The sequence below is a fragment of the Tolypothrix sp. FACHB-123 genome (assembly GCF_014697075.1).
Taxonomy (GTDB): Bacteria; Cyanobacteriota; Cyanobacteriia; order Cyanobacteriales; family Nostocaceae; genus Aulosira.
The window spans coordinates 1-57,671 of sequence record NZ_JACJRE010000044.1 but is presented as its reverse complement, the minus strand read 5'-3'; the positions used below and the strand labels follow the sequence as shown (position 1 = coordinate 57,671).

The window sequence follows — 57,671 nt, the reverse complement described above, 5'->3', positions numbered from 1 at the left end:
AACATCTGGACGAATCCTGGCGAAATACCTAATGATGGGATTGATAATGATGGTAACGGCTATATTGATGATATTCATGGTTGGGACTTTGGTGATGAAGATAGTAATCCCCTGGATAACCACCCAAAAGGCGGTCACGGAACTCACGTTGCTGGTATCATCGGTGCTGTAGGCAACAATGGCCTAGGAATAATCGGGGTCAGTCCGAATGTCTCAATCATGGCTATCAAGCATACCCGTGTCAGCGATGGAGGCGGGTTGTTATGGAATTTAGCTTATGGTATGTATTATGCAATCGAGAACGGAGCTAAAATCCTCAACCTCAGTTTTAGTTCCCCATTCTGGAATCAAGATGAATATGATGTCTTACAGTATGCATACAAGCGTGGCGTTTTAGTTATAGCCTCGGCAGGTAATTCTGGTAAAGATAATGACATTACACCGCGTTATCCTGCTAGCTACGACTTACCTAATATAATTACTGTTGCTGCTACGGATGAAAACGATCAACTAGCCATTTTCAGTCAAGGAGCTTCTAACTATGGTGCAAATTCTGTAGACTTAGCAGCACCTGGGAAAAATATTGACAGTACCCTACCAAATAATCAATATGCTACATGGGAAGGGACATCAATGGCTGTTCCCCATGTAGTTGGTACTGCGGCTTTACTTTTAGCTGCTAACCCCAATCTCACAGTTTTAGAACTGAGATACGCCTTGCTTTCAACAGTTGATAAGCTCGATTCTTTGCAAGATAAAGTCAACACTGGCGGTCGTTTGAATGCGCTGGCAGCTTATCAACAGGTTGTAGGAAATACTCAAACCCAAACTGATAGTACAACTAACAATAATACTGTCTCTACTACCTCAGAAATTGTTATTCAAGCAGAGAACTATAATAACGCTAAAGATACCACACCCACTAATGAAGGTGGAAAATATCGTCGAGATTTGGGAGTAGATATCAAAGATAGCAGTGATGATAGCGGCTTTGATGTCACTGCAATCCAAGCCGGAGAATGGCTAGATTATCCTGTTAACACAACTGAGAATAAATTCTATGACATTGTAGTACGAGTTGCCTCTGTTAGTAACGGTCAACAAATCAAAGCAACTTTTAATAGCAATCAAGAACGCATCATCAGCTTTGATTCTACAGGCGGCGATAATGTTTGGATAGATGCGATCGCCAAAGGAGTGAGTTTAACCGCAGGTAGTAATGAACTGCGGCTAGATATGCTCACCGGTGGTTTCAATCTTAACTATATTAAGCTGGTGCCGACAAACACGGCTTATGGTGATAGTAATACTGACAATATTTCTGGCGATGGTAGTCATAATTCCATTCATGGCGGCGCAGGAGATGATATCCTCGCAGGTGGGCTTGGTAATGACACGATTTTTGGCAATGAAGGTAATGACAATATTAATGGCGGAGATGGTAACGATCGCCTATTTGGTGACTCAGCCAGTCCTGTAATCGGTTCTGCGCAAGACACCATTTATGGCGGACAAGGTAATGATGTCATATTTGGGGGTGAAGATAATGACTACCTCTATGGTGAAACTGGCAATGACACCCTCAATGGTGGTTCCGGTAATGATAGCCTCAATGGTAGTGCAGGTAATGATAGCCTCAATGGTGGTTCTGGTAATGATACCCTTAATGGTGATGCCGGCAGTGATACGGCTTCTTATAGATTTGCTTCCAGTGGTGTCAACGTTAATCTAACTACAGGTATAGCTAGTGATGGACAAGGTGGCACTGATACATTAATTAGCATAGAGACTATTGTCGGTTCCGATTATGCTGATGTCCTCATAGGTAGTTCAGGAAATAATAACCTCACTGGTGGTGCTGGCAATGATAGCCTCAATGGTGGTGATGGTAACGATCGCCTTAATGGTGGTGCTGGCAATGATAACCTCAATGGTGGTGATGGTACTGATACTGTCAGTTATCAAGGTGCTACTGTTGGTGTCAATGTTAACCTGGAGACGGGCACAGCTAGTGATGGGCTAGGTGGCACTGATACATTAATTAGCATAGAGGCGATCGTCGGTTCTGATCATGCTGATGTCCTCATAGGTAATTCAGGGAATAATATTCTTGATGGTGGTGCTGGTAATGATAACCTGAATGCAGGTTTAGGTAATGACACCCTCAAAGGCAGTAATGGCAATGATACACTTAATGGTGGCGTAGGTAATGATTACTTAGATGGTGGTAAAGGTTACGATACTGTCAGTTATACAAGTGCTACCACTGGCTTGAACGTTAATCTAACAACGGGCATAGCTAGCGATAGACTAGGTGGCAGTGATAGGTTAGTTGACATAGAAGCGATCGCAGGTTCTAATTACGCCGATATTCTTACAGGTAATGATGGTAACAACGTCCTTACAGGTAATAATGGTAACGATACCCTAACAGGTGGTCTTGGTCAGGATACCTTGAGAGGTGGTTCTGGTGCTGATATCTTTGTCTTTGATCTTTTAAGAGAAGGAATTGATTCAATTACAGACTTCTCTAGAACAGATGGAGATAAGATTTTGATCAAAAGTTCTACCTTTGGCGCAACTAATCTAAACCAATTCGGTTATAACGCCACTACAGGTGCTTTAAGCTTTAGTAATGATGGAATTACCAGCACTCAATTTGCTACTCTCAATCTTAATTCCGGCTTCATTGTTAACTCAGATATTATGATTGAGTTTCCAATTATCTAACAATTCCTAAAAATGAGGTTGTCAAGAGTCCAAGGTCAATAGTCTAAACTTAAAAAACTAAGAACTAATGACCATTGACCATTTCACTCTCATTCCTAAAATGTACGAACTTTACCCCGCGATCGCACCTTATAACGAAGGTTATTTACAGGTATCAGAGTTACATAAAATTCATTTTGAAGAGTCAGGTAATCCCCAAGGAAAGCCAATAGTCTTACTACATGGCGGGCCTGGTGGTGGTTGTCCGCCTTTTTATCGCCAATATTTTCATCCGCAAAAGTGGCGCTTGGTAATGTTCGATCAACGCGGTTGTGGTCAAAGTAAACCCCATGCAGAATTGCGAGAAAATACTACTTGGGATTTAGTCAGCGATATTGAAAAACTCCGCGAACATTTAGGAATCCAAAAATGGGCTGTATTTGGTGGTAGTTGGGGTAGTACTTTATCTTTAGCATATAGTCAAACCCATCCCGAAAGATGTACAGAATTAATTTTACGCGGCATATTTATGCTACGTAAAAAAGAATTACACTGGTTTTATCAAGAAGGGGCTAGCTATATTTTTCCTGATGCTTGGGAAGAATATCTCAAACCAATTCCCCCCGAAGAACGGGATGATTTACTCACAGCTTATTATCAACGTTTAACCAGCCCAGATTTAAAAATTAGATTAGAAGCCGCCCGTGCTTGGTCAATTTGGGAAGCTAGTACTAGTAGATTATTTCCCGATACTAACTTGATGAAAAACTTCGGTCAGAATGATTTTGCAGAAGCATTTGCTCGGATTGAATGTCATTATTTTATTAATCATGGGTTTTTAGAAACAGAGAACCAACTACTATTAAATGTTGATAAAATCCGCCATATTCCGGCTGTAATGGTGCAAGGGCGTTATGATGTCGTTTGTCCGATGGTATCAGCTTGGGAATTACATCGTGCTTGGCCTGAAGCGGAATTTATTGTAGTTCCTGATGCGGGACATTCGATGAGTGAACCGGGAATACGCAGCGCGTTAATTGCGGCGACGAATAAGTTTGCATTTAATTCGTAATTCGTAATTGTTGTCAAGGGTGGGGAAACTCCGCCCCTACAAATCAATCTTGGTTCAAATGGGTATGTAAAAATGAAATTTTTGGGTATTGATTTAGGTTGGAAATCTCAACCAAGCGGACTATGTTATTTAGAATTAATTGATAATGAATTAGAGATTGCGGATTTAGATCGCAAAGAAGCGATCGCAGATATTCTCACCTGGATTGATAGTTGCGTACAACCGGAAGAACCCGCCTTAATTGCTGTAGACGCACCTACCCTCATTCCTAACGCTACGGGGAGTCGTCTACCAGATAAACTCAGTCACAAATACTTTGGTAAATATCACGCTGGCTGCTACCCGGCTAATTTGGGTTTAGCTTTTGCCGAGCGGACTGTCAACTTTGGTTTAGAATTAGAATCTCGTGGCTTTATCCACGCACCCACCATTGAACCGCAAACACCCGGTAGATATCAAATCGAAGTCTTTCCCCATCCCGCAATCGTCAACTTATTCAATTTAGAACGCATTCTCAAATATAAAAAAGGACGCTTGAGCGATCGCCGTTTAGAACTAGTAAAACTCTACAATTATATTCTCAACATTTTACCCACTCTCCAACCACCTCTGCGCTCTCTGCGCCTCTGCGGTTCATTTATTTCCGAAATCCCCCACACAGGCGCAGCACTTAAAGCCGTTGAAGACCAATTAGATAGCCTAATTTGCGCTTATGTTGCTGCATACTGGTGGTATTGGGGCGAACAACGTAACTTAGTATTAGGCGATCGCACTACTGGTTACATTGTTACACCCAAACAATTTTAGATTTTAGATTTTAGATTTTGGATTTTAGATTAATAATCCAAAATCTAAAATAGATTTACTCCGCCCAAGCAATTAACCTTGGTTCATAAGCATTCGACAAGTATGGATGTTTTGGTAATACCCGCAAAGACAAGCCTTGCAAACCAGAGGTTGTGTAAATAATATTAGCCGTGTAAACACTTAAACCATCTGTATCGTCGCCTTGGTAGTCCATGACTACAGGAATGGCGTTGACTATATCACCATTGGCATCAATTGTGCCTTGGTATAATTCCACCTGTACATCTTTGTTTGTCAAAGTTGCTAAATCTACCTTGGCTTTTACCGCCACAGTTTGGTTAACTTCAATATCTGCTGCTGCGGATACATCCACATCTTTGATTTTGATATTAAACCAATGGTCAGCGAGTTTAGCTTTCCATTCAGCTAATTCTTTCGCTGGGGCGTAGTTATTAGCAGTTAAGGTATGATAGCGATCGCTTGCAGGGAAATAAGCCCGTTGTGCATATTCTCGCACCATCCGCGCTGTATTAAAGAACGGACAATTCAAGCGAATTGCGTCTTTCATTTTTGCTACCCAAGGACGGGGTAAACCATCAGCATCGCGATGATCGTAAAATAGCGGCACAACTTCCTTCTCTAATAAATCGTAGAGTGCGTTGGCTTCTACTTCATCTTGATAATTAGGATCTTCGTAATTTTCGCCATGTCCAATCGCCCAACCAGTGCGGACATAATCAGCTTCATCCCACCAACCATCAAGGACGCTTAAATTTGGTAGTCCATTCATAGCGGCTTTCATTCCGCTTGTACCAGACGCTTCTCTAGGACGACGGGGTGTATTTAACCAGATATCGCAACCAGCGACCATCAACCGCGATATATGAATATCGTAGTTGGGGACAAACACGACTTGTTTTTCTAAATGTTGTTCGCGGATAAAGTGATTAATGTCCCGGATTAATTCTTTACCGGGGATATCTTTCGGGTGTGCTTTACCCGCAATCACAAATTGCACCTTGCGGTTTTTATTCCCCAGTAAAATCCGTCTAATGCGTTCTAAATCACGCATCCACAGAGTAGCGCGTTTGTAGGTAGCAAAACGCCTTGCAAAACCCACAGTTAAAACATTGGGATCTAAAACTTCCTGCGCTTGAGCAATTTCCGAAGCCGAAGCACCGCGATCGCGTAAATGCTTAACTAAATGCTCCCGCACGTACAATATCATATCCAAGCGACAGCGCTCGTGATTGCGCCACAATTCCTCATCGGGGATGGCGTCCATTCTTTCCCATAGCTGGCTATCTGGAGGTGCTGATGACCAATTGGGGCCGAGATAGCGATCGTACAACTCTTGAGTGGATTTTGCCACACAACTGCGGGCATGAACGCCATTAGTAATAGCAGCGATAGGTACTTCTTCTACAGGTACTTTCTGCCATAAACCTTGAAACATCTGGCGGGATACCACACCATGTAATTGCGCTACCCCATTAGAAAATGTTGCCATTTTCAGCGCCAACACTGCCATACTAAAAGGCCCAGATAAATCGCCTGTATTTTCTCGCCCCAGTCCTAAAAATTGTTCTTCAGGTAAGTCAAAGATGCCTGCATAATATCTCAGGTAGTCCAAAATTTTCTGAGGTGGGAACAAGTCAATCCCGGCTGGTACTGGTGTGTGTGTCGTGAAAATATTACTCGAAGCTACAACTTGTCTAGCATCAGCGTAACTCAAACCTTCTTCTTGAATCAACATACGGATGCGCTCTAGGGCAGAAAAGGCGGCGTGGCCTTCATTCATGTGGTAAGCAGTAACTTTATACCCCAAAGCTTTTAACATCTGTACGCCACCAATCCCCAGCATAATTTCTTGGTGGATACGCATATCGATGTCACCACCATACAGCTGATCGGTGATGTCATGATCGTAGGGATTATTCGGTTCTATATTGGTATCTAGTAAATACAGGGGAACTGTACCCACTTGTACCCGCCATACCCTAGCGTAAACCTTGCGTCCTGGGTAATCTACCGCAATCCGCAATTCTGAACCGTCAGCATTGCGTTCCAGGTGCAACGGCATATTGTAGAAATCATTGATTGGATAGCGTTCCTGCTGCCAACCATCGGCATTAAGATACTGAGCAAAGTATCCTTGTTGGTAGAGTAAGCCGACACCAACCAATGGTAAGCCTAAATCGCTGGCAGATTTGAGGTGATCGCCAGCCAGAACGCCTAAACCGCCAGAATAAACAGGTAGACAATCTACCAAGCCAAATTCAGCCGAGAAATAAGCGTAACATTCCTTCGGTGACTGGCTGCGTTGCTTTTGATACCAAGAACGCTCTTGTAAATAATCTTCCAGCTGACGCGCAGCGCGATCCATTTGTGCCAAGAAGCCTTCATCCTCAACAACTTCTGAGAGTCGCCCTTGGCTAATTGTTCCCAGCATTAACACTGGGTTATGGTGGCTAGATTCCCACAAGTCAGGATCTAGGCGGCGGAATAAATCTTTGCTCTCAACGTTCCAATCCCAGTGCAAGTTATATGCCAGCCGCCGCAGCGGTTCGAGTCGCGGCGGAAGAGAAGGAGAGACGTTGAATGTACGAATTGGCTGCATAGGTTGGCAAAACTCCAAGTGTAGCTAAAGTTATTTTTTACTGTCTTTACCCAATGTTGCCAATTCTTTATACTATGTTTGTAAAAATGCCGTGACTTTGTTAAGCATTGAGAATTATTCTTGTCAGGGTTGCTAGAGTTTACACCAAGACCATTTCTTATCTTAATCTGTCTTCCAAAAGCTACCGCTGCTATTGTAAAACTTAACTATTGACTGCGATTGATACTCAAGGATTAAGATATAAGTATGTATTAAATTTCTTCAGTATTTATATTTTTTTTAGATTTGCTTAGTAGCTAGGTAATAACTGGCAAAATGCTTACCAATAGACCAATCCAAGAGTTTTAGCTGTCCAAAAAATCATCTCCTCTCAATTACAAGTAGATGAAAATTTTTAATTATTTCTTAATAATTCTGTTGCGGAATTTCTAGTAACGAACTATCGCCAGCCAATTCAGCGAGTAAAACATTTTTACCCAAAAATAAAGAAAATTAACTAAATTACTGACTTATGCACCCAAATAAGAAGAATCATGGGGATTTTTGGGCATACTTAAAGCCATAGCAGCCACACAAGCAATCTCAGCCGCAACTTGATAAGCATGTTTGATATTTAATCCAGCATCTTTAGCTGTATTAGCGCTAGGGGGTTTCTGCGTGCGTGATTCTCGCTTGACTTCACCCGCTAAAACAGCTCGTTGCAACATGATATAAGCATCGAGATCTTCTGAATCATAATCGCTTTGTAGCAGTAATCGGATCTGATGTTGAGCTGCAAGGCTCAAATAGCCAGAGGTTAAAGCTTGTTTAACAATTTCTTTCATTAAAAACCTACTTATTAAACTCAGTGTGTAGTTGAAAGTGATACCCAAAATTGAGCAGTCGCTTTTTTAAAGTTGAGTAAATTTGTCTGCCAAGAATATCTAAGTTTTCTTCAAAATTTATAATGAACTCAACTCAGCACGCATCACCCGAATGGGTTATCCTGAGGAAAAATTTACAAAATGTTAGATATGCCAATTCGGAAAGTTATTAAATATGACTTAATACAGAAAATAATTATTTAAGGTAAAACTCTACACCTTAAAAATTTTTATCTCTTGGTATAAAATATTCATTTTTTCCTGAATCGAAATCAGAATAATAGCTTATTATCTATATTTATTGCTTGAAACTTTAGAAAAAAATTATTTTTTAAAGACAGCCATTAAAAATAAAATATGTTATATTCAAAAGCAACAATTGTTAAAAGCCACTCATGTAATTGCAAGAGTGTTTTGTTTAATTTGTAAATCATCTGTGTGCAACATGATTAGAGAAACATACTCTAGAAAATCGTTGCAAGAAAGCCGTCACAGCAGTCGAGGAAGTGCTTACTTGTTTGCACCGATGGTGAACTTCAATGTGATGGCTGAAGTTGGCGATACTCCACCCTAGTTTAATTTTTTATAGTTATAAATACTTAAAATAATACAACAATAACTACATGGGAAATAAAGGTAAATTATTTGACCTTTGTTCTTTTATTCTAAAAATGTATTATTGTTAACCAAACGTTTATTAGCTAGAGCAGTTAACAAATATTTTAACTGCTGCAATGGCAATTTGATGATTGATTTTTGGTTGATAAATTGAGGATATTTAGGATTTAATTAACTGTTGCCAACAACAGCAACTGTTAATTAAATTAGGTATTTTGGTTAGACAAGCCAGAATAGGAAACCAATTAGCTGTAAAAAATTCTCAGAGAATCAAATCCCAAATTTATTACCATAAATCAGTAACATCAATTCAATCCTATAGATTCATATAGGATAGTTTGCTCATCAGCTAATAAACGAAACATTGCGGTCTTCACATCTTTTGCAAATCTAAAAACTAAATAAGGTTTGCCATCAATTGGCACTAATAATTGCGACATCTCAGATCCCGGATTTATTTAAAAGCCGGTGACTCATTTCGTCATCATTAATTTGCTTGACAATAGCCAACAACTAAATATAGTCATAGCTCCGATTTATTTGCAGGAAAATAATCATGAATCGTCAAAATTACTTAGCAAAAATTCAACGAACTCAAGAAGTTTTATGGACTACATTATTAGGTGATATTCCGGCGATCGCGCTTGGCCCTCAGTTACGTAATTTGGTATATCGTAGTATTTTTGCTCGCTTAGATAGTCAAGTCTATATTCAAAATGGTGTTGAATTTCTCGGCAGCAATCAAATAGAAATTAGCAAGAATGTATTTATATTTAAGGGTGTGAGACTAGATGGCAGAGGAGAAAATAATAGAATTTATCTAGGCAATAAAGTAGCAATAGAGCGTAACGTTGATATAGGTTGTTTAGATCGTACTTCTATATATATTGATGATGAGACATTCATTGGACCTAACGTGTGTATTGCTGGGCCTGGGGATATAAAAATTGGTAAATACTGTATGATTGCCTCTCACTCTGGCATATATGCCAATAATCATACTTTTACCAATCCCCTAGAGCCAATTCGATACCAAGGCATTACACGCAAAGGAATTGTGATTGAAGATGACTGTTGGCTAGGACATGGAGTTAGCGTATTAGATGGCGTGACTATTGGTCAAGGAAGTGTCATTGGTGCAGGTGCAGTGGTGACAAAAGATATTCCTCCCTTCTCTGTTGCTGTAGGCGTACCAGCCAAAGTTATCAAAAGTCGCATAAGTCAGGAAATAGGCGCGAGGGGATAAGGGAAGGAGGACAAGGAAGTAAATAACCAACCATTGATTATTGACTTTTGACCAATACCCTAATTGAGCCAATTTTTGGATTATGGACGGAAACCTATGCAGCGAATAAACGTCACAAGAGTAGCAAGGTCACAACTTTTTTAATTAGGGACATCTCCAAAAATATAGGGCTTACCCAACTGGCATAGTTAATAAACGTGAGGATGATCAACAGTCAACAGTCATCTGTTTTCACTGTGGACTATAAAAATCACGAAAAACATTGACCAGTATCAATAGAGTCTGCCAAAAAAGGGGCGAGATTTGGGTAATATAAAGGAGCTATCATTTCTGCTTAGCAGATACCGAGAGAGAAATTTTCTGTTTCTCATACTTTTTGGAGATATCTCTGATGCTTACTTTAAAAATCACAGTTTATATTGTTGTTGCCTTCTTTGTGACTATCTTCGTCTTTGGTTTCTTGTCCAACGATCCAGCTCGTAACCCCGGTCGTCGGGATTTCGAGTAAAAGCGCGACTGATAATCCGCTCTTAAAAGCCGGAAGGCAGAAAACACCAGAAGCGATGGACACTAAGTTGCTTGAATGGGGATAATTACCCCAGCCAGTTGCAAACCTTGAAGAATTCGCCTTACAAGCATTTGCAAATGGCAAAGCTGGCGGGATTTGCTATAACGGAGAGAATGCCCAAACATTCACCGAAAAGCAATTCCTCCGGGCAATTCTCGCGATCAATTTAGTGTCCTTCTTGAGCCAGCTTGCTGCAAATAGGCGGCAAAGTGGGAAGGCACAGGTGTTGTTCATCCTTCCGGCTACTTATTGGCTATTTGTTAGCTTGATTGTGCTGAAATATGCTTCATCCAGTTTTGCCGCCTACACCGCCTCCAATTACGGAAGCAAGACAACCTGTAAATTTGACTTCATCCGCTAATGAAACCAAGTTTAATTCATTAATTGCCACAGATACTGGGACGCAGGAAAATCAACAAACATCCCAGCCGCAACAAGCAACACCCCAGCCTGCGGTTGGAGAGAAACAATCTCAACTTCAGCCAAATCCCCATAAATTGACAAGGGATAGATTTGTAGTTTCTCCCAATCTCAATCAACCCCATCCACCAAAAACTTTTCCTCCGGAATTCACTCCTGTGAATACGCCGACGAGTGCAGCATTATTGGGGGAGCCTATGGGCATTGCTTATCCGCTGCAAAATGATAGCGATCGCCTAGATGTTAAAGTTTTATCCACCCCAACCGCTACAAGCAATCAAAATTTATTCGTTTCTAGTCCTAGTCAAGTTTCTCCAGTAGAAAAGTCTAATAATATTCCTGTAAAACAATCTACGGTTGCCCAAAATCCACAGCAGCCGCAACTAGTACAAAATATTATTGAATTTAAGTCTCGCAATCCTACAACCGATTCGCCTGCACCTTCATCGATAGAATTTCAAACGCCACAACCTCAGACTCCAAACAACACAAATCAGCCAGCAAGTCAACCATCCGAGATAACTCCCCCTGCCAGCACATCGCCAGCTAGACCAAGAACAGTAGAAGTAATTTCCGATCGCCAAGTATATGATGACCAACGGCGGATAGTGACGGCGGAAGGAAATGTGGTGGTGCGATTTGATGGGGCGGTAGTAGATGCCGATCGCTTGCAAATCAATTTAGATAACTTGATTGCAGTAGGAGAAGGTAACGTCGCCTTAACTAGGGGCGATCAGGTATTGCGAGGACAACGCTTTACTTATAACTTTATTCAAGATAGCGGGGAACTGGAAAAGGGCAGAGGGGAAATTTACTTACCCACAGCAGAAAGAGATGTAGCTTTTTTACCTACAGATGTGACCGCTGGAGGAGTATCACAGCGCCCAATCAGCGATCGCATTCGTGCTAATCAGCCCCTTTCTGGTATCAGCAGTCCCGGCGGAATTAATGTCATAGTAGGTGGAAGAAGCGACGCCAGCAACCTTCCTCAACCAAAATCCGGGGGTATAGTCAATCGCCTCCGCTTTGAAGCTGAACAAATTCAATTTTATCCCCGTGGTTGGCAAGCCAAAGATGTCAGCATTACCAACGATCCGTTTTCACCGCCAGAATTAGTATTACGGGCGGCTAATGTTACGTTAACCAGAGAAGCACCTTTAGTAGACCGAGTTAGAAGTCAAGGATCGCGGATAGTTTTTGACCAAAATTTTGCGATTGGTATTCCGCGAGAACAGCAGGAAATTGACAGGCGAGAACGAGACGTAACTCCAGCGCTGGTTTCTCCTGGTTTTGATGGCGATCAACGAGGTGGATTATATCTAGAACGCGGCTTTCCAGCAATCTCTACAGACAAAACAAACTGGACAATTACGCCCCAGTTTTTTGTGCAAAAAGCCGTAGAACAAGGTACTGATGACTTCGCTGGGCTATTTGGCATCAGAAGTAGGCTGAATGTGACGTTGAATCCTAAGTCTGTAATTGAGGGTAATGGTGAGTTAACCAGCCTCAATTTAAGTAAAGTTGAAGATAACTTGCGGGCTAGCTTGCGCCTACGGCAGACATTAGGCGATCGCAATCCCCATTTATTAAATTTAGAATACAGCTACCGCGATCGCCTTTACAACGGTACTCTCGGTTATCAAACCGTCCAAAGTAGCCTTGGGGGTGTAGTCATTTCGCCCATCGTTCCCCTCGGTAACAGCGGCATTAATTTGAGCTATCAGGCAGGTGCCCAATATATTAATGCTAATACCGATCGCCCTGACCTCCTAGAACCAAATAGAGATAACGATCGCATTTCCCTAGGTCGTCTCCAAGGTAGTGCAGCGCTGAGTGGTGGTTTATTGCTATGGCAAGGACAACCTTTACCACCTACTGCTACTGAGGGATTGCGATACACAGCTAACCCAGTTATTCCTTACTTGCGAGCGATCGCTGGTGTCACTGGGACTACTAGTTATTACACCAACGGCGATAACCAAAGCACCTTAATTGGTACCATTGGCTTAGAAGGGCAAATTGGTCACTTTTCCCGACCATATTTAGACTATACTGCCTTTAACGTTAGCTATTCCCAAGGTTTTAACAGCGGACTATCACCCTTCTTATTCGATCGGGCTGTTGATACTAAAGTATTAACCGCTGGAATTACACAGCAAATCTATGGCCCGTTTCGCATAGGCTTTCAGACCTCGGTTAACTTAGATACTGGTAGAGAAAGTAGCACCGACTATATTTTGGAATATAGCCGCCGCACCTACGGGCTAATGTTACGTTACAATCCCGTACTGCAACTAGGCGGTATTAGCTTCCGCATCAGCGATTTTAACTGGAGTGGCGGTACAGATCCCTTTTCCGGTCAGCAAGTTAAGCCAGTTGTTGGCGGCGTAACACAGCAGGAGCCTTGAAGAGGCAGGGGGCAAATAATTCAAAATTCAAAATTAAGAATTATATTTGCCCAATGCCCAATGCCCAATGCCCCATACCCAATGCCTCATACCAATTACCTTGGTCTTCCCAAGGTAGTGATATAAAGTGCTGCTTCATCTGCGGGAATACCGAGGACTTCATTGACTTTGTCGTCAAAAAAGCCGCCAATACCGCTCACACCTATATGTAGTTGAGTAGCAGCTAAATTTAGCCTTTGTCCTAGATGTCCGGCATCCATGTGTAAATAACGGTAAACGCGATCGCCATATTGCGCGATCGCAGATTTTAAATCGGCAGTATGAAAGACTACAGCAGCAGCATCCCTTCCTAAATCTTGACCTAAACAGAGAAAATGTAATTCTCGGCGGAAGTTTTTAAAGCGAATTTGTCGCAATTCTTGGGCTTTTGGTGCGTAATAGTAACAGCCTGCTTCTAATCCTTTGATGCCACAAACGGCAATAAATGTTTCGATTAAATTCAGGTCAAAGTAGTCTGGAGAACGATCTAAATTTTGGTAAATGTAATTTTGCGGTTGATAGGTAAAATCAAGTAAAGCTTTGAGTTCTTCAAAACTCAAATCTTCACCACTGTAAGCACGGGTAGAACGCCGCCTGTGCATAGTATTTTCCAGTCCTGAGAGATTTTCACCCCAGTTAATGGACATGGTAGCTGTGGGAATTTTCAGACAGAAAGGAAAGTTATATTTATCTTCTAGCGATTTTTCTTGTTGAACTTCAGGTAAATTGAGTTTGCCTGTTGTTCCAGGTTCGATTTGGGTATGGCGATGGAAGTATTTTAGCAGTTCGCCATCAGGAATAATTGGGTAATTGGTTTCGGTGGCTGAAGGTAAAGCGGTGCGTCCAATTGGTAAATTTTGTTTAATATCTAACAAGTCTGCCAGAGATAAAACTGCGATCGCACCTTCTTGTTGCGGATCGATATAAAGTAGATCGTTAACAGCTTCATCAATAAATCCACCAATCAAGTGCGGGCGATAATCATTAACCGCCCCAGCTAACTCAATATTTCCTAACAGATGTCCTGTATCCAAGAAAATGCGGCGGTAAGCCCTGTCTTCATACCGCCAAGCGGAACGATAGAACACAGCGGTGATGACAATCGCAAGCTGAGTATTTTCTAGAGACGGATGCCAAAAACAGGCGGCTTGTAAAGTCTGCCAAACATCGCTTTCCCAATACTGCATTAAGGAATGAGTGCGACTTTGGTAATTATATAAACCAGCTGGTAGTAACTCCGTACCGCGCGAAACTACATACACCTCCGCCGGGTACAATCCACCTGCACTAGGGGCAGATCGTAAATATACCCCACCCATTGAAGGCATTCTCGCCGTTAGCCCATAGCTACAAAACAATAGCCGTGAAAGTCTTTGCCACCATTTAGCATCTTCATCGTTAGTAGACGCCTCAGAATTGGCTTGCAAGTAGGGTTTAAGATCGAAAGATGAGCCAATCCTGTACTCTTTGAATGGTACTGGTTGCTTCGCCCAATCTAAGCTCTGACTTTTTGCAGCCAGTGTCTGAGGGTCGTATTTAGTGCGTTCGTGGTAGTGCTGCGCAATTGATTGGTGTAGTTCTGGCATAGTAGTTTCAATAGCATTGGGCGTCCTTTTTTGATCTTGGCATTCCTGTGTCTGATTATTTCGTGTTAATTGGTACAATCTTCTCGACACTTGCCATCCCTCAATGATGGGGAGATTGCCTTCAGCTAACTTAATTTACTCCCCTCAGCGCTAAAATTTTCCAATTCTACAACCTTTTATATAAAACCATAATTTTTTTTAATTGGAAGTCCCTTAATTATTTTCTGCTGGTGGTGTTGGTCTAACAGCCACAGAATTACGTCGCCACCGCTTCACTCCATAGATAGCAGCAACTAAAACTAAGAAATAAGGACTGTAAGCAATTAGCCAAATAGCTAACTTCATTAAACCAACAGTTAACTCGCCAACAGAATGACTAGAATTGTTCCAGGTTTCTTGAATTTGTGCACCTAAACCCCGTTGCGGGCTGCTGCCGGAAACTGCTGCTTCTAGGTTTAAGGTAATAGTAGAATAGGCAACTTGATTTTGTAAATTTTTCAGTTGGGCATCGATTTGTTCAATTGATTGACGGACATTACTTAGTTCTTGGGCAACACTTAAGACATCGCGCACAGAACCAGAACGATCCATGATTTTTTGTAAATTAGCTTCTGTTTTCCGCAGATTTGTTAATCTAGCTTGAATATCTACTAACTGATTGCTAACATCTGCGGCTGTAATATTGCGATTTTCTACTGTGCCTAATTTAGCTAGTTCATTGAGAGTTGATTCTAGCTGGTTTTGCGGTACGCGCAGGGTGATGGATGCAGTATGACGGGCGTTATCTTTTGTCGGTTGACGTTCGTTTAAACCAATTAAATCGCCTTGTTTGTTATTAATAATTTTCGAGACTGTATCAATACTTTGACTGACGGAATTAACAATTACAGTTATTGCTGCTTTTTTAATTAGTTGGGGACGAGATTGGGGTACTGGTGCTGCTTGAGATTGTTGTGTTACTCCCGCACCTCCACCTTCAACAGGTGATCGCGCTGCGCCTGCTATTTCCTGGGTTGCTTGATTTGATGTTTTCAATGCTGGCGGAACAGCAGCACAACTAGTAAAAATTAAACCTCCTAGCAGTGCAGTCATAGCTAAACCAGATTTGTGCGGTAATGTCATCGAGGCTGGCATAACTTAAACCATAGGATAGATGAATTTAATCCCAGTATGGCTGAGAGCAAAACTGAAAGTTGCTATTGTTGCTATTTTTGTAACAGAAGCGATCGCTCATCCTAATTTTGGATTTTGGATTTTAGATTGACAACCTTGAACAGATTCTAAGCTGATGCGCCTCTAAATTGCGTGATTTCTCTCATTATCTAACTATAAATACTGATTTAAACTTATGGATAAGCGTTAAATAATACTTAAATTTCCATGAGTCTAATCGAGTTAATGTTAATACTGGCTACTATCATCGGCGTAGCAGATAGCAATACAATCCAGATTAAAGATGATACAGGTAAAACAGCCACAGTCAAGCTAATGTGTATTAATACACCAAAAGAAACTAAACAACAGCATATTACCTCGGCTACTAACAAACTCAAACGACTATTACCATCAGGTAGCCCAGTAGTAATTAAAAGCCTCAACCGCGAAGAAAATGGGCGGATACTGGGCGAAGTATTTGTTGATAATCGTTCAGTCAATCTCCGATTGGTAGAAGAAGGTAATGCTGTTGTCGATCGAGAAACTTTACCTGATTGCGAAGAAAGCAGAATGCAATATTTAGTTGCCGAAGCTAACGCCAAAAATAAGCGTTTAGGATTATGGCAGCAGTTTAATCCTATCAGCAATAGGAATCGAGCAAGGTAATGATTTGAGAAATTTTTAGGGCTAAAATCCTGATTCAAAACCTTATTCACCCAGAGTAAAGAGAAAAATCTTGTTTGTACCCCTGAGGACTTACTCAACTAGTATATTCTTTGAAGTTCGTAGTCAAGACTTTATTCCTCAGAATAAGGGATAGAGCCGCTGACTACCAAAAAAATTAAATTTTTTGTCACACTTGTGTAAGTCCTACCCCTATCTAGAGATGAATTGTCAAAATAGTTGAAAACAGCTTATACATTAATGGGACTGCAAACAAGAGCTATAAGCATGGAAACCAAACAATTAGGAAAAACGGGTGTATCTGTAAGCGCCATTGGTTTGGGTGGAATGCCAATGTCAATATCAAATCGTCCTGCGGAAGCAGAATCTATTCAAGTTATTCATCGTGCTTTAGACTTGGGTATCACCTTCATTGACACCGCTGACTCTTACTGCTTGGATGAATCAGATAAACACCACAACGAACGACTAATTAATCAAGCACTTAGCAGTTACAAAGGCGATGTTAGCCATGTAGTTGTCGCTACCAAAGGCGGTTTGATGCGTCCTCATGGAAATTGGACGCGCAACGGTAACCCCAAACATTTACGTCAAACGATTCGGGAAAGTTTTCAAGCTTTGGGCGGTAGTAAACCGATAGATATTTGGCAATATCACGCCCCCGATCCTAAATATACGATCGCAGAATCCCTCGCACCTGTGAAAGAAGCGGTAGAAAACGGTTTAATTCGCTATGTGGGAGTTTCTAACTTTTCCGTAGAACAAATTAAACAAGCACGGGATGTAGTTGAGATTGTTTCGGTGCAAAATCAATATAGTCCTTGGGAAAAACAACCAGAAATTGACGGCGTATTAAAGTATTGCGAACAAGAAGGATTAACCTTTTTACCTTGGAGTCCCTTTGGTGGTAGCCGTCGTCATCAAAACTTGCAAGATATTCACGCGATCGCAAATTTAGCTCAAGAAAAAGGCGTATCAGTATATTGTATCGTCCTCGCTTGGTTGCGTTCCAAATCGCCCGCTATCTTACCCATCCCCGGTGCTAGCAAAATCTCTAGTATTGAAGACTCAGTCAATGCTATTAACGTCCAACTCTCAGAAGCAGAAATCCAAAAAATTGATCGGCAAACCTAGTCAATAGTCAGTTGTCAGTTGTCAGTTGTCAGTTGTCAGAGACACGATAACCCTTGTCTGTACTGTTGTCTAAGTATCCCATGCCCAATGCCCAATGCCCCATGCCCCATACCCCATTTTTAATTCTTATCCGTAGTTACTCAATTTGGGGTAAAATCAAAAGCCTGCCAATAAATGATGCTTGCTGACAGGAGATGCTCTATGGCCCGGATGTATTATGATGAAGATGCCAATTTAGACCTTTTGGCTGGAAAAACAATTGCTATCATCGGCTATGGTTCGCAAGGTCATGCTCACGCCCTGAATCTTAAGGATAGTGGTTTAGATGTGATTGTAGGGCTATATCCGGGCAGTAAGTCAGCTGCCAAAGCCCAAGAAGCTGGATTAACCGTCAAGAGTGTTGCGGATGCGGCTAGTGCTGCTGACTTCATCATGATTTTGTTGCCTGATGAAGTGCAAAAAACAGTTTATAAAAACGAAATTGAACCGAATTTAGCAGAAGGCAATGTATTAGCTTTCGCTCACGGCTTTAATATTCACTTTGGACAAGTTGTACCACCTGCGAATGTAGATGTAGTCATGGTAGCGCCTAAAGGCCCCGGTCATTTAGTGCGTCGGACTTACGAACAAGGACAAGGCGTACCCGCATTATTTGCTGTATATCAAGATGCTAGTGGTCGGGCACGCGATCGCGCTATGGCTTACGCTAAGGGTATTGGTGGTACTCGTGCAGGTGTTTTAGAAACTACCTTCCGCGAAGAAACCGAAACCGATTTGTTTGGCGAACAAGCAGTATTATGTGGCGGTTTGAGTGCTTTAATTAAAGCCGGATTTGAAACTTTAGTAGAAGCTGGCTATCAACCAGAATTAGCTTATTTTGAATGTCTGCATGAAGTTAAACTGATTGTTGACTTAGTTGTCGAAGGCGGTTTAGCCACAATGCGCGATAGCATCTCCAATACTGCTGAATACGGCGATTATACCCGCGGCCCTAGAGTTGTAACTGCGCAAACTAAAGCGGAAATGCAGAAGATTCTCAGCGAAATCCAATCTGGACAATTTGCTAGAGAATTTGTCTTAGAAAATCAATCTGGTAAACCTGGATTTACCGCCATGCGTCGTCAAGAAGCCGAACACCCCATTGAGGAAGTAGGTAAAGAATTACGCGCTATGTTTAGCTGGTTGAAAAAAGCCTAATAATATAGGGACTAGAGGCTAGAAGCTAGGGGCTAGGGGCAAGAATGCTCCACATTCATGATGATGGATGTTTTTTGTAGTGAGGACTTTATTCCTGGATTTTAAAGTCTGAAAGTGCTGAAGAAATATTCATCATAATTAATGATATTCACCATAGCCCCTTGCCCATTCTCATAAAAAACCAAGCCCAATCAAGCATGAAGATTAGCTTGTTCTTGCAACCACGGATCTACAGGTTGTCCATCTTTACGGCGTAATTCTATTTCCACTACCATTACTTCTTTAGAACCAGGGGGAGCAGGTTTTTTATGGAAGAGAATGTCATATTCTAGTGGATTGTGATTGCGTTCTTTTAACCATTCTTGCACCTTAGTTGTCGCAAAAAATGATTGTCCTTGCTCAAACATGCGAGTAATCTGCATCTGTAGCGTGTAGGGATTTATACGACCCATTGTCTACCACCTTTATCTTTATAAAATAATTTATTTGTAGGGTTAGCATTGCCAACCCAGCCCTTTTAAAACTAACAAATGAACTAGTAATAGGCAATCAACAAAATCTCTACTTTAACCAAATCCTGAAGATTCAAGTAATTTGTAGCAGAAATTCAAGTGTAAAAATCATCTTCTAGGAGATTTTTAGTTAAAGTAATACCAATTTGAAAAAGAAGACGACAGATTATAGGGACACGGCAGTGCCGTGTCCTCTAGAATATATCGATGTGTGGCAAACATTATTTTAATTGGTATGAAGAAATATAAATTTCTGTAGAGGATATGTTACTCTTGCGGGTAAAGTATCTGAAATTTATTTGCGGCGCGATCGCACATGTGTATTTAGATGCTGATAATTACTTCAAGCTTGTAACGCGATCGCTATCAGCTACTAGCTTCTGCCATGTAGTTACAGCATCATCTCATTATTAAGTGGCTGTAAATGATTGAGGATTATTATAATTAATCCAAATAGAAATTATTTATGAGGCTCAATTATGATTTTGACTACAACTGATGTAATTCAAGGTGCAGTAATTCAATCATATTTGGGTATTGTGACAGCGGAAGTAGTCTACGGTAGCAATTTCTTACGGGATTTTTTAGCTGGTATTCGTGATATTGTTGGCGGACGCACTGGTAGCTATGAACGTTTGTTTGAACAAGGTCAACGCAAAGCATTAGAAGAATTACAACTACGGGCACAACGTTTAGGTGCGGATGCTGTAATAGGGATTGAAATTGATACTGGTACAATCAATGTCGATCAGTCTGGAGTCTTGTTATTGATTACCGCTACAGGTACAGCTGTCAAGATGCGTTAGTTGTTCTAAACTAATAAATTTAGTGCTAATTTGCTGCTCTAAATGAATCTATTTTCAACAGTAAATTAGCCAAATAAATTGTTTTCAAGCAAATATAATTAAATAATAAAAATAATACTATCAACATATTTTTAATTTGTTTTCGCAAAATAATTCACTAAAATTTTCCTACTAAAGATAGAGTACTTAACTCATTCTGTTGATAGATAGAAATAATTATATTTAGTAATTTAATTTTAATCACAAGCAAAAATATAGCTGGAAACACTTTGCTGAAGTAATCAGGGAGAAAATAGTTTATGTCATATGCAAATCGGGTAGGAGACCAAGTCATTCCTCCTGAGCAAGTCGTAACAGGTCGGGTATCTGAATATCATGACCTTGTACGGTGGGGCCCCATTATTTCCGGGGTATTGGTAGCTTTAGTTACTCAACTAATTTTGAGTGCATTATTTGGTGCGATTGGTGCAGGTAATGTTGCAGGTTCAGGCGCACCGAGAACTATTGCACCTAATGTTGCTAGTAATGTAGGTTTGTGGTCAACGATCGCTTTATTAATTTCTTTATTTACTGGTGGCTGGGTAACAACTCGTGCTTGCGGGCCGATGAACCGCAACACAGCTTTACTGAATGGTGCAATTATGTGGGCTACCACTCTCGCACTTAGCTCTTGGTTATTAGCAAGTGGAGTATCGGGCGCATTTGGTGTAGCAGCTTCTAACGCCGCTACGGTGCTCAACCAAACGCAACAACCTTTGGGTAATGTGCAGCAAAATATCCCAAACGTATCCGCTCAACAAGCTCGTGAAATTGCTGCGGCTACTTCTAGAGGTTTGTGGTGGTTTGTATTCGGTTCTCTGTTGGGTTTAGTAGCTTCACTACTAGGAGCAGTTGCTGGTGCGCGCAAACCGAGAACTACTACCTATAATCCTTAAAAATGGTCATTCCCTCGACTTCGCTGAGGGTAAGTGGTCATTAGTCATTAGTCCTTTGTCAAAAATTCTCTGCTATTGACATGGGACTTTTGACTATGGACTTTGGATAATGGACTCTCTATAGCCCTAGCTATGGCACAATAAAGAACGGTAATCAGAAAAATCTTGATAAGGTAATTTAGTGAGTCCTACTGCTCAAACCACAGCGAGTACGCGACGTGTGGTATTTCCGTTTACAGCAATTGTTGGTCAGGAAGAAATGAAACTGGCTCTGCTGTTGAACGTGATCGATCCCAAAATTGGTGGTGTAATGATTATGGGCGATCGCGGTACCGGCAAATCCACAACTATCCGGGCCCTGGCTGACCTACTACCGGAAATCTCTGTTGTTGCTAACGACCCCTTCAACAGTGACCCCCATGACCCCGACGTAATGAGCGATGAAGTCCGCCAGATGTTACAAGAGGGAGCAGAAATTCCTGTAGTTCCCAAAAAAGTCCAGATGGTAGATCTGCCTTTAGGCGCTACAGAAGACCGGGTTTGCGGTACCATCGACATCGAAAAAGCTTTATCTGAAGGTGTCAAAGCCTTTGAACCGGGACTTTTGGCAAAAGCTAACCGGGGTATCCTCTACGTAGATGAAGTTAACTTATTAGATGACCACCTCGTAGACGTATTGCTTGACTCTGCGGCTAGTGGTTGGAACACCGTAGAACGGGAAGGTATTTCTATCCGTCACCCAGCGCGTTTTGTGCTTGTTGGTTCTGGTAACCCAGAAGAAGGCGAACTGCGTCCCCAGCTGCTTGACCGTTTTGGAATGCACGCTGAAATCCATACGGTAAAGGAACCAGCTTTACGGGTGCAAATTGTAGAGCAACGGTCAGAATTTGACCAAAATCCGCACACATTTCTTGAGCAGTACCAAACCCAGCAAGAAGCATTACAACAGAAAATTGTCAATGCACAAACTTTGTTACCAAAAGTCACCAGCGACTACGATTTGCGGGTGAAAATTTCGGAAATTTGTTCGGAATTAGATGTAGATGGTTTGCGAGGTGACATTGTAACGAACCGCGCCGCTAAAGCCTTAACTGCATTTGAAGGACGTACCGAAGTTACAGTGGATGACATTCGCCGTGTAATTACCCTATGTCTGCGTCATAGACTACGCAAAGACCCCTTAGAATCCATTGATTCTGGTTATAAGGTAGAAAAAGCTTTCGCGCGAGTCTTTGGTGTGGAACTACCGGAAAATGATACTGCACAAAAAAACGGCACAGGTCAAATCAAAACTGGTGTTCGGTAATCAGCCAACAGTTCACAGTTCTTAGTTATTAGTAAACAGCGACAATTGTTTACTAATAACTATGTATTGGGCATTGGGCATTGGGCATTGAGAATGAGTATTTGTAGCGTATGTGGCTGCAATTAATTGGCTATAAAGAATATATTTTTTCCTAGTGATTATAAGCCGAATAATAAGTAATTTAATAAAAATAAACCTACCCAACTTTAAACTCTAACAAATGACCAATGACTAATGAAAAAAATAATTAACTATGAGATATTGGCATTTTTGGTTGAATACTTTTATTTTATCTAGCCAGTACAATCCACCTCGGTTTGTAGAATTATTAATGTTAACGGTGGCGATTGTGATGCTAGGAGTTGCCACAATTCTACCAGATAGACCTTATATGGTACTAGGTTTGAGCTTAGTAGTAGGGGCGTCTATTTCCATTCTAGTCAGAGAAGCGATCGCTCCTTCACCCCAGTCTAAAATCACCAAGCTAACAGCATTAATATTACTTTTTATTAGTCTTTATGGCTTTGTTGATTTGATGCAAATGCTTTAAAGTTTGTGAATTAGCTATGCAGGAGGTAAACAGCCTCCTGCTTTAACTATCATCAAAATTTCACACCTCTAAGTTTGCGAATTAGAATTAACCTGATTTCGCATTTTTTCAAAGCTAAAAGCTGCTGCGCCAAACGTGACTAACAGGACTCCCAAAATTTGTACTAACTCTAAATTTTCTTGAATTAGTAAACCAGCAAAAATTACCGTTAAGAATGGGACACTTGCACCAATAATCGCTGAACGAGATGCGCCTAGTTGGCGAATACCAATATTATTACAGACGTAACCAAATAAAGTGAGCACGCCCAAAACAAAGGCACATAAAATAACTTCTAACAATCTAGAAGGTTGAAAATTTAAGCTCAATTCCCCAGGAAAAGGAATCATCAAGCCAATTAAACTCAACAGCAACATGGTAGCGAAGTTAATTACCGTAAAAGATACCGGATGCAATTTGCTAGCACATATTCTGGTGAGGATGACGTAAATCGCAAAAGCAACTCCGGATAAAATTGCAGTGGTACTTCCCAGAGATACATTACCAACACCGCTAGCACCGCCTAAAATTAGTAACTCGCCGCAGAATAGCGCACCAATAGCTATATTACGGAATTTGTTGGGGCGATCGCGAAATAAAAACCAAGATAATAGTCCACTAATCACAGGATAGATAAAGAAAAGTGCGATCGCCATTCCGGTAGTTACTTGGCTAATCGCAATGTAAATCAGCACTTGCGAGAAAAATAAAAAGCAACCGCTGGCGATTGACAACTGCAAAACCTTGAGTGTTTTACTTTTGATGGGACTAGAATCTTTGCTGATTGAGGTAAATAGAGTTTGTAAGTCTTCCCAGACTCGTGAATGCATTATCGGCGCTAACAGCAACATCAACGGTACAACCACTAGCAACCGCAGCATCAAAATTAATAATACATTACCTAAAGTTGGCAACAGCAGTCGCTCTACTTGTACTACTCCCAAAATTTCTGAGTCTTGCTGGAAAATTACTTTAATGGCTACGTTATACAGCGCCGACGCTGCTGTTGACAGCACAATTAGCAAGAAACCTATCTGAATCGATGATAAGTTTGAGGAGCCAGGTAACGGGAGTGAAGGCGGTGCTAGTGCTTGTCTGCGCGTTGATAAAGCCGTTTCTGGTGTAGTTTTCTTTTGTGATTCATCTGTTGAGGTGACAGAAATTGACTGTTCTTGGTTGTTTCTTACGGGTGGTGGTGTAGCTTCGGGTAACGGAATTATAGGTTCTGGCGCAGTTTCATTTGCTGATAATTCTGGGGAAAGCACAGAAATTGGTTCAGAATCGTTACTGCTGAATGTTGTTGATGTTGCTTCTTTTTCAGCTATCGGTTCAGGTGTGGTTTCACTCGCTGATTCTGGCGCAATTACAGAAATTGGTTCAGAATAGTTATTTTTGAATGGTGCTAATGCTGCTTCTGCTGCTTCTGTTTCAGATACAGTAGGCTCTAGTACAGGTTCATTTTCCGAGACTTCTGGAGCAATTACAGAAATTGGCTCATCTTCCTTGCTGCTGAATGTTTTATTCGCTGATGATTCAGGAACAATCACAGAAACTGGTTCGCTGACAATTTCCCTTTCTGGTAAAACAGTGACTTCCAGTGGTGCTGCAAAAGCTGGCGGTTGTGATGTGGTGTTATTTTCGGGACTTTCGCTAGAAATGCTGCTCTGTTCTGAACTGGAGGAATTTTCTCTAGTAATCTGCGGCTGTTCTGGGGAAAATTGGATAACTGTAGGGGGTGAGATGACGGTAGATGGTGGTTCTACTTGCAATACCGTCGGTGGTGATAAGGGTTTAGTTTTTTCCGGAGTTTCGGCAATTGTTGTTTCCAGTCCTTGCAACCGATTAATTAACTCCGCTATAATATATTGCCCTTGCTGTTGTTGAGTTTGCATCCGAGACAGCTGTTGGGAAAGATTGCTTTGGTAATTCTTCAGTTCCTCTTGCAATAAATTAAAGGTAATAGTCAGGCTATCATCCAAAGAAATGAGCATTTGCTCTACATTCTCATTGCTTTGTACTGCTCCCACTCCTGAGTTTTCGCTAGAGTTTTTCTCGAATGCTTGGTTAGCTATAGTCGTCAGCGAAGATTGCAGCTGGGAAGATATATGTTTTGCTAAAGCTTCTGCTAATTGACGAATTAACACCTGCTGTTCGGTGATTTGCTTTACCTGTTGTAACTGTTCCTTTTCATCAAGCAGTCGTTGAATATCATCGCTTAAGCGGTTTTTCTCACCTTGAAGCTGTTTTACTTCCTCTTGCAACGATCGCAGTATGTGCTGCTGAAGATTTTCCAAATCCTCAACAACTGCCCACAGCGCATTTTCTGCTGCTCTGGATAAATCACCTCTAACACGCGGGTTGTCTGGTTGCTTCTCAAATCGCCCCATTAGCTTTTAACCTCTAACATTTTGACGATAAAGCTGCTTCCCGTCTAACGGCTTGGCGTTCATACTAATTTCCTAGAGTTCGTTAGATAAACCAAAAATTTTAACAGGACTTACGCATATCAACGTAATTTTGTCATGCTGCACACGGGGTTGCAAAGCATATAATTTAGCTAATTAGTTAATCTAGTGTGTTTGGTTTGGCATCATAGGTAAACATTCTGTCAGTCTTATTTCAATCATCTATGTTTTTAGCAGGATTTTTTCATGAGAAAAAATCTTACCCCAAATCAATACGTATTCTTTTTGTACAGATAGGAATTGTTAAAAACTTGTAAATGGATACCTTGCTACCACTAGGTTGTCTCAATTCTACAACTAGACTAACTATATAGTATTGAATGTAACTTCAGTGACAGTTTATATCTGTAAAGGTGGTTAAATTATTGGTTTGCGTTAATTCCGAATATTCTCAAGCTATGGAAATTATTTTAGTTAATTAACAACAATTATGCAAAAGGCATTTCGGCTTTAGCGTTATTAAATTTGCATTTAGCAATTTTTGATACAGACACAGAGAAAATAAGAAAAATGTAAATAATTAATGAGGATTCTGTTATCAACTTGATAGAAAAAATATCTTGGCAATGCTAAAGATAGCAGCGCTGAGAATGGCGCTGATGGGAACAGTAATTAGCCATGCGGCGGCGATACCTTTTAGGGTTTGCAATTGAATCGATTTGAGATTTTGCACGAGTCCAATCCCAACTACACCACCAACTAGCGCATGGGAGGTAGATGCAGGTAAACCTAGACGGGAAGCGATGAGAATCGTTGTAGCGGTGGCGAGTTCAGCACAAAATCCACTGCTAGGTTGTAAGGCAATAATATTTTCGCCGATGGTGGCAATAACTTTTTTACCCCATACGGCTAAACCACTGACAATTGCGACCCCGCCAAGGATTAAAATCCATAAGGGGGTGGTAATGCCATTTATGGGTACAGTACCAGTTTGATTAATATAAACGATCGCGGCTAGAGGTGCGATCGCATTCCCCACATCATTAGAACCATGCGCAAAGGCGACAAAGCAAGCACTCAGCAATTGAAATCGCCCAAATATCCGCTCTGTGGGATTGGGCATTGGGCATTGGGAAAAAGATTTGGCTTTGTTTTCTAAATCTTTCCAGCTATAAAAGGTGAGTCCCACGGCGGCAACTGCACCTGTAAAAATGGGAATATCGTAAGCTGGGAGACGTAACCCAACTTGGTTAACTAAATAATTGCTTAAAGGTTCAGTCAGCGATGGTAGAACAATCACGCCAAATGTCCCTATAAGTAACGCACTCAACCAAGGAAGCCATTCATTTAACTGCAAAAGTTGATTTGGTTGATCCAAAATCCAGCGCTTGATTTGACTGTAAAATAAAGCCGCGATCGCACCGCTAATTACAGGGGTTAAAATCCAGCCAATGGTAATGGAACCAATCGATGACCAATCAATTGCACCCACACCTAAAGCTACCCAACTAAAACCTGCGATCGCACCGACAACCGCATGGGAGGAAGATACAGGTAACCCCCGCGATGTGGCGATTTGTAGCCACACCCCAGAGGCTAATAATACCGTCACCATCCCCAACACTAAAACTTGCGGTGTCGCCGCAAATAAAGCCGGATTAGCCACTTTTGTGGCAAGAGTTTCCGTTACCTCTTGTCCAAACAATACCGCACCCGCAAACTCTAACACCCCAGCAATTATTAACGCCTGTCGCAAAGTTACAGCCTTAGAACCAACAGAAGTTCCCATTGCGTTAGCAACATCGTTAGCGCCAAGGTTAAAGGCGACGTAGAAGGCTAGTAGAGCGACGATTAGAGTTAGGATCATAGGGGCTAGAGGCTAGAGACTAGGGGCTAGGGATGAGGAAGAAAAGAAATTTTAGATTTTGGATTTTAGATTTTAGATTGAAATCCAAAATCGCAAATCTAAAATCCAAAATTGTTTCATGCCCCATGCCCATTTAAGGATAAATTAAAATTTTGTAGGTTTCTGGCGTGGGGGCGATCGCTTGTTCTACAGCTTGTGATAAATCTTGTAGGGGATAGCGATCGCTAATTAAGGCTTCTACATCAATCCGGCGATTAAAGACAATATCGGCTGAAAGATTTTGTAAGCGGTAGGATGAGCTATAACTGCCCATTAAGTCGATTTCGCGGCGGTATAAAATATTGGGGTTCATGGGAATTTCGATTTCGTCGGGAAATTCCGCGAAAAACAGAATTTTACCACCTTTGCGAGTGCAATCTAAAGCTTGAAAGAAGGCTTTTTCGCTAGGTACGGCGAGTAAGGTAACATCTACACCCAAACCACCTGTAATAGCTTGAATTTTTGCAGGTAAATCGGCATCGCGCGCATCAAAAGCCACTTCAGCACCGACATTTAAAGCTTTTTCAATTCTAGAAGGAAGTAAATCGGTAGCGATCGCTCTACCACCAAAATACTTCACCAACATAATAAACATTAAGCCAATTGGCCCTGCACCTGTGATTAACACCGTTTGTCCCGGTGCAATTTGCGCTTTTTTCACTGCTTTTAAACAGCAGTTAGTTGGTTCCACAAAACTCGCTGCTTCAAAACTGATATCATCGGGAATCGGAATTAAGCCGCCATTCTGCACAATATGTCCTGGTACTTTGACATATTCCGCAAAACCGCCGCCACTAGCGTTAAATCCGGCTGTAGTGGAGATATTTTTATAGACATCACACATGGAATAATTTTCATTCAGGCAGTAGGCGCAACGCATACAGGGAATATGGTGCATTACCGCTACCCTTTGTCCTACTTGCCAATTTTTGACATCAGTACCCACAGATGCGATCGTTCCCGCCGTTTCATGTCCAAAAATACGCGGCGGTTCGTATAGGGGATAACGAATTTTCTTAATATCTGACTGACACAATCCTACTACCCCTACCTTCACCAGCACTTCATCCGGTTCCAGAGTCGGGACTGGGATTTCTTCGTAGGAAAGTTGATTTACGCCTCTAAATACCTGTGCTTTCACGTTGATTTTTCACCGTTCAACGTTACTAGATGTAACATTTACTGGTCAAAGTTAACCTATCAAATTTGAGATTTTTGCTTTTAATACAGTACCTCGTCAATCTCCAAGGTTGCAAAACCTGGTAGAACATAGTAAAGATATGATGCTACTACTGCAATCGTAAAGCGTAATGGTAAAATTCTACATCTTTAATATATCCTTGTGATTCATATAGCTTGTGAGCAGTTGTATTAGAAATCTGAGTAGCTAAAACTATCCGAACTGCACCACTCTGTTTTGCATAATCTTGTGCAGCATTGATCAATGATGTTGCTACTTTCTGACGACGATGTGATTCTTTTACATACAAATCGTTTAATATCCAGACTCGCTTCATCGAAACTGAGGAAAAGCTGGGATAAAGTTGAGTAAACCCTATGATTTCTGCATTATCCTGAGCTAAAAATACTAATGAATCATTATGTTTGAAACGCTCTTTTAGAAATTCCTTTGCAGCTTCAATGTCTGATATCTGCCCATAAAAAACACGATATTAATCAAACAATATTGATACACTTTCGAGATGATCTGTATCAGCTAAAAAAACTTTCATTCGCTATCTTCATTCAATTTCAACAATTTCAATATTCCTACTCATAAAAGCCCATCTATTGGCTTTCTGCAATTAATTCATCTAACAATTTACTACGCTTTTCATCTCTTTATATTTTTGTGATTGTGGTTTTTATATATTCCATACTACATAAACGCAATATCTGAAACAAACATTATCTTGTCGTCATCTACCCTATTCAGAGACAATATCTCGAACAATGAATAGGGTTAAGCAATGCTGAATCAGATATATCAAGCTGATGTTTTAGTTGTCGGTGGGGGAGTTGGGGGTACAGCAGCAGCGATTCAAGCAGCGCGACGCGGTGCGAAAACTATCCTGGTGAGTGAGTTTGCTTGGTTGGGGGGAATGTTAACCTCAGCTGGGGTATCTGTTCCTGATGGAAATGAATTAGAAGCGTTTCAGACGGGGTTGTGGGGCGAATTTTTACGAGAATTGCAGCAACGTCAGCCAGAAGGTTTAGATCATAGCTGGGTAAGCTTTTTTAGTTTCGATCCGCGCATTGGGGCGCAGATTTTCGCCGATTGGGTGCAAGAATTAGCAAATCTGCATTGGATTGCGGGGGAAGTTCCCCTAGAGGTGTTGCGCGAGGGAAATTCTGTAACTGGCGTGAGGTTTAGTAATTTTACTGTCCAAGCCAAAATAACTCTCGATGGTACAGAGTTAGGCGATTTATTGGCTTTGGCGGAAATACCTTATCGTTGGGGTTGGGAATGGCAAGAGCAATGGGGAGAAGGAAGCGCCCCAGAGTCTCCTAATCATCTCACAGAAAAATACCCCGTACAAGCGCCCACAGGGGTGGTGCTAATGCAGGATTTTGGCACAGATACCGCCCCAGAAATTCCCCCAGCGCCGAATTACGATCCATCTCTATTTGTTGGCGCTTGGGATAACTATGGTGCAGAACAGTTTATCAATTACGGGCGCTTACCAGGCAGTTTGTTGATGATGAACTGGCCGATCTGCGGTAACGACTATGGCGCAGATTTAGGGCGTTTAGTTGATTCAAAAGCTAGCAGAGATGAGTTTATTCAGGAATCTCGCTGGCATAGCCAAAATTTTGCCCATTTTATCCAAAATCAACTTGGTCGGCGTTACGGTTTAGCTACAAAGGTATTCCCCCATTCTTCTAGCGCTTTTGCTTTGCATCCCTATTACCGCGAAAGTCGGCGGTTAGTGGGACTGAAAACAATTACAGAACAAGATATCTTACCTATGTCTGGGGGTCAGGTTGCACCATTAAATATAGATACAATTGCGATCGCCAATTATCCCAACGATCACCATTACCCAGGCTTTGAGTTTCCCCTCCAACCAAAATCAATTCGTTGGGGGGGACGCTGGACGGGAACGCCCTTCACTATTCCCTACAGCAGCCTCATTCCTACCAGCACAGATGGTTTTTTAGTCTGCGAAAAGAATATTTCTGTGTCACATATTGCCAATGGGGCTACGAGATTACAACCTGTCGTCATAGGAATTGGTCAAGCCGCAGGTATGGCTGCGGCTATGTGTATAGAGTTTAATTGTCAACCGCGCGATCTACCAGTGAAAGCGCTGCAAATGGCTTTAATTCAAGATAAGCGTTCTCCAGCAGCAATTATTCCCTTGTTTAATTCAATACCCGCAGAGATTCAGTGGTTGCAATGGCAAACACATTATTTACATAATCCAGCCAGCTATCCGCTTGATGGCAATTTTCCAGCTTCATCGTCATCTCCGTATTATTACGATAAAACAAAAACAGTATTATCACGGTTGAGTAATTCATTTACAGGTGTATTTCATCGCCAATCTCAGCAGGATTACAGATTCAGCATCATTACGCCCAAAGCTTATCAACAGTCAACTTGGCAGCTTGTAACCTTGCGATCGCACATAGATTTACAATTAAAAGCTTGTAGCCATAAGCAATTGCTGACAGTGTGGGGTAGCCTTAACCACGCTGGTAATTGGCTACTAGTCGAATATATGGATATTTGATAAAGTTTATTTTTATTCTGTAAAAAACAATACTTTTTAGGGAATTGTCCGGATGCACTAATAAAAACTAAGTAGCAGTGAATATGTGAGTTCTAAAATAAACATCTGCTATGCGTGCTTTAGTTTCACTTTTGGCCTCTAGCCTAGTCACGGCTACCTTAATTTTTAGCTATCAAGCAATGGTCAATCTTATGTCCGATATGTTGATGGTTTCTGCGACTACACCAACTTTGCTCTCAGCCAGACCGAAAACCAAGCCTAATCAACCAGAAAAACCCGCTCCCCATCGTGGTAGCGGACGTAGAGAATTAATGGAGTACTACGGAAATGTTCGTTCTACAGTTTAAACAATTTAGTGACAATTTTCTTGTCTTTAGGGAGTTAAATTACAGATAAATGGGGTGTTTTGCCTAACATCCTTTACACAAGTTATTTAGTAAAGAGATGACAATCAAAACACATAGAATCTCAGCATTTGACCAGTAGTCTATCCGTAAGTTGTGTATATATAGTCCGTTGCATCCCTGATGTTCCGAATGTGCCAAAATTCTCAGTGCATGTATTGATAGCATCACCAACTCCTTTAACAGCTGCGTTTACTGCTTCTAGCTCCTTTTATCTCCAGTATTTCATTGAGGCGATCGCTTCCCATCATGGGTTTGTGAGTTCGATCTCCAAATTATTTACTCAGCCCATCAATAGTTTGATAACGTTACTCATTTCATAGAGAAATTTACTCTCAAAAATTTACTGTAAATTTAATAGATAGCTTGACCAAGTGGTAGCAACATGCAATCTCAGATGTTATTTGTGAATGCAGTAGCACCGTGCTGTGTCAACACAAATCTTTTGCAATCTGTCAGGATCAAAACAAGGCTTTGGGGATAATTTCCCATGTCTATAGGATCTCAAACTTGCAACCCAGCTGTGTTGAACTGGCACAATGGCTGCATTGTTAGCGAATAACAACGATTAAAATGCAACTTGCTCCCTTTCTGCCCATTCTGTATCGTCTTCTCCAACCAAGATTTACCAACTGTTTGTGGAGTGGAGATAACAGTTCTTGTGCGATCGCCCTCACCTTTGATGATGGCCCCCATCCCCAGTACACTCTAGAGGTATTGGCTGTCTTAGAGCGTTATCAAATTCAGGCTAGTTTTTTTTGGTTAGGCGCTTGTGTCAATCGGTTTCCGGAGATTGCCAAAGCAGTCTGCGATCGCGGACACTGGATTGGATTGCATGGTTACGATCATCAGTCTTTTCCTCTACTCTCCCCAATAGAACTGCGAGATACTTTAGAAAAAACTCAAGCTGCTATTTATACTGCTTGTAATCTTCAACCAGAAAAAGTCAGGGATGTTAGACCACCCAACGGTTTATTTACACCCCAAACTTTAAAATTTTTGTTTCAGTGGAATTATCGCCCAATCATGTGGAGTGTTGTCCCAGTTGATTGGACTAGACCAGGAGTTAGCACTGTAGTACAACGTGTTTCTCAACAAGTCAACAACGGTTCGATCATTGTTTTACATGATGGTGTTTATGGCGGTCAAGATGTTGCTGCCACCATCGAAATTTTAATTCCCCAACTGCTAAACACAGGCTATCAATTTGTGACTATTGATACTTTTTGGCAGCTAGCAAAAATTAAAAATTCGTAATTATTTACCATGTCGCATTGGCGCGATTTCAGCATCAGTACTAGTAGGGGGTGCAGGTTCCTCAGTTCCTAAAAGATGATGTATTTCACTTAATGAACTTGGTTGTGCTTCTGGTTGTTTTGGGGAATCGCCCATATATTCAATTAGGTCTTCTACTTGGCAATTGAGTGCTTTACAAAACCTAATTATTCTTTCAATATGATCCGTCCCAGTTCTACCACTTTCCCAGTTCTGGATAGTGCTTTCAGTCACACCAACAAGACGTGACAACTCAAGCTGGGTTAGCCCTGCTCTTTCCCGAAGCAAAGCGATCCTTGGTTTTGGCTTTTGTTTCACAGCTATAGCACTTGTTTTTGATTATTTATAGACGTAGATCCTAGCACCAAAAAAAAGCGGCGCTAAAAAAACACCAGAAAAAATTTTGTTCCGTTCTGCTCCTTGATAATGTTAAGTTTTACTATGTTGAATACCAACTTAAATCTTAAAGTTTTCTACAATCACTGAACTGTATTGACTGATAGCTTTCCCTATCCTCAAGGCTGTTTTTGATGAAAACACAATGTGGAAAAACGATGACATATCAACCAAAAGACGCAAGAAAAATTTACCCTAATTCCTAGCCCCTAGCCCCTATTAAAAGAAACCTCTACCTCTTCCCCTGGAGAAATTAACGTATTACCCACTGGAATGACCGCTAGGGCATTGGTTTGCGCTAAGTTAATTAAATTTCCCGAACTGTGACTACCACCAGCTGGAGAAAATTCATAAACACCATTAACTACCTGTAATTTTCCCCAGACATAAGTTTCGCGCTTGCCATCCGATCGCAATTCTTTATGCGATCGCACTTTCACAAACTCTATTTCCCAACCTTGGGCTAATCCCGCCAGTTTCTTAATTGCTGGCTGGACAAACCGCAAAAATGTCACCAATACTGCTGCTGGGTTTCCCGGTAACCCAAAATACACAGGAACTCGTTGATGATTATCTCCCCTAGGAACCTTTGGGGGAAAGGTAGCGACGGTGAGAGGTTTACCCGGACGCATCGCCACAGCGCGAATATGAATTTGAGCTTGCAACGTTGCTAAAATTTGCTCAACATAGTCATAATCGCCCACCGAAACTCCACCAGAAGAGATTACTATATCAGCATTGGCGATCGCCTCAGCAATTGTTTTTTCTAGTGCTGCTGGTTCATCCTTCACAATGCCTAACATTAAAGGTTCAGCTCCACTTTGTCTCACCAAAGCAGCCAATGCATACCCATTAGAATCGACAATTTGTCCTGGCGCTAACGGTTGATCGAGAGTAACTAGTTCATCTCCCGTAGAAAATATTGCTACAATCGGACGACGGTAAACACTCACTTGAGAACATTGGGCAGCAGCTAATACAGCAATTTCCGCCGCATTTAATTTAATTCCTGCTGGTAACAATTGTGTCCCAGCTTGATAAAAAGCTGCTTTGCGTCTGACAAATTCTTGTGGTTGTGGTGCAGCCAGAATATGGACAAAATTCTCCTTTTGGCTTGTCCTCTCTTGCATAACTACAGTATCTGCACCTTTTGGCATCACCGCACCTGTAAAAATCCTTGCGGCTTGACCCTGACTAATTGTTAACTTGGGTTGATAGCCAGCCGGAATTGACTCGACAATTGCCAAAATTGCTGGCTGTTCGGCGCTACAGTTCTGTACATCCGAATAACGCACTGCATAGCCATCCATTGCTGAGTTATCCCAATGGGGAAAATCTAAGTTGCTGGTAACAGGACAGGCCAAAATTCGGCCTGTGGCTGTTAATAAATCAACAACTTCCGTTTCACCTTGATGATCTAGGGCTTGGACTAAATCGAAAATAACTGCTTGTGTATCGCTGACTGAAAGCATAGCGATCGCCTAAATTAACACTCGTCTTTACATTCTCACAGCAGCAGTTTTCCCATGACACAAAAGTTTCAATAACCATCGATTAGATTGTTGATCTAATGCGGGTAAAACACGGCTACCAAAGACATCTTGCCACACTTCCACGCCATGCTGCTCGATCAAGGTGATTTGTAATTGTTTAAAACGTCCATAATCACGGTCATTAATGGCAGTTAGTATGGAAATGATTGTGCTAACTGGGATTTGTACAGCTTTTGTGTTGATAAAATTCATTGGCGATAGTCCTCAACTATATAGATAATTGCTAGTCGTGCCTATTTTAACCAAGCATTTTCCCTGATTTTTAGCAATTGTGCCACTGGCTAAGTTAGTATCCACATTACCAGGCTCATCTGTGATACTACTCTATATTGTTGGTATTCCTTAATTATTCGTTTAACTAACTTGGCTGTTTTTGCTTCGCGAACACGCAAGCAGCACTTAAAAATCACACTTTAATATTCACCTCAAGAGCAATAATTAAACCTGCGATTCTCAATAAAAATACTGAAAAATTATTGAATCTATTCTATGAGTATTGTCAGAGTGCCCCAAAAATACTATCCCAAAGCGGAGATTGGACGACGCGGTATGGCGTTAGGGCTAGATTTCCTTGGTGCTTGGTTATTGAGTTCTCTCTTGAGAAACAATAACTCAGGTATTCAATTTATCCAAATTCTCGTGTTTGTCATAGCTTGGTTAATTTTAAGAGTGCTAGTAGCGTACAACAATCAAGGACAAAGCCCAGGGCGATGGGCATTTGACCTCAAGGTACTGGAAGTTGAACAAGGACAAATAGTTGGAAGAATTCCCCAATTACTCGCACTAGTTAAACGAGAAACAATTACTGGTGTGGGTGCGCTGTTAATCTCCATTGCCCTAGGCAACATTAGTACCAATCCCACTGCTATACTGCTAGTACTTCCTCTGGCTATTGACTGTGGTGCGGCGTTCTACGATCGGCAGCTGCATCAGGCATTGCACGATCGCTATGCGAGAACTACCATAGTTTCTTCACGTCGTGGTTATTCGCTCGATATAAAAATTAAGCGACTAGTTGAAAATATCCAACGAAATGTGAGAAGATAGTCATTTGTGTTAATTCTCTCCAGGCTTTACGGTTTGTAAGATTATGGCTAAGAGTAAAGGTGTCCGCATAATCGTGACACTAGAATGTACCGAATGTCGCACTAACGCTAACAAGCGCTCTCCTGGTGTTTCCCGGTATACCACTACGAAAAATCGGCGTAACACCACCAACCGATTAGAACTGAAAAAGTTCTGTTCCCATTGCAATACACACACAGTCCACAAGGAAATTAAGTAACAATGAGCTACTATCGTCGTCGTCTATCTCCGATTAAGCCGGGAGAACCAATCGATTATAAAGATGTTGATTTGTTACGAAAGTTTATCACCGAGCGCGGTAAAATTCTGCCCCGGCGGATCACTGGCTTAACATCTCAGCAACAAAGAGACTTGACATTAGCAATTAAACGTGCTCGAATTGTAGCTTTGTTGCCGTTCATCAACGCAGAAGGTTAATTTGAGTGGCGGGTGAGAATTTTAGATTATGGATCGTTTGCAGCAGCTGCTTTTATGATGAAAGTAGCTGCAAATTTTCAGATTCCACAATCTAAAATCTCCTGAAGTCAGTGTAAAATCATCTTTTGCATATAAAAAATCATGAGATTTTGGATTTAGTAGTCAATATTCAATCCAAAATCTAAAATTTATTAGTTAACCAAATTAAGTGCGAGAGTTGTGGAGAAGGGGACGCTAGTTGAATTTAGGGTTCAAGGCGATCGCCGTCTGGGGGTAGTAGATCGCCCAGACGGAAAGACCCGCTGGTTTGTGGTAGATGAACGTGGTCAATCCCACAGCCTCGCGCCGAGACAAATTACCTATACCGTTACCGGACAGACCTACAAGTCAGGTGATATACCGCAGTTTTTAGAACAAGTAAAGCCATATTTAGATCCATCCAGCTTAGAAGTAGCCTGGGAATTATTAGTCGAGGATGGGGAATCGGTCACCCCATCACAAATGGCTAATATCCTGTTTTCCGAATCAGAACCGCCTCATTGTTACGCCGCTCATTGCTTGTTATCTGATGACAAACTGTATTTCAAGCAAAAAGGAGACGTATACGAAACCCGGACAACCGCCCAGGTAGCTGAACGAAAACACCAGCTAGAAGTAGAATCACAAAAAGCCAGGGGACAGCAGGAATTTTTAGCTCGTGTAGAACAATCCCTGGCTGGTGAACCAGTAGATTGGCAACGCCCAGACCGCCAGCGTTTAGAAGCCATAGAAAAATACGCCGCCCTCCTAGCCGATGTCGTGCGGATGGGGGTGAATTATGATTCCTTATCTCGGGCCTATCCTCCTCCAGGCCCGGTGTTAGAAACGATGACTATGCTGGGACGCCAAGCAACGCCCCAAGGAGCATTTCAACTGTTGGTTGACTTGGGCTGGTGGAGTCCCAATGAAAATTTGTTTTTGCGTCGTTCAGCAATTCCGGTTCAATTTCCTAGCAAGGTATTAGAAGTGGCGCAACAGCGTTTGGATTCCCCGCCCTCAGATCTGGATACAGATCGTCTAGATCTGACTCATTTAAAGGTGTACACAGTTGATGATGAAAGCACCACAGAAATAGACGATGGTCTAAGTTGGGAATTACTCCCTGATGGTAGAGAACGTCTGTGGGTGCATATTGCCGATCCTACCCGTTTATTAGCACCAGAGGATGACTTAGACCTAGAAGCTAGAAAACGGGGTAGTACAGTTTATTTGCCTACAGGAATGGTACCCATGTTCCCGGAAGTATTGGCAACCGGGCCCATGAGTTTGGTACAGGGACGGGTTTGTTGTGCCCTCAGCTTTGGCATTATTTTAGATACTACAGGCAGAGTCGAAGATTACAGTATTCATCCCAGCACGATCAAGCCAACTTACCGCCTCACCTATGAAGATGTAGATGAGATGCTGGAATTGGGAGTACAAGCAGAACCAGAAATTGCGGCGATCGCAACCTGGGCACAGCGCCGTAAAACTTGGCGTTATAATCAAGGCGCAATCAGCATCAATATGCCGGAAGCCACGATTAAAGTCAAAGGTGACGAGATCAGCATTGATATTTTAGATGATTCCCCATCCCGGCAATTAGTCGCAGAAATGATGATCTTAGCTGGTGAAGTTGCTGCCCGCTACGGTCAAGAGCATAAAATACCCTTACCATTTCGTGGTCAGCCACAGCCAGAACTACCCCCCGAAGAAGAATTACTCCAGCTACCCGCAGGATTCGTTCGCGCCTGCGCTATGCGTCGCTGTATGCCCAAAAGCGAAATGAGTATTACCCCTGTGCGTCATGCTGGTTTGGGTTTAGATACATATACTCAAGCGACTTCTCCCATCCGCCGCTACAGCGATTTACTCACCCATTTTCAACTTAAAGCCCATTTGCGCGGTGAAGTTTTACCGTTCTCCGCCGAACAACTCAAAGAAGTGATGATGACTGTCACCAGCATTACTCAAGAAGTAACAATGGTAGAACGGCAAACTAATAGATATTATGCTTTAGAGTATTTACGTCGTTACCCAGAACAAGTTTGGGATGTAACAGTATTGATGTGGCTGCGGGAAGATAGCAATTTGGCACTAATTCTTTTAGAAGATTTAGGATTACAGTTGCCAATGTCTTTTAAACGTTCTGTCAATTTAGGTGAACATTTATTAGTTAAAGTTAGCCTTGCCGACCCGCAAAAAGATATGATTCATTTTCAAGAAATAATTTATCAAGAAGCTTTGAATTAGATATTAGTCATTAGTAATTTGTAATTTTTAGAGTTAGAAACCTATAATTGTGTAGGTTGGCTTTTCTTGCGTCAAGCCAACATCTCATAAAAAAACGGGTTTATCCGATAGTCCAAAATTAAGAAATAATTCGCCAATAGCATCGTAACGAAACCCAAAATTTGTTTGCTGGGTTTTTCTACCTTAAAACCAATCTTGATACTCCTTAACCCCTAGACGCTAACTGTGCGTAAGCTTCATATACACCTTTAACGTTGTACCAATTGAGAAAAACACGAGCAATTTCTAAAGCTAATTGAGGTTTACCTAAAGTAATTAACCATTGCAAAAATGGTGCCATTGTACGTTCATTTAGTAAACCATTCAATGAGAGAATACCCCAGAGTAAGCGGTGTAACCAAGTCATTTGAATCATCATCCGCACTTCCCAAGTTGGATGTTTTTGATAAAATAAAACGCCCATACGTCCACGTTGGATTTCTTTATCAATTAAGTTGGGAATTTGTTCTAAATTAAATGCTGGATGCCAATGATAGCCAACGGCGGCTGGACATTTAATTAGTTGTAAGCCGAGATTTTTTAGCCTTACACCTAGTTCTAAATCTTCCCAGCCATAAAGTTGAAAGCTAGTGTCAAACAATCCAGCTTTCTCTAACCAATGTTTAGGAATTGCTACGTTTCCTGTAGCAAAGAAAGCTGCGGAAAAATCTGTGACTTTATAAGGTTCAGCAGTGGGATTATCAAAATTACAAGTATTAATGACTGCACCGTAGGTAAAAAAGCGATCGCTTCCTAAACGCTTTTGTCCCTGTACTAGTGCATCAACATGGGATTGTAAGAAATTTTCTAGTACGACTAGATCGCTATCAATAAAGATAATCGTGTCACCTAGTGCTTGTTCTACACCCAAATTTCGCGCCGCAGCTGGGCCTTTATGGTCTTGTTCAAAACATCGCACATGGGGAAATTCTTCTTTATGGGCTGCTAACCATTCTAAGGTGCTATCCGTAGAACCATCATCTACCAAAACAATTTCGTAACCTGCGATCGCAGTTGGCAAAGAAAATTTCTGTACTTCCAAAGCGCGGAGGCACTTTTCTAAAATTGGTTGGCGATTATAAGTTGGTATAACAACACTGAAAAACACTGTCTCACCCACAAGATTATTACCCATCTCCAGGATAGGACAACTGTGACATTATCACTGTTCCTGGATTGAAGTTTGTTATGGGGTTGGGCGTTGAGTATTTATTTAGTTACACCCTCTGCTTCCTCTGCACCCCTGTGTTTCTTGGCTAATTGTTTTAGAAGCGATCGCTTGTCCCTAAGTCCGCGATAAAATTCTCAAGCACAACAGCGGACTTTATAACAATGGAAATCAACTGGCAAACTGCTAAAACCTACGAAGATGTTCTGTATCAAAAAACTGATGGCATTGCGAAAATTACCATCAATCGTCCCCATAAACGTAATGCTTTCCGCCCCAAAACTATATTTGAACTGTATGATGCTTTTTGTGATGCCCGCGAAGATACTTCTATTGGCGTCATTTTATTTACTGGAGCAGGCCCCCATACTGATGGTAAATACGCTTTCTGTGCTGGTGGCGATCAAAGTGTTAGGGGTCATGGCGGTTATTTAGATGAAGATGGGACTCCCCGCCTGAATGTACTCGACTTGCAACGCCTGATTCGTTCCTTACCAAAAGTTGTAATTGCTCTAGTAGCAGGATATGCGATTGGTGGCGGTCATGTCCTCCACTTAATTTGTGACCTGACTATTGCGGCTGATAATGCCATTTTTGGGCAAACAGGCCCGAAAGTTGGGAGTTTTGATGGCGGTTTTGGCGCTAGCTATCTCGCCCGCATCGTCGGGCAAAAAAAAGCCAGAGAAATTTGGTTTCTCTGTCGTCAATATAACGCCCAACAAGCCCTAGATATGGGTTTAATTAATACAATTGTCCCAGTAGAACAATTAGAAGCTGAGGGTATTCAGTGGGCACAAGAAATTTTAGATAAAAGCCCAATCGCTATTCGCTGTCTCAAAGCCGCATTGAATGCTGATTGTGACGGACAAGCTGGTTTACAAGAACTCGCTGGTAATGCCACTTTACTTTATTACATGACACAAGAGGGAGCAGAGGGCAAACAAGCATTTTTAGAAAAGCGATCGCCAAATTTTCGCGATTTCCCTTGGCTACCTTAAATATTGCAAAAATCACCCCTGTTACCAGGGGCGATTTTTTCATCAAGATTTACAGCACCAACAATTTTAAAGGCAAATATTAATTTCAAACAGAATACAAACTCATACCAAGCTGGGTTAAATAGATTGTTTCAATGGATGAAACATCTAAGTATAAATATTTTCAACCCAAAAGTTGTCTGTAAAAGTTGGCTCAAGTCGGAAAATAGTCTAACGCAGGGCTGCAACTTTTCGCAAAATCTGAAATAGGTATCAGTCGGGGAATAAAAAGATGGTTAAATTAGTACCGTCTCTATCTTGACTGGTTCAGCAGTACAAGCAGGAGTTTCTGCAACTGTAACAAGAGTAGTATTTTCTAAATCTGAATTTAAAGTTGGAGATGCAGCTATAACTGGTGTTGCATCTGGTAGACTCCAAGCACCTTCTAAAGTTTCCCAGGAAGGTGCAAAAGGTGGTAATGCTAACGAGCAAGCTTTCCAAGTTCCTTGAACTGGGGCCCCTAACTGTTGGCACATTCCACCACGGCGACCTTCTGGTTGATAATGGCGACAATATCTACAAGCAGATGTCAAAAATTTATTAGGTTTCATTTGGATTCATCTTTTAGTCCCATTTAGGGCTAATTTATGTTTCTACATTGTCCATCTAGATATAAATACGGAGTAACGGCAAAACTCATTAATTGGTCAACGTTTTAGCGATCCCCAGTTAAAAATTAGCTTTAGGATGTCTTTAGAATTCTGTTATATTTTTCAATGTTTGCTGAAGTGTAGACATGCTAAATTTTGACTAAAAACAATTGGGGATCAACGCTAAAATGGCTAATATAGATTTACCGTTTTTTGTTTTTCTTCCTTAAGACATAGGTGTTAAGGTAGAGTCAAGCAGTGTTTTATCAGACTTAAGGCTTAGTGTTAGAAAAAATGATCTAGCTAATAAAAGACTAAGAAGGCTGCCAGGAAACTCATGATTCCTTGTCGGTGGTTTGCAGGTCGATTTTAGTGACTGCCTTACTAAAATTTTTTAGAATAGCAGTACCAAGCTAGTTCAGTATCATTGATACTGAATTAAAATTAGCAAGTTTTATGCTTATCATCTTTTCTTGCCAGAGGGTCTGATAGTGAAAACACAAAAATTTGCCCTGTAGCCTCACTAGGGAAGTGTTGCGATGCCATAATTACATCTACAAAACTCACACTAGTAATTTAGCAATCATCTGAAAAAGAATTTATAAATTCAACATAAAATTCTCAGAGGTAGGGAATTGAGATTTGGGATTGGTTATTTTATAGCGGTTGAACTGGTCGATCGCCTTGGTTTCCTTTGCTAGTAAGCCCTCGAAACAATATTTGTAATTCAACGTTTTGACTAAAAAGCTGTTCTAAAAATTCTAAACATTATTATTTATCCCAATTTCGGATACAAATAAACACAGATATATAAAGAAAAATTAAGATACTTCAACAGAAATAGAGTAATTGAAAGATTGGGTACCAGGGGAGACAAGGAGGACAAGAAGCATATAACCAATGCCCAATGCCCAATGCCCAATGCCCAATGCCCAATGACTATTTACAACTGCTTGGCAGCACAAAAAGAACATATCTGCCAGCGCTGGAGTTCCCCTGGGGGGGTAGGACATTGACACTGGGGACAAAGGGGTAAATTTTGCGATCGCCTTTGGATTAATTTAGCCCAACGTCCAAAGGCTGTATTGGCATCATTGGCATGATTATTGGGTGCGATCGCCTTGTCAGAGGTACTGGAATCATCTACATAACTAGGATGTGCAGATGGCAAAACTGTTGGTTGCTGTTTGACTGTTTCTGGAGAAGATTGCCACCCAGCAGTTGAAAAGCGAATATCCACCAAAGATATACTGAGTTTTTCATTTAACTTGAGAATTAGGCTCTGACGTTTAAAAGTCAGATTTTGTGCCCAAGCAGCGCTAGAAGTCGCAACCCGTAAAACATCACGTTGCATTGATAGTGGACGAGTATGTGCGTTAGCGACAATGCCCACAACTTCCGGCCAAATTTTTAGCAAGAGTTGAAAGGGTTGTTCTTGCCATTTAGCCTGCTTTTGGAGAACATCTAAAATATCATTAACTGAGTCAAACGACATCTTGCTAAAAAAGAGTAAAAATTGAGCTTAGGTCTGGGATCTATACTAAAAAGATTCATTCAAAATGCTAAAAAAATTAGCCAGCGCCTTGCGAAGGGCACTGCATTGGTGAAGCAGCACAGTCTGGTAGTTTTCCCCGCCACTTGCTACAACAGGGAAGCAGCCACATGGTTAAGTAGTTCTACGAGGGAAATCCCAGAAGAACTACTAAAGGGGTTTCCCGGCTTGTAAACGCCTTTAGGCGAGCCTTAGATAGGTAACCAATATCTAGGGGAATTTTTCCCATATTGGCGACTTATGTGCCACTGTGACAACGTGTTTATATTTGTTCCAATTATGATTAAGAGATTAACCGTGGCTTTAACACGGCTGGTTCGACCGTTTATAGCTGTAGACGGGATGCTATTAACCGTATCCCACGCAGCAAAAAGCAAACATTCATCTCTGGATATGTCCGGCTTTGTATCAGTTTTAGGGAGCAGGCAATGAGTCAACACCCGCGAATCAATTCTGACGCTCAATTGTCTAAAACACCGAGTTTAAAGCCAGTACTAGCAGCGGCACTGGCGAGTTTAGAAGTACAGCTAGATCAAGAGTTAGCTAGATACCGACGTACGCGCAACAATTCTAGGTTAGCAAATTCTGCGCGTGTCATTAGTTATGTCGGTAGTTCGCCCCAAGCGATCGCCGCTGCAATTCTCGAGCAATCTCAAGCAGCAGAAACCAAACCCAGTATCTCACCATCTGTGACATCTGATACTCCGGCAATAGAGGCGATCGCAGATCCAACAGAGTTGGAAGGAATGGATCATCTGCTGTTGTCTTCTACTCCAGAGGTGATTCAAACACCTCCGCCACCACCACCTACCCCAACAAATCCTACTAGTAGCATCATACTTACAGGGCAGGAGCATCAAGAGGAAAAGTCCTTAAAAACCGATGAAACACCTATTCAGCCAGAGGACTATTTAGAATCTAGTGAAGCATTACTGCGCAGTTTCACGGATGACGAACCCCCAAAGAAAAAGCCCAGCAGTGCTAACGATGGTCTACTGTCACCTTTAGGAATAGGTTCTATGCTACTGCTGTTAGTAGCTAGCCTGACTCTAGGATATGTAATTTTCAATCCCAAAGGTTTGACTCAGTTCAACATTAGTAAATTATTTAATCCAAAATCATCTACTCCTACGGAAACTACTACAGGAACTGCGGAAAATTCCCAGCCTCAGCCAGAGCCAGTACTCACACCCATTCCAAAGTATCCCAATTTAGCAACTAAAGAGTTTCCCGAAGTCAACGATCCGAATGATATTGTGGGCTTAAAACCTAAAACCCAAGAATCTCCCCGTACATTACCAAACCCCGTACCAGTACAACCACTTGCGCCCCCAGTCCAACCGCCCACAGAATTATCTCCTCCACAAGCGGTAAATCCTCTGGCTGTAGCGCCATCACCCCAGATACAGCCATTAACGCCCAACAACAATGTGCCTGTAACGTCTAACTCGCCAACCAGCAGCCAAACATTGCCTAATCCCCAACTCAAACCCTCAGCAGATGGTTTTTATCATGTGGTTATTGATAATGAAAGCGATCGCTCTTTTGGCTCAGTACGGCGAGTAATTCCTGATGCTTATTTATCAAAGGATAATAAATTGATTTTCCTAGGTGCTTTTAAAACTCAACAAGAAGTGCAAAAACATTTACAACTGCTAGAGAAAAACGGAATTCAAGCCAGAGTTCAGCAGCCATAGGCATGGGGCATGGGGCATTGGGCATTGGGCATTGGGCAAAAGTCAAATAGAATTCTTAATTTTGAATTTTGAATTTTGAATTTTGAATTCTTTCCCCCTGCTCCCTGCCCCCTGCCCCTCTGCTTCCTACAAGTGACTGGCAAAAAGTGAATGGAGATCCGATATGGAAATGATGAAGCGTATCCTGCGGGTGGTTCGAGCTAATGTCAATAGTTTGCTCAACAGTACAGAAGATCCAGAAAAGGTTTTGGAACAGACTGTATTGGAGATGCAGGAGAATTTGATGCAACTGCGGCGGGGAGTTGCAGGTGCGATCGCAATTCAAAAACGTACGGAACGACAGGCTGCTGCGGCTGAGTCTACATCTGAAGAATGGTATCGCCGTGCCCAATTGGCACTGCAACAAGGTAATGAAACTCTAGCAAGGGAAGCCCTGACTAAACGCCGAGTTTATCAAGACACTGCCAAAGCTCTCTCTAGTCAAAGAGCAGAACAAACTGATTTGGTGGATAAACTCAAACAGGATATGCGGACGCTAGAGTTGAAAATAGCAGAAGCAAAAACTAAAAAAGATCTATACATTGCTCGCGCCCGCTCAGCAGAAGCATCTTTTCGGCTCCAGGAAATGCTTAGCGGCGTTTCTTCTACCAGCAGCCTAAATGCCTTTGAGCGTATGGAAGAAAAGGTTTTGCAGATAGAGGCTAAATCAGAAGCTATAGCGCAACTAGGCGGTGATGACTTACAAAAAAAATTTGCGGCTTTGGATTCTAGCAATGATATTGACACCGAGTTAGCAGCGATGAAAGTACAGGTTTTCAATGATGCTAACAGTACGCCTTTACAACAGCAGTTACCCAAAAGTCAAGAGCCTACATAATTGGGCAATTACCGAAGCGGGAGTATATCTTAACAATTAAGGGGTGTTGGGTGGTACTGTTCCCAGCTGGAAAGATTACATTGGAATAAGTAGCTATTAAACAGTAAAAGCTTAACTGTCCAACAAATTGCGTAAACAACACAAGGAAAAAACAAACTTATGGGATTATTTGATCGGATTAAGCGAGTAGTCAGTGCTAACCTCAACGACCTGGTAAATAAAGCTGAAGATCCTGAAAAGATGCTAGAGCAAGCCATCCTGGAGATGCAGGAAGACTTAGTCCAGCTGCGTCAGGGTGTGGCTCAAGCGATCGCGGCGCAAAAACGTACTGACAAGCAGTACAATGATGCTCAAAACGAAATCAATAAGTGGCAGCGTAACGCCCAGCTAGCCCTGCAAAAAGGTGATGAGAATTTAGCAAGACAAGCCCTTGAACGGAAAAAGACTTATACCGAAACCGGCACGGCCCTCAAAACTAGCCTAGATCAGCAAAACGTTCAAGTTGAAACCCTCAAGCGCAACCTGATCCAGCTAGAAAGCAAGATTTCGGAAGCCAAAACCAAGAAAGAAATGCTCAAAGCCCGGATTACCACTGCTAAAGCCCAAGAGCAACTGCAAAACATGGTCAGTGGGATGAATACCAGCAGTGCAATGGCGGCTTTTGACCGGATGGAAGAAAAAGTCTTGATGCAAGAAGCTCGCGCTCAGTCAGCAGGAGAGTTAGCTGGTGCTGATTTAGAAACCCAGTTTGCACGTTTGGAAGCTGGTAGCGATGTTGATGATGAATTAGCAGCTTTGAAAGCTCAGATGACCTTGGGCCCTGCTAGCTCACCCAATCAACCCCAACTACCACCACAACAAGAAACTACACAACCTAAATCTAATAATGACGTGGTAGATTCTGAATTGGAATCCTTACGCAAACAATTGGATCAAATGTAATTTTGTTTTATAACTTCTTAGAGCTAGTCCCACGCCGTTTGGTTGTGGGATTTCGCTTTTTTAGTCAAAAGTCCAAAGTCAACTGTCCAAAGTCAATTAACCATTGATTAATGACTCATGAGCACTCAGCACTCAGATTGGGATAGAGTATTTTGTGTGCCCACTTTGATTGATGCCACCCAATGGAGACTGTAATGAGTACAGGTGCGATCGCTATCACTGATGCTAATTTTGAAACCGAAGTTTTACAAGCTGATTTACCAGTATTGCTTTACTTTTGGGCTTCCTGGTGTGGGCCTTGTCAACTAATGTCACCAATGATTAACCTGGCTGCTACCAAGTACGGTGATCGTCTGAAAGTAGTTAAAATAGAAGTTGACCCCAACCCGGTTACTGTTAAACAATTCCAAGTGGAAGGCGTACCTGCTATCAGACTAATTCAAGGTGACAAAGTATTGGTATCCACTGAGGGAGTTATGGGTAAAGATAAATTAATCAGCCTCTTAGATGAATATTTCAATAATAATTAGTCACCAGTTCAAAGCTCAGCTTGTTGACTAACTGGGAGGTTGAAAATTTTGGATTCAGAGCTATTAATCCAAAATTTTATCGGGTTTCCCTCCCCCGAATTTATTCGGGGAAATATGTCAAATAGAAAATTCTCTATTCAAGCCCATACCTACAGGTGCGGGCTTAATCTATCATCAAAAATTTTGAAGCTAAAATTGTTTGGCTATTAATGACTAACTATTGACTTTTAAGACTATGGAATTTGCCAAGCGTTTACAACCCCTGCAATCTAATGTATTTGCAGATATGGATAAAGCCAAGGCTGCGGCTTTGGCTGTGGGAAGAGATTTAATTGATTTATCATTAGGCTCTTCGGATTTACCAGCGGAAGGTCATGTAATTGAAGCGATCGCCCAATCGCTGTACGATCCGAGTACCCACGGTTATTTACTGTTTCACGGGACTCGAAGTTTTCGACAAGCAGCGGCTAATTGGTATGAAAAGAAATTTGGTATTAAAGTTGACCCAGAAACTGAAGTATTGCCGTTAATTGGTTCCCAAGAAGGTACGGCACATTTACCTTTAGCAGTCTTAAATCCGGGAGATTTCGCCTTATTACTCGACCCTGGCTATCCTTCACATATGGGGGGAGTTTACTTAGCTAGCGGTCAAATTTATGCTATGCCCTTACTGGAAGAAAACAATTTTTTACCAGTATTTAACGATATTCCGGCTCCGGTTGTGGCGCAGTCGCGGATGATGGTGTTGAGTTATCCCCATAATCCTACAGCTGCGATCGCGACTTTAGAATTTTTCCAAGAAGCTGTGACTTTTTGTCAGCAGCATAATATCGTTTTAGTTCACGATTTCCCCTATGTAGATTTGGTGTTTCCAGAAGATGAGGGAAATAATCATGCTCACACCCCATCCCTAGTACCCTCAATTTTACAAGCTGACCCAGACAAAAGTATCTCGATTGAATTTTTCACCCTGTCCAAGTCCTATAATATGGGCGGTTTCCGGATTGGTTATGCCATTGGTAATCCTGAATTAATTCGGGCTTTACGTCAAGTCAAAGCAGCCGTGGACTTTAATCAGTATCGGGGAATTTTGAACGGTGCGATCGCGGCTTTAACAGGTTCTCAAATTGGCGTGGAAAAAGCCGTTGCTACCTTCCGTCAGCGTCGCGATACATTCATTAATGCTTTACACCGTATTGGCTGGTATGTCCCCACGCCCAAAGCCACAATGTATATTTGGGCAAAGTTACCTGCAAGTTGTAGTTTAAATTCTCAAGAATTTTGTACTCAACTAGTTAAGCAAACTGGTGTAGCAGCTTCCCCTGGTTCTGGTTTTGGGAAATCGGGTGAAGGTTATGTTCGTTTTGCGTTAGTACATGAGCCAGCTATTTTAGAAACTGCTGTTGAGAGAATAGCTGAGTTTCTCAATTCTCTAAGTTAAATAAATGCGTAGTAAGGACTTCATTCTTTTGTTTTAAAGCACTAAAGTGCTTACTACAATCTCAAAATTTATGCGGTAAATTATGCGGCGGATAATTAGAAAAGCGCTGACTTTGCTTTCAGTGTACTATGCTTATATGCTTGAGTACCGAGCAGAAATGATTTTATGGGTGTTATCTGGTTCTTTACCGATTATCTTCATGGGTATTTGGATACAAGCCGCCCAGAGTGGACGTTTAAAATTAACACCTGTAGATTTTGCCCGGTACTTTTTAGCAGTTTTTATTATTAGGCAATTTACTGCTGTGTGGGTAATTTGGGATTTTCAAAGAGAAGTAGTAGAAGGGAAACTTTCACCTAGATTAATCCAACCTTTAGATCCTGTATGGCATCACTTTGCTAGTCATGTTGCCGATCGATTTGCACGCCTTCAGTTTACATTAGTATTAATAATTTTATTTTTTCTTCTTTATCCCCAAGCATTTTGGATACCAAGCTGGGGGAACTTTTTATTATTTGTTTTATCCGTAATCTTGGCATTTATTTTAAGGTTTTTGATTCAGTACACCTTTGCCATGTTTGCCTTTTGGACAGAAAGAGCTACTGCTTTAGAAAACCTTTGGACGCTATTTTATTTATTTTTATCGGGGATAATTGCACCTTTGGAAGTATTTCCTGAAGTTGTCAGAGAAGTACTGCTCTGGACACCTTTTCCCTATTTAATTGATTTACCAGCAAATATTTTGATTGGGCTACCTGTTGATTTAGGGCGCGGATTTTTAGCACTGCTAGCTTGGATATTCATATTTTTAGGTGTAAATCGCTTGCTTTGGCGTATGGGTTTAAAGCATTATTCTGGTATGGGAGCTTAGAGAATTCAAAATTCAAAATTAATGAGTTTATATAGCAATTTTATTTCAGTTGTGAAAAATATCTGTGTTGACTGTTGACTGTTGACAACCTAATCCTTTTAACAAAATTTTAACCTGTGGTAAGGGTGGGGTTTCCCCACCCCTACGATTTTTGATATGCATTCGCTATAAATCAATACGGTTCAGTTAAGGATAATTGTAGGTTGGGTTGAACGAAGTGAAACCCAACAAACTCCTGGAAATGTTGGGTTTCGTTCCTCAACCCAACCTACGCAACTTAAGGTTTTTGGCGCTAACTGAACTGTATTGCGCTATAAATTACTGGGTATGGTTTTAAATTTTTCGGCTGAACCTAAAGAATAATCTTCTAATTTAAAATCAGCGAAAGGTTTCTTTTCTAATCGATTTCTCAAAGCTTCATCGACAATTACACCTGATGATTTATTTTTGACGCCAATAATAATAATACTTCTTTGATATGCAGTTAAATCTTGATTAGCTTGACAATCACTGCGTTGAAATTGTCCTAAATTTAATAAGCGATAACCCTTAACGCTGGGTGTATTACTAAATAATTTCTTGGCTAAGAGTTGTATTTGTTGAGAACGTTCTAAAGCGCGGCGTTGTTCAATTGCTGTATCACCTTCGCAAGAAGCTGTACCTACAGAGATAATTTCACTGGGATTTTCCATTATCTTCTGGATACCTTCTTGTTCTAAATTTAACTTTAAGGCTTCCAGACTGATAATTTTATCATTATATTTAATTTGAAAATTACTGCCTAAAAGCCATTTATATTCTATGGATAAAACAGCGATATTAAATTCAGCGCTTCTACCTTGACTATCTTGTCCTTCTACATAAGGGAAGTAATCAACTTTGCCTTTTCTTTCTGGCGCTTGTCCATAATTAGGGAAAGAATTAAATTTGAGATTTCCTAAAAATAAGACTATTAAACCTAGGAATCCTAATGATGCAATTAAAGCGGCAATTAAGGCTAGTAATGGCAATTTTTCGGGTGATTTTTCGGGTGATTTAACAGTTTTAATAGCGGGCGCAGGTAACTGTGCAGTTTGGTTACTATCTGGTGCAGTTACTTTTGTAGTTGTAGTTGTAGTTATACTTGCATTTAATATTTTGTCAATTTCTGCTAATTTATCTAAAATTTCTTGAGCATTGGCGGGACGGTTTTGAATTTCCGGAGCCATTAGCCAATCAATTAAATTTAATAATAAGCTAGAAATATTATTTGTCCGATTTCGCCAATGTAAAACATTATGCTGAATATCGTACATCTCTAAAGGATGGTAACCTGTGAGTAAAAATACAAAGGTGCGTCCTAAAGCAAAGAAATCTGATTGAGGTACAGCTGCGCCATGCATTTGTTCTGGGGCGCTATAGCCAGATGATAAAATTGCAGTCTCCCCATTTATAGATTGGGCAAATTCTTTAGCTGTGCCAAAATCAATTAATACCAAATCGCCCCCATCTTGTTTATCCTGGGTATCTGGTGAACTGCGCAGCATAATATTACTAGGTTTAATATCCCGATGCAGGTATTGCTGACTATGTAAGACTGCTAAAATCTCTAGTAATTGTCTCAACCAGTATATAGCTTGTGTTTGGGAAATGGGGAGATTTTCTTGTTGTTTCAGCCATTGTTCTAAATTCAGTCCGTCGATTTTCTCCATTGCTAGACAGTGCAATAATAAACCGTTGCGGGTTTGATATTGAAAGTAGCCATCGACTTGGGGTATACCAGGATGATTTAACTGTTTGAGTACGGTGACTTCTTGCTGAAATAGTTCGACTAACTCAGGTTCATTCGATAAATTTTCTCTGAGAACTTTGATGATTTTTGGTGTATCTTGTTCGTATGCTTCATATATTCTACTAAAACCAGTTTTTTCACTTAATAAGTGCGTGACACGGTAGCGTCCTAAAAGTTGCAATTGGGAACCACAACTCTGACAAAAACGATGTTCATCCTGGCTAGATTGATTGGGTTGAGGACAAACTGGATTAATACAAAGGCTCATGATTAGTTAATAGGTAATATTTAAGAATTAAGGATATAGAAGCAAGAATGGCTAGAGATTTTCTGCCGTAAAATCAATTACAGACAAACTTTGATATCACAAGTTTTATTCATCCTAGCTTTGTGTAAGCTGTCTATATCCTGCATCCTTCAAACTTTACATTTGTGTTGATTTAAGAATGCTGCTACAGTTTGGTTAAAGGCTTCTGGTTGTGTCAAGAAAGGCCAATGATTTCCGGGAACTTGGCAGATGCTTAAGTTTTTTAGATGAGTTTTGTAGGGTTTTAGTTGCCAATCTTGACGATTTACGCCCTTTTGGGGTTGGATGAAGAGAGTTGGTAAATAAACTGGCTCTGTTAACCCAGGTACGCGCATGACATCTTCAAAAATGCGATCGCGGGCGGCTATAGTAAATTTACTCCCCCAACTACCATCAGGCTTTTGTTCGATTCCGGCGTCAAAAACTTGCTGATGTAAATCAGTCCAACCTTGATATTGGCTTAATTGTTGCGCTTGCTGTTTGGCTGATTCGTAACTAACAAAAGGCCCCATGCTTTTAAGAAACGGTAAAACGCGGTATAACAGGGGAAATGTCAGTTTAAAGTAGCTGGGCATTTTCCAGATGAAGATAGGATCTATCAAAATCATACTCCGCAACCGTTCTGGATTTTGTCTCGCCCAGATAGCGGCTAATTTACCCGTCCATGAATGACTGACAACATGGGCACTAGACCATCCTAAACTATCCATCAGGGCTTCTAAATCCGCGATCGCACTTTCAAAGCTATAGTCATCTTCCGGCTTGCTGCTTTCGCCATGACCGCGCATATCTGGGGCAACTATATGGTAATCTGCGGCTAGATAATCCCCTAAGCTAGACCATACTAGGGCATTGTCAGCTAACCCATGTAATAGCAATAAGGGTTCTTGACCTTGGTGCCACTCTAAGTAAGATAGCTGGATGTCAGACTTGGAGAAGCTTTGACGTATAGGCATCATTACATATCCACCCACAGATAGAACTTCGCGCTTATATGTTATCGCGAAAAGAAAAATGCTTGCACTGTGGCGAGGATGTTATTAGTGAATTATGGAGCAGATAGCGCGATCGCATTTTTTGTCCAATCAAGCAACTGCAAAATCAGTGTATTGTCTCGCATCTTCGGGATGAAAAGCTAAAACAATTTTATCTTTAGGAATTCCTGCTGATACTAGTTCATTAGCAATACCATATTCAGTCCCATCACGCTGAATCCAAATTTTTCCATTAATAATTTCAATATGGATAATGCAACCATGAACTCTTTGTTCTCCCTCCCATCCCAAAGTCATGACTATATAATTAGTAGCTGTGCGATCGATGATAAGTTTTATTTCTAATTGCCGATTGGCGTAGGGTATTTTTATATATTCATTCAGAATTTTCTCAATAATTTTTTGATATATTTCTAAGGTATCCATTGCACAATTACCTCTTGCTTTGGGTCAAATGTCAATAAACGTAAGCGATTCCTTTTTAATAAAATCTTGCCGATGGGTTCGGTAAAGATTTCAAGATAAATTCGCTGGGGAATAGCAAGATATAAAATTCGCTCGCTTCCTTGTTCTTCTAAAATATCGTAATAAAGGATAAACTGTCCTAAAGCATTTTCTAAATCTGTAACGGGAGATGGATTGAGAAAACTTTTAATTTCAACTGCTATTTTCTGCTGACCTTTTTCTGCTGCTATCAGTTTTTCTGCACCTAAGTCTATATATAAATCTTTTGTTCCACATTTTCATTTAAATGGGTCATCAGTAATTAGCCACTCATCTTTTTCTAGTGCTGTTATCACAACATGATGATAAACATCTTTGGCGGGCATAGGTATTTGCAAAAGTGTAGCGATCGCGAGTTATTTTTTATGATATTTTAACGCAATGTGCTTTTGAGCAGATATTGCGAGAGAACTCAGAGTCATCATGGGAAAACAGGCGATACCTGTGTGTAGTAGAATAATACATTTTCTTGGTACCTGAAACTGTTACTAAGCGATCGCACTCTTTTTCGCGCTATAAACAGAATAATGAAGACTAAAACGACACGAAAGGCTCTGCGACAATCACTAGCTGTCTTCCGTTACAGTGGACGGGCTATTGCGCTAGTGTGGACTACTAGTCGTAGTTTGACAATTATTCTGGCTACTTTAACTTTAATCGCTGGTTTGTTACCAGCTGCGATCGCTTATCTCGGCAAGTTAATTGTTGATGCGGTGGTATTCTCGGCTCAAGCTGGTATCAATGGCGATATTTCCCGCCCATTATTATATGTAGCATTAGAAGCGATCGCTGTGATGTTATTGGCGGGCAGTCAGCGCGGTTTGATTGTCTGTCAATCACTGTTACGGGCGCTACTCGGTCAGCGCGTGAATGTACTTATCTTGGAAAAGGCGCAGACTTTAGATTTAAAGTATTTTGAAGACTCGGAATTTTATGATAAACTCCTCAATGCCCGCCGGGAAGCCTCGGTACGTCCCCTTTCTTTAGTTAATCGTACCTTTGGATTGGTGCAAAATGCCCTGTCATTGGTGACTTACGGAATTTTATTAGTCAAATTCTCTGTATGGGCGGTGATTGTGCTGATTGTAGCCGCCATGCCTGCCTTTATTGCGGAAACTAAATTCGCTACCCAAGCTTTTCGCCTGTTTAGTTGGCGCGCGCCTGAAACTCGTCAGCAGCATTATTTAGAAAATCTCTTGGCGCGAGAGGATTATGTCACGGAAATTAAACTCTTCCAACTAGGGGGAATGCTACTGCGGCGGTATCGCAACATTTTTCATCAACTCTACGGTGAAGATAGGGACTTAACTCTGCGCCGGGGATTTTGGGGTTACCTGTTGAGTTTGGTAAGTACCGCCGCTTTTTACCTCGCATATGCCTGGATTGTCATCGAAACAGTGTTAGGGAAAATTTCTTTAGGAGATATGACAATGTATCTCACCGTCTTTCGTCAAGGACAGTCAACTTTTGCGGCTGCTTTAACTTCTATTGGCGGAATGTACGAAGATAACCTTTATCTTTCTAATCTTTACGACTTCTTAGAAGCAGAATCGCCCCAACCTTGGGGTACAGTTACCATTGGTATCAATCCTGAAGATGGGATTCGCTTTGAAAATGTCTCCTTTACCTATCCCGGAAACAGCAAGCCGACATTAAACAATATTTCTCTACATTTAAAACCAGGGGAAAAACTCGCCATCGTCGGAGAAAATGGTTCAGGGAAGACGACTTTAATTAAATTACTCACCCGACTGTACACCCCAGATTCCGGCAAGATTTTTTTAGATGGTGTAGATTTGCAAGAGTGGGATATAGAAGTATTGCGGCGACGGATTGGCGTGATTTTTCAGAACTTTGTCCGCTATCAGTTCACAGTCGGGGAAAATATTGGCGTTGGGGATGTCGAGTATTTAGACGATAGCCATCGCTGGCAAAATGCCGCCCAAAAAGGCATGGCGGAACCTTTTATTCACCAATTACCCGATAGTTTTAGCACCCAACTAGGGCGTTGGTTTAAAGGCGGGCATGAACTTTCTGGGGGACAATGGCAAAAAATCGCCCTTTCCCGTGCCTTTATGCGGACTAGAGCCGATATCTTAGTCTTAGACGAACCGACATCAGCAATGGATGCCCAAGCTGAGTTTGACATTTTCAATCATTTTCGCACCGTCACCCAAAATCAGATGGTATTCTTGATTTCTCACCGCTTCTCGACAGTCCGCATGGCGGATAAAATCATGGTGATTGAAGCCGGAAAAGTTGTAGAACAGGGAACTCATGCAGAATTATTGGCTACTGATGGACAATATGCCAAGCTTTTCTGGTTACAAGCGGCGGGGTATCAATAAAGAATGGGGCATTGGGTGTTGGGCATGGGGCATTGGGCATTGGGGTAGGAATTAGAGGCTTTGGAGTTGGAAGTTAGACTTTTGATCGCGGAGGTTGCGGTTTTGAACAAGTCAATTGCGGCTTTTATCTCGGAAGTTGGGGCTTTGATGTCGGAATTTGTGCCTTTAAACCTGAACGTTGCGGCTTTTATCTCGGAAGGTGCGCTTTTGATGTCGGAATTTGCCGCTTTAAACCTAAACATTGCGGCTTTTATCTCGGAAGGTGCGCTTTTGATGTCAGAATTTGCCGCTTTAAACCTAAACATTGCGGCTTTTATCTCGGAAGTTGCGGCTTTGATGTCGGAAGTTGCAGTTTTTATCTCGGAAGATGCATCTTTAAACCTCAACCTTGCACTTTTAAGCCTCACTATTCACCAATGCCCAATGCCCCATGCCCCATTCCCCATGCCCCATTCCCAAATTATGGAGTAATTACTAATGAGATTGATATCTGAACCATCAATTCCTGTGAAAATTCACAAGATGCAGGAAAGGGTACGTTGGCAACACCCCACTATTGTAGAACGGGAGATTGACCAAACAAGTATGGTGATTGACGATCGCCAAAATGACAGTCCCGAATTCTCTTTTTTGGTGATTGGTGATAGCGGTACTAAGTCCCATTTCGGTTACCATCCCCAGCGTCTGGTGGCAAAGCTGATGCTGGAACATAAAGATGAATGCAGTTTAGTCTTGCATACGGGTGATGTGATTTATGTGGTGGGTTCCCATGAATATTACCCAGCAAATTTTATTGAACCTTACCGGGAATTCCTGATAGGTGGGGAAAATCCTAAAAATATTGCCTACGATCGCATGGTGTTTAATTTACCTTTTTTGCCGGTGCTGGGCAATCATGATTATTATGATGTGCCTTTAATGTATCGTCTCTTTACTGGCAGTACCTTGCGGTTGCGGCGGATGTTTCGCTATAAAGATTTTGAAATTGGTTGGCATGGTTCCAATCAAGGCAATGCTTATGCTAAGGCGTTTATCGATTATCTTGCCGGCATTGCTTCCCCAGAACATTTAAAAGAGCATTTAGACAATCATTACACCGCCAAAGTCGATACCGGCAGATGTTTGCGCTATGAACCGGGAATGTTTACCCGTTTGCCTAACCGCTATTACACTTTTAGGTATGGTGGTATAGATTTTTTTGCCCTTGATTCTAATACTTTCAACGCTCCTTCACCTTTACCGACAACGCAAGCGGGGGATATTTCCCGGCGAGAACTGCAAAAGCGCCGCCAGGAGATAGATACAGAAGAAGAACAGATTTTAGAATTGAGCGATCGCCTCAACCCAGACAACCCCGAAGATGCGGAACAACTCGATGACCTCAGTGCCAAATTAGACCAAATAAATGAGGTCAAACTTGACATTGAAAAACAACTAGCATCTCATACACCAGCCACCATTGACTTTGAACAACTAGACTGGTTGCGTCAGCGGTTGATTGAATCTTGGAATAACTCACAAGTTCGGGGACGAATTGTTTATCTTCATCATCCCCCCTACGTCACCGAAGCCACTAAATGGCATCAAGCCCAAACTTTAGCAGTGCGTCACCGTTTACGCTGGGTATTTGAACAAGTAGCCCAAACTCTAGGGAACCAAGTCAAAGAACGCCCCATAGTAGACTTAGTACTTAGCGGTCATGCCCACTGTCTCGAACATCTACGCACCGTAGATACTGGTTATGCTGACTCGCACATTAATTATATTATCTCCGGTGGTAGCGGTCGCCGCCCCCGTCGCCAACGCCCAGAGGGAAGTGAATTATTAGAAACTTTCACCGAAATTTCGGGAAGTCCCACTCGCAAAGTTGCCGATTCCCTACTATATGTGGGGCGCAAAGGCCAAGGTTTCCAAAAGCAACTTGCTTATTCCTGCGTGCGCATCGATGTTCATCCAGGTACACCACCCAAGTTTACCGTCAGACCCCTAGTTGCAGAACGCACCGGGGAAAATTGGTTTAATAGTCAACTTGAGCCATTTGTAATTTAGGCAGAAGGTAAGGAAGGGAAGAGGACAAGGAAGACAACTGACAACACTTCGGGTGAGCTTCAGTGCATCGCTGACAACTAACTACTGACAACTGACAACTGACAACTAACTACTGACTACTAGTAATTTTGGTTCTTCAGTAGCTATTATGCCAAATTATTAGTTATAGCACTCATATAAACACAAAAAAAGCATCTTTATTTTGCCAAAAGCCTTATATGTATTGACA

At 41.5% G+C, this 57,671-nt stretch carries 50 protein-coding genes and 1 pseudogene (1 of these 51 running past the window's edge); 32 read left to right on the top strand and 19 right to left on the bottom strand.

From position 1 onward, the window contains the following. The 3 genes from H6G41_RS24460 to H6G41_RS24450 all read left to right on the top strand — a co-directional run. A protein-coding gene (locus H6G41_RS24460; protein WP_190749478.1) for a S8 family serine peptidase crosses the window boundary here: on the top strand, positions 1-2,730 show its 3' portion. The gene continues 216 nt to the left of window position 1, outside the view; only the last 2,730 of its 2,946 coding nucleotides appear in the window; its start codon lies beyond the left edge, outside the window; the stop codon is at positions 2,728-2,730. A gap of 100 nt (positions 2,731-2,830) precedes the next feature. After that, positions 2,831-3,781, top strand: a complete 951-nt coding sequence (pip, locus tag H6G41_RS24455) for a prolyl aminopeptidase (protein ID WP_190749493.1) — start codon at positions 2,831-2,833, stop codon at positions 3,779-3,781. Between the two features lie 72 nt (positions 3,782-3,853). Then, the gene (locus H6G41_RS24450) at positions 3,854-4,588 is read left to right on the top strand and encodes a DUF429 domain-containing protein (RefSeq protein WP_190749476.1); all 735 of its coding nucleotides are present in this window, start codon (positions 3,854-3,856) and stop codon (positions 4,586-4,588) included. A 55-nt stretch (positions 4,589-4,643) separates the two neighbouring features. Here the strand turns inward: H6G41_RS24450 and glgP are convergent, their stop codons facing one another. Further along, on the bottom strand, positions 4,644-7,208 hold the full coding sequence (glgP, locus tag H6G41_RS24445) for an alpha-glucan family phosphorylase (RefSeq protein ID WP_190749474.1): 2,565 nt from the start codon (positions 7,206-7,208) through the stop codon (positions 4,644-4,646). A 509-nt stretch (positions 7,209-7,717) separates the two neighbouring features. Beyond that, on the bottom strand, positions 7,718-8,032 hold the full coding sequence (locus tag H6G41_RS24440) for a hypothetical protein (RefSeq protein ID WP_190749472.1): 315 nt from the start codon (positions 8,030-8,032) through the stop codon (positions 7,718-7,720). A gap of 484 nt (positions 8,033-8,516) precedes the next feature. Between H6G41_RS24440 and H6G41_RS35865 the strand changes: the two genes are divergently transcribed. From H6G41_RS35865 to H6G41_RS24425, 4 genes are all read left to right on the top strand, one after another. Then, positions 8,517-8,645 (top strand): hypothetical protein, encoded by a 129-nt coding sequence (locus tag H6G41_RS35865; RefSeq protein WP_277878182.1) that lies wholly within the window; start codon positions 8,517-8,519, stop codon positions 8,643-8,645. Between the two features lie 600 nt (positions 8,646-9,245). After that, positions 9,246-9,935, top strand: coding sequence for a DapH/DapD/GlmU-related protein (locus H6G41_RS24435; protein ID WP_190749470.1), 690 nt, complete (start codon positions 9,246-9,248; stop codon positions 9,933-9,935). Positions 9,936-10,326: 391 nt separating this feature from the next. Next, on the top strand, positions 10,327-10,443 hold the full coding sequence (locus H6G41_RS24430) for a photosystem II reaction center protein I (protein WP_190749469.1): 117 nt from the start codon (positions 10,327-10,329) through the stop codon (positions 10,441-10,443). Positions 10,444-10,784: 341 nt separating this feature from the next. Further along, the gene (locus H6G41_RS24425) at positions 10,785-13,331 is read left to right on the top strand and encodes a DUF3769 domain-containing protein (protein ID WP_190749467.1); all 2,547 of its coding nucleotides are present in this window, start codon (positions 10,785-10,787) and stop codon (positions 13,329-13,331) included. 95 nt (positions 13,332-13,426) lie between these two features. On the opposite strand, the gene H6G41_RS24420 is transcribed toward H6G41_RS24425, so the two are convergent. Further along, positions 13,427-14,956: a SagB/ThcOx family dehydrogenase gene (locus H6G41_RS24420; RefSeq protein ID WP_190749465.1), complete on the bottom strand. Its 1,530-nt coding sequence runs from the start codon at positions 14,954-14,956 to the stop codon at positions 13,427-13,429. 213 nt (positions 14,957-15,169) lie between these two features. After that, positions 15,170-16,090: a DUF4349 domain-containing protein gene (locus H6G41_RS24415; RefSeq protein WP_190749463.1), complete on the bottom strand. Its 921-nt coding sequence runs from the start codon at positions 16,088-16,090 to the stop codon at positions 15,170-15,172. Positions 16,091-16,336: 246 nt separating this feature from the next. Here H6G41_RS24415 and H6G41_RS24410 point away from each other — a divergent pair, with 246 nt between their 5' ends. The 3 genes from H6G41_RS24410 (at position 16,337) to ilvC (ending at position 19,126) form a co-directional block, all read left to right on the top strand. Then, positions 16,337-16,777: a thermonuclease family protein gene (locus H6G41_RS24410; RefSeq protein ID WP_190749462.1), complete on the top strand. Its 441-nt coding sequence runs from the start codon at positions 16,337-16,339 to the stop codon at positions 16,775-16,777. Positions 16,778-17,062: 285 nt separating this feature from the next. After that, positions 17,063-17,929 carry an aldo/keto reductase gene (locus H6G41_RS24405; RefSeq protein WP_190749460.1) on the top strand — a complete coding sequence of 289 codons (867 nt, stop codon included), beginning with the start codon at positions 17,063-17,065 and terminating at the stop codon, positions 17,927-17,929. A 201-nt stretch (positions 17,930-18,130) separates the two neighbouring features. After that, on the top strand, positions 18,131-19,126 hold the full coding sequence (gene ilvC / locus H6G41_RS24400) for a ketol-acid reductoisomerase (protein WP_190548303.1): 996 nt from the start codon (positions 18,131-18,133) through the stop codon (positions 19,124-19,126). Between the two features lie 191 nt (positions 19,127-19,317). On the opposite strand, the gene H6G41_RS24395 is transcribed toward ilvC, so the two are convergent. Next, positions 19,318-19,578 carry a hypothetical protein gene (locus tag H6G41_RS24395; RefSeq protein ID WP_096643983.1) on the bottom strand — a complete coding sequence of 87 codons (261 nt, stop codon included), beginning with the start codon at positions 19,576-19,578 and terminating at the stop codon, positions 19,318-19,320. A gap of 324 nt (positions 19,579-19,902) precedes the next feature. On the opposite strand from H6G41_RS24395, the gene H6G41_RS24390 reads away from it, so the two are divergent. The 5 genes from H6G41_RS24390 to H6G41_RS24370 all read left to right on the top strand — a co-directional run bounded on the left by H6G41_RS24390 (position 19,903) and on the right by H6G41_RS24370 (position 23,235). Beyond that, positions 19,903-20,052 carry a hypothetical protein gene (locus H6G41_RS24390; RefSeq protein WP_190749458.1) on the top strand — a complete coding sequence of 50 codons (150 nt, stop codon included), beginning with the start codon at positions 19,903-19,905 and terminating at the stop codon, positions 20,050-20,052. Between the two features lie 65 nt (positions 20,053-20,117). Then, on the top strand, positions 20,118-20,444 hold the full coding sequence (locus tag H6G41_RS24385; protein WP_190749456.1) for a YbjQ family protein: 327 nt from the start codon (positions 20,118-20,120) through the stop codon (positions 20,442-20,444). A gap of 299 nt (positions 20,445-20,743) precedes the next feature. Continuing rightward, entirely contained in the window at positions 20,744-21,379 is a 636-nt protein-coding gene (locus H6G41_RS24380; protein WP_190749454.1) for a hypothetical protein, read from the top strand. Between the two features lie 181 nt (positions 21,380-21,560). Further along, positions 21,561-22,685: a magnesium chelatase ATPase subunit I gene (gene bchI / locus H6G41_RS24375; protein ID WP_190749452.1), complete on the top strand. Its 1,125-nt coding sequence runs from the start codon at positions 21,561-21,563 to the stop codon at positions 22,683-22,685. A gap of 253 nt (positions 22,686-22,938) precedes the next feature. Next, complete coding sequence (locus H6G41_RS24370; RefSeq protein ID WP_190749450.1) at positions 22,939-23,235, top strand: hypothetical protein; 297 nt, start codon at positions 22,939-22,941, stop codon at positions 23,233-23,235. Positions 23,236-23,303: 68 nt separating this feature from the next. Here the strand turns inward: H6G41_RS24370 and H6G41_RS24365 are convergent, their stop codons facing one another. The 4 genes from H6G41_RS24365 to H6G41_RS24350 all read right to left on the bottom strand — a co-directional run bounded on the left by H6G41_RS24365 (position 23,304) and on the right by H6G41_RS24350 (position 29,228). Further along, the gene (locus tag H6G41_RS24365; protein WP_190749448.1) at positions 23,304-25,661 is read right to left on the bottom strand and encodes an EamA family transporter; all 2,358 of its coding nucleotides are present in this window, start codon (positions 25,659-25,661) and stop codon (positions 23,304-23,306) included. A gap of 616 nt (positions 25,662-26,277) precedes the next feature. Beyond that, positions 26,278-27,546 (bottom strand): inorganic phosphate transporter, encoded by a 1,269-nt coding sequence (locus H6G41_RS24360; RefSeq protein WP_190749446.1) that lies wholly within the window; start codon positions 27,544-27,546, stop codon positions 26,278-26,280. 133 nt (positions 27,547-27,679) lie between these two features. Beyond that, positions 27,680-28,726, bottom strand: a complete 1,047-nt coding sequence (locus H6G41_RS24355) for an alcohol dehydrogenase catalytic domain-containing protein (protein WP_190749444.1) — start codon at positions 28,724-28,726, stop codon at positions 27,680-27,682. A 148-nt stretch (positions 28,727-28,874) separates the two neighbouring features. After that, positions 28,875-29,228, bottom strand: a complete 354-nt coding sequence (locus H6G41_RS24350) for a GNAT family N-acetyltransferase (RefSeq protein ID WP_308796384.1) — start codon at positions 29,226-29,228, stop codon at positions 28,875-28,877. A gap of 327 nt (positions 29,229-29,555) precedes the next feature. On the opposite strand from H6G41_RS24350, the gene H6G41_RS24345 reads away from it, so the two are divergent. From H6G41_RS24345 to H6G41_RS24335, 3 genes are all read left to right on the top strand, one after another. Continuing rightward, positions 29,556-31,322 (top strand): FAD-dependent oxidoreductase, encoded by a 1,767-nt coding sequence (locus H6G41_RS24345; RefSeq protein ID WP_190749442.1) that lies wholly within the window; start codon positions 29,556-29,558, stop codon positions 31,320-31,322. 110 nt (positions 31,323-31,432) lie between these two features. Further along, a complete protein-coding gene (patX, locus tag H6G41_RS24340) occupies positions 31,433-31,669 on the top strand; it encodes a heterocyst-inhibiting protein PatX (RefSeq protein WP_190749440.1) in 237 nt (78 codons plus the stop codon). A 630-nt stretch (positions 31,670-32,299) separates the two neighbouring features. Continuing rightward, a complete protein-coding gene (locus tag H6G41_RS24335; protein ID WP_190749438.1) occupies positions 32,300-32,983 on the top strand; it encodes a polysaccharide deacetylase family protein in 684 nt (227 codons plus the stop codon). On the opposite strand, the gene H6G41_RS24330 is transcribed toward H6G41_RS24335, so the two are convergent. The 3 genes from H6G41_RS24330 to H6G41_RS24320 form a co-directional block, all read right to left on the bottom strand. After that, entirely contained in the window at positions 32,984-33,319 is a 336-nt protein-coding gene (locus H6G41_RS24330) for a helix-turn-helix domain-containing protein (protein ID WP_190749436.1), read from the bottom strand. A gap of 287 nt (positions 33,320-33,606) precedes the next feature. After that, on the bottom strand, positions 33,607-34,869 hold the full coding sequence (gene glp / locus H6G41_RS24325; RefSeq protein ID WP_190749434.1) for a gephyrin-like molybdotransferase Glp: 1,263 nt from the start codon (positions 34,867-34,869) through the stop codon (positions 33,607-33,609). Between the two features lie 27 nt (positions 34,870-34,896). Beyond that, positions 34,897-35,142 carry a hypothetical protein gene (locus tag H6G41_RS24320; protein WP_190749432.1) on the bottom strand — a complete coding sequence of 82 codons (246 nt, stop codon included), beginning with the start codon at positions 35,140-35,142 and terminating at the stop codon, positions 34,897-34,899. Between the two features lie 297 nt (positions 35,143-35,439). On the opposite strand from H6G41_RS24320, the gene H6G41_RS24315 reads away from it, so the two are divergent. The 4 genes from H6G41_RS24315 (at position 35,440) to H6G41_RS24300 (ending at position 38,724) form a co-directional block, all read left to right on the top strand. After that, positions 35,440-35,997, top strand: coding sequence for an RDD family protein (locus H6G41_RS24315; protein ID WP_190749430.1), 558 nt, complete (start codon positions 35,440-35,442; stop codon positions 35,995-35,997). A gap of 43 nt (positions 35,998-36,040) precedes the next feature. Next, a complete protein-coding gene (gene rpmG, locus H6G41_RS24310; protein ID WP_086683484.1) occupies positions 36,041-36,235 on the top strand; it encodes a 50S ribosomal protein L33 in 195 nt (64 codons plus the stop codon). Between the two features lie 2 nt (positions 36,236-36,237). After that, positions 36,238-36,453, top strand: coding sequence for a 30S ribosomal protein S18 (gene rpsR, locus H6G41_RS24305; RefSeq protein WP_096607601.1), 216 nt, complete (start codon positions 36,238-36,240; stop codon positions 36,451-36,453). Between the two features lie 219 nt (positions 36,454-36,672). Next, positions 36,673-38,724 carry a ribonuclease catalytic domain-containing protein gene (locus tag H6G41_RS24300; RefSeq protein WP_190749428.1) on the top strand — a complete coding sequence of 684 codons (2,052 nt, stop codon included), beginning with the start codon at positions 36,673-36,675 and terminating at the stop codon, positions 38,722-38,724. Positions 38,725-38,929: 205 nt separating this feature from the next. Here the strand turns inward: H6G41_RS24300 and H6G41_RS24295 are convergent, their stop codons facing one another. After that, positions 38,930-39,898 carry a glycosyltransferase family 2 protein gene (locus tag H6G41_RS24295; protein ID WP_190749426.1) on the bottom strand — a complete coding sequence of 323 codons (969 nt, stop codon included), beginning with the start codon at positions 39,896-39,898 and terminating at the stop codon, positions 38,930-38,932. A gap of 197 nt (positions 39,899-40,095) precedes the next feature. On the opposite strand from H6G41_RS24295, the gene menB reads away from it, so the two are divergent. Next, entirely contained in the window at positions 40,096-40,929 is an 834-nt protein-coding gene (gene menB / locus H6G41_RS24290; RefSeq protein ID WP_190749423.1) for a 1,4-dihydroxy-2-naphthoyl-CoA synthase, read from the top strand. Between the two features lie 275 nt (positions 40,930-41,204). Here menB and H6G41_RS24285 read toward each other — a convergent pair whose 3' ends face one another. Together H6G41_RS24285 and H6G41_RS24280 are read right to left on the bottom strand one after the other, a co-directional pair. Beyond that, on the bottom strand, positions 41,205-41,519 hold the full coding sequence (locus tag H6G41_RS24285; RefSeq protein WP_190749421.1) for a hypothetical protein: 315 nt from the start codon (positions 41,517-41,519) through the stop codon (positions 41,205-41,207). Positions 41,520-42,501: 982 nt separating this feature from the next. Further along, positions 42,502-43,053 (bottom strand): DUF721 domain-containing protein, encoded by a 552-nt coding sequence (locus H6G41_RS24280; RefSeq protein ID WP_190749419.1) that lies wholly within the window; start codon positions 43,051-43,053, stop codon positions 42,502-42,504. Between the two features lie 485 nt (positions 43,054-43,538). Here H6G41_RS24280 and H6G41_RS24275 point away from each other — a divergent pair, with 485 nt between their 5' ends. From H6G41_RS24275 to H6G41_RS24250, 6 genes are all read left to right on the top strand, one after another. Continuing rightward, positions 43,539-44,807, top strand: a complete 1,269-nt coding sequence (locus H6G41_RS24275; protein ID WP_190749417.1) for a hypothetical protein — start codon at positions 43,539-43,541, stop codon at positions 44,805-44,807. A 163-nt stretch (positions 44,808-44,970) separates the two neighbouring features. Beyond that, the gene (locus H6G41_RS24270) at positions 44,971-45,684 is read left to right on the top strand and encodes a PspA/IM30 family protein (RefSeq protein WP_190749415.1); all 714 of its coding nucleotides are present in this window, start codon (positions 44,971-44,973) and stop codon (positions 45,682-45,684) included. A gap of 159 nt (positions 45,685-45,843) precedes the next feature. Further along, positions 45,844-46,626: a PspA/IM30 family protein gene (locus H6G41_RS24265; RefSeq protein ID WP_190749413.1), complete on the top strand. Its 783-nt coding sequence runs from the start codon at positions 45,844-45,846 to the stop codon at positions 46,624-46,626. 194 nt (positions 46,627-46,820) lie between these two features. Then, positions 46,821-47,156: a thioredoxin family protein gene (locus H6G41_RS24260; protein ID WP_190749491.1), complete on the top strand. Its 336-nt coding sequence runs from the start codon at positions 46,821-46,823 to the stop codon at positions 47,154-47,156. A gap of 235 nt (positions 47,157-47,391) precedes the next feature. Further along, positions 47,392-48,597, top strand: coding sequence for an LL-diaminopimelate aminotransferase (locus H6G41_RS24255; RefSeq protein ID WP_190749411.1), 1,206 nt, complete (start codon positions 47,392-47,394; stop codon positions 48,595-48,597). An 82-nt stretch (positions 48,598-48,679) separates the two neighbouring features. Further along, complete coding sequence (locus H6G41_RS24250) at positions 48,680-49,468, top strand: ABC-2 family transporter protein (protein WP_190749409.1); 789 nt, start codon at positions 48,680-48,682, stop codon at positions 49,466-49,468. A 311-nt stretch (positions 49,469-49,779) separates the two neighbouring features. On the opposite strand, the gene H6G41_RS24245 is transcribed toward H6G41_RS24250, so the two are convergent. The 4 genes and pseudogenes from H6G41_RS24245 to H6G41_RS24230 form a co-directional block, all read right to left on the bottom strand. Next, positions 49,780-51,507, bottom strand: coding sequence for a serine/threonine-protein kinase (locus H6G41_RS24245; protein WP_190749407.1), 1,728 nt, complete (start codon positions 51,505-51,507; stop codon positions 49,780-49,782). Between the two features lie 149 nt (positions 51,508-51,656). After that, complete coding sequence (locus H6G41_RS24240) at positions 51,657-52,502, bottom strand: alpha/beta fold hydrolase (protein ID WP_096642310.1); 846 nt, start codon at positions 52,500-52,502, stop codon at positions 51,657-51,659. A gap of 129 nt (positions 52,503-52,631) precedes the next feature. Further along, positions 52,632-52,967, bottom strand: coding sequence for a XisI protein (locus H6G41_RS24235; RefSeq protein ID WP_190749405.1), 336 nt, complete (start codon positions 52,965-52,967; stop codon positions 52,632-52,634). Next, a pseudogene (locus H6G41_RS24230) lies at positions 52,955-53,371 on the bottom strand (element excision factor XisH family protein). The gene H6G41_RS24235 and the pseudogene H6G41_RS24230 overlap by 13 nt, the downstream one beginning before the upstream one ends. Before the next feature lie 201 nt (positions 53,372-53,572). Between H6G41_RS24230 and H6G41_RS24225 the strand changes: the two are divergent. From H6G41_RS24225 to H6G41_RS24215, 3 genes are all read left to right on the top strand, one after another. Further along, positions 53,573-55,393, top strand: a complete 1,821-nt coding sequence (locus H6G41_RS24225) for an ABC transporter ATP-binding protein (RefSeq protein ID WP_190749403.1) — start codon at positions 53,573-53,575, stop codon at positions 55,391-55,393. Positions 55,394-55,495: 102 nt separating this feature from the next. Continuing rightward, on the top strand, positions 55,496-55,864 hold the full coding sequence (locus H6G41_RS24220; protein ID WP_190749401.1) for a hypothetical protein: 369 nt from the start codon (positions 55,496-55,498) through the stop codon (positions 55,862-55,864). A 6-nt stretch (positions 55,865-55,870) separates the two neighbouring features. Then, entirely contained in the window at positions 55,871-57,442 is a 1,572-nt protein-coding gene (locus H6G41_RS24215) for a metallophosphoesterase (RefSeq protein WP_190749399.1), read from the top strand. Positions 57,443-57,671 lie beyond the last annotated feature (229 nt).

Excerpts from the sequence above, each read along its gene's own strand:
- H6G41_RS24440 (WP_190749472.1), bottom strand. The coding sequence starts at position 8,032 with ATGAAAGAAATTGTTAAACAAGCTTTAACCTCTGGCTATTTGAGCCTT.
- H6G41_RS24225 (WP_190749403.1), top strand. The coding sequence starts at position 53,573 with ATGAAGACTAAAACGACACGAAAGGCTCTGCGACAATCACTAGCTGTC.
- H6G41_RS24430 (WP_190749469.1), top strand. The coding sequence starts at position 10,327 with ATGCTTACTTTAAAAATCACAGTTTATATTGTTGTTGCCTTCTTTGTG.
- H6G41_RS24295 (WP_190749426.1), bottom strand. The coding sequence starts at position 39,898 with ATGGGTAATAATCTTGTGGGTGAGACAGTGTTTTTCAGTGTTGTTATA.
- H6G41_RS24450 (WP_190749476.1), top strand. The coding sequence starts at position 3,854 with ATGAAATTTTTGGGTATTGATTTAGGTTGGAAATCTCAACCAAGCGGA.
- glgP (WP_190749474.1), bottom strand. The coding sequence starts at position 7,208 with ATGCAGCCAATTCGTACATTCAACGTCTCTCCTTCTCTTCCGCCGCGA.
- H6G41_RS24265 (WP_190749413.1), top strand. The coding sequence starts at position 45,844 with ATGGGATTATTTGATCGGATTAAGCGAGTAGTCAGTGCTAACCTCAAC.
- H6G41_RS24360 (WP_190749446.1), bottom strand. The coding sequence starts at position 27,546 with ATGATCCTAACTCTAATCGTCGCTCTACTAGCCTTCTACGTCGCCTTT.
- H6G41_RS24235 (WP_190749405.1), bottom strand. The coding sequence starts at position 52,967 with ATGGATACCTTAGAAATATATCAAAAAATTATTGAGAAAATTCTGAAT.
- H6G41_RS24415 (WP_190749463.1), bottom strand. The coding sequence starts at position 16,090 with ATGCCAGCCTCGATGACATTACCGCACAAATCTGGTTTAGCTATGACT.
- menB (WP_190749423.1), top strand. The coding sequence starts at position 40,096 with ATGGAAATCAACTGGCAAACTGCTAAAACCTACGAAGATGTTCTGTAT.
- H6G41_RS24320 (WP_190749432.1), bottom strand. The coding sequence starts at position 35,142 with ATGAATTTTATCAACACAAAAGCTGTACAAATCCCAGTTAGCACAATC.
- H6G41_RS24385 (WP_190749456.1), top strand. The coding sequence starts at position 20,118 with ATGATTTTGACTACAACTGATGTAATTCAAGGTGCAGTAATTCAATCA.
- H6G41_RS24285 (WP_190749421.1), bottom strand. The coding sequence starts at position 41,519 with ATGAAACCTAATAAATTTTTGACATCTGCTTGTAGATATTGTCGCCAT.
- ilvC (WP_190548303.1), top strand. The coding sequence starts at position 18,131 with ATGGCCCGGATGTATTATGATGAAGATGCCAATTTAGACCTTTTGGCT.
- H6G41_RS24425 (WP_190749467.1), top strand. The coding sequence starts at position 10,785 with ATGCTTCATCCAGTTTTGCCGCCTACACCGCCTCCAATTACGGAAGCA.
- rpmG (WP_086683484.1), top strand. The coding sequence starts at position 36,041 with ATGGCTAAGAGTAAAGGTGTCCGCATAATCGTGACACTAGAATGTACC.
- H6G41_RS24270 (WP_190749415.1), top strand. The coding sequence starts at position 44,971 with ATGGAAATGATGAAGCGTATCCTGCGGGTGGTTCGAGCTAATGTCAAT.
- H6G41_RS24260 (WP_190749491.1), top strand. The coding sequence starts at position 46,821 with ATGAGTACAGGTGCGATCGCTATCACTGATGCTAATTTTGAAACCGAA.
- H6G41_RS24420 (WP_190749465.1), bottom strand. The coding sequence starts at position 14,956 with ATGCCAGAACTACACCAATCAATTGCGCAGCACTACCACGAACGCACT.
- H6G41_RS24435 (WP_190749470.1), top strand. The coding sequence starts at position 9,246 with ATGAATCGTCAAAATTACTTAGCAAAAATTCAACGAACTCAAGAAGTT.
- H6G41_RS24370 (WP_190749450.1), top strand. The coding sequence starts at position 22,939 with ATGAGATATTGGCATTTTTGGTTGAATACTTTTATTTTATCTAGCCAG.
- pip (WP_190749493.1), top strand. The coding sequence starts at position 2,831 with ATGTACGAACTTTACCCCGCGATCGCACCTTATAACGAAGGTTATTTA.
- rpsR (WP_096607601.1), top strand. The coding sequence starts at position 36,238 with ATGAGCTACTATCGTCGTCGTCTATCTCCGATTAAGCCGGGAGAACCA.
- H6G41_RS35865 (WP_277878182.1), top strand. The coding sequence starts at position 8,517 with ATGATTAGAGAAACATACTCTAGAAAATCGTTGCAAGAAAGCCGTCAC.
- glp (WP_190749434.1), bottom strand. The coding sequence starts at position 34,869 with ATGCTTTCAGTCAGCGATACACAAGCAGTTATTTTCGATTTAGTCCAA.
- H6G41_RS24215 (WP_190749399.1), top strand. The coding sequence starts at position 55,871 with ATGAGATTGATATCTGAACCATCAATTCCTGTGAAAATTCACAAGATG.
- H6G41_RS24280 (WP_190749419.1), bottom strand. The coding sequence starts at position 43,053 with ATGTCGTTTGACTCAGTTAATGATATTTTAGATGTTCTCCAAAAGCAG.
- H6G41_RS24250 (WP_190749409.1), top strand. The coding sequence starts at position 48,680 with ATGCGGCGGATAATTAGAAAAGCGCTGACTTTGCTTTCAGTGTACTAT.
- H6G41_RS24410 (WP_190749462.1), top strand. The coding sequence starts at position 16,337 with ATGAGTCTAATCGAGTTAATGTTAATACTGGCTACTATCATCGGCGTA.
- patX (WP_190749440.1), top strand. The coding sequence starts at position 31,433 with ATGCGTGCTTTAGTTTCACTTTTGGCCTCTAGCCTAGTCACGGCTACC.
- H6G41_RS24405 (WP_190749460.1), top strand. The coding sequence starts at position 17,063 with ATGGAAACCAAACAATTAGGAAAAACGGGTGTATCTGTAAGCGCCATT.
- H6G41_RS24345 (WP_190749442.1), top strand. The coding sequence starts at position 29,556 with ATGCTGAATCAGATATATCAAGCTGATGTTTTAGTTGTCGGTGGGGGA.
- H6G41_RS24365 (WP_190749448.1), bottom strand. The coding sequence starts at position 25,661 with ATGGGGCGATTTGAGAAGCAACCAGACAACCCGCGTGTTAGAGGTGAT.
- H6G41_RS24255 (WP_190749411.1), top strand. The coding sequence starts at position 47,392 with ATGGAATTTGCCAAGCGTTTACAACCCCTGCAATCTAATGTATTTGCA.
- H6G41_RS24245 (WP_190749407.1), bottom strand. The coding sequence starts at position 51,507 with ATGAGCCTTTGTATTAATCCAGTTTGTCCTCAACCCAATCAATCTAGC.
- H6G41_RS24315 (WP_190749430.1), top strand. The coding sequence starts at position 35,440 with ATGAGTATTGTCAGAGTGCCCCAAAAATACTATCCCAAAGCGGAGATT.
- H6G41_RS24275 (WP_190749417.1), top strand. The coding sequence starts at position 43,539 with ATGAGTCAACACCCGCGAATCAATTCTGACGCTCAATTGTCTAAAACA.
- H6G41_RS24395 (WP_096643983.1), bottom strand. The coding sequence starts at position 19,578 with ATGGGTCGTATAAATCCCTACACGCTACAGATGCAGATTACTCGCATG.
- H6G41_RS24390 (WP_190749458.1), top strand. The coding sequence starts at position 19,903 with ATGTTACTCTTGCGGGTAAAGTATCTGAAATTTATTTGCGGCGCGATC.
- H6G41_RS24335 (WP_190749438.1), top strand. The coding sequence starts at position 32,300 with ATGCAACTTGCTCCCTTTCTGCCCATTCTGTATCGTCTTCTCCAACCA.
- H6G41_RS24380 (WP_190749454.1), top strand. The coding sequence starts at position 20,744 with ATGTCATATGCAAATCGGGTAGGAGACCAAGTCATTCCTCCTGAGCAA.
- H6G41_RS24240 (WP_096642310.1), bottom strand. The coding sequence starts at position 52,502 with ATGCCTATACGTCAAAGCTTCTCCAAGTCTGACATCCAGCTATCTTAC.